The sequence below is a fragment of the Anaerobacillus sp. 63XJN7_5_ISO-PGPR-S23-430 genome, from assembly GCF_056173695.1.
Window position 1 is genome coordinate 1,897,464 of record NZ_CM149686.1, and the last position, 57,058, is coordinate 1,954,521.

Genomic DNA, 57,058 nt, shown 5'->3' on the forward strand with positions numbered 1-57,058 from the left:
GGTGAAGAGCGTACCGCAATTAAGCTCATTGTAGAGCCTCGCTAAATCATTCCGTCAGAAAAACCTGTTTGTTTTTACAAACAGGTTTTTTATACTTTAATTTGAAACGCAGAAGAATGAAGGGGGATCTTAATGAATATAGTAGATGCACACTGTGACGTATTATGTAAAATGTGGTTGAATCCATCGCTTTCTTTTGAAAATGGGGAAGGACTCCATACAAACCTTGAGCAAATGAGAAGGGCAGGAGCAAAGCTACAGCTTTGTGCGATCTATGTTCCAGAAAGCGTGCCGGCTTCCGCTAAATTTGATTGTGCCCTTGAAATGGTTGAGATTTTCCACGAAAAGGTTATCAAGCCATATGAGGATGTTGTTGCGGTTTATTCCAAAAAAGAGGCAGAGCAGCTTCCTGATGGGAAAATAGGAGCGATGCTCACGTTAGAAGGCGTAGATGCAATAGGGAGTGAAGCAACAAGGCTTAAAACGCTCATTCGACTTGGTGTGCGATCGGTTGGATTAACGTGGAATTATGGGAATGCAACGGCAGACGGTATTCTTGAATCAAGGGGCGCAGGGTTAACTGATTTTGGAAGAAGCGTTGTCGATTTACATAACCAGCATCGAGTGTGGACGGATGTTTCGCATCTTTCAGTACGAGCATTTTGGGATGTGTTAGAGCAAGGGCGCTACGTCATCGCTTCTCACTCGAATGCCAAAGCCATTTGCACCCATCCAAGAAACTTGGATAATCAACAGTTATCGGCGCTAATTGAAAAGAATTCCTTGATCGGCGTGACGTTTGTGCCTAAGTTTCTACGAAATGACCGGAATGCAAGTGTTTCTGATATTATCCATCATATTGAACACATCTGTAGCCTCGGTGGCGCGGAGAATATTGGACTTGGCTCAGATTTTGATGGAATTGATCAAGTTCCGAAAGATTTAACATGCTACAGCGACTATCCTCGACTTATTGAGGAGCTACATCGCTATTACAATGATGACCAAGTAAATGGGTTTTTAGGTGAAAACTTTATGGCTAGAATGCCTGAGTAAGTAAGAATTTAGTAATTGTGAGCTTCGTGAGCAGGGAATTATCATCCTATTTCGAACTAGTAATATAAGCAAGCGGTTTCAGGTACTAGATTAGAAAGGGTGGGACGTTATGATCGAACAACTTTCGTGGAAAGTTGGAGGACAGCAGGGTGAAGGAATAGATAGTACAGGAGAAATATTTGCGATCGCATTAAATCGACTTGGCTACTACTTGTATGGTTACCGGCATTTCTCGTCCCGTATCAAAGGCGGGCATACGAATAATAAGATCCGTGTTAGTACGAAAGAAGTTCGAGCGGTCTCAGATGACCTTGACATGCTTATTGCGTTTGATCAGGAAACAATTGATGTGAATGCTCATGAGCTTCATAGTAAAGGAATTATTATCGGTGATGCCAAATTCAAGCCAGTGAAGCCTGAGAAATGTCAGGCGACGCTCGTGATCATTCCCTTTACTGAAATCGCAACTGAACTAGGGACATCACTGATGAAGAATATGGTGGCAATTGGCGCAACAAGCGCGGCGTTAGGAATTGATACTGCGACGTATCAAGCTGTCGTGGAAGAGATATTTGGCCGTAAAGGCGAAAAAGTTGTGAACAATAACATGGAGGCGATTCAGCGTGGCGCTGATGCTTACAATGAATCCTCGGGTAATCGTGTTCAAACGCTTTCGTTAAAGAAAGCGGATGGAAAGCACCGTATGTTCATGATTGGAAATGATGCGATCGCGCTTGGTGCCCTGGCGGGAGGGGCAAGGTTAATGGCTGCATACCCAATTACGCCAGCATCAGAAATCATGGAATACTTAATTAAGAAGCTGCCAGAGTTTGGTGGGACGGTCGTGCAGACGGAAGATGAAATTGCGGCTGCAACGATGGCCATTGGCTCAAATTACGCAGGCGTTCGAACGTTAACCGCATCTGCAGGGCCAGGTTTATCCCTTATGATGGAGGCTATAGGCTTATCTGGTATTACTGAAACGCCTCTTGTGATCGTTGATACGCAGCGTGGGGGACCGAGTACGGGACTTCCTACTAAACAAGAACAGTCTGATTTACTGGCGATGATTTACGGCACACATGGAGAGATTCCTAAGATAGTGATTGCACCAAGTACCGTTGAAGAAGCATTTTATGATGCGATTGAAGCATTCAATCTTGCTGAGGAATATCAGTGTCCGGTCATTCTACTATCTGATCTTCAATTATCATTAGGAAAACAAAGTGTTGAACCGCTCGATTACAATAAAATCAAGATTCGTCGAGGGAAGTTAAATGATGACGCAATCGCTGAGCGAGAAGATAAATCATATTTTAAACGCTTTGAAGTTACTGATGATGGGATATCTAATCGCGTGATTCCTGGAACGAAAAATGGTATTTTTCATGTCACAGGAGTAGAACATGATGAGACAGGAAAGCCATCTGAGGTTCCGCAGAATCGAAAAGATCAAATGGAGAAGAGGCTTCGTAAAATCAGCAATTTATCATTTCCACAGCCTATTTTTAAAGTGGAGCAGCATGAAGAGCCAGATGTGCTTCTGATTGGTTTTAATTCGACGAGAGGAAGTATTGAAGAAGTAATGCCAAGACTTGAAGCAGATGGATTAAAAGTAAACCACGCGCAAATCCGACTTGTCCATCCTTTCCCTGCAGATGAGCTTAGGCCAATGTTACAGGCTGCGAAGAAAGTGATTGTCATTGAACACAATGCGACTGGTCAGCTTGCAAGTCTCGTAAAAATGAATGTAGGTTATGGGGAGAAAATTGAAAGTCTATTGAAATACGATGGAAATCCATTTCTACCTGGAGACATCCACCAACAATGCAAGGAGATGTTAGCGAATGGCCACATTTAAAGATTTTCGGAATCAGGTAAAACCTAACTGGTGTCCTGGCTGTGGAGATTTCTCGGTTCAAGCGGCCATTCAGCGCGCGGCAGCAAATGTAGGTCTTGAACCAGATGATCTTGCTGTAATTTCCGGCATTGGTTGCTCTGGTCGTATAAGTGGGTATATTAACGCGTATGGCTTTCATGGGATACATGGCAGGTCCCTTCCTATTGCACAGGGCGTGAAGATGGCAAACCGAGAATTAACGGTTATTGCATCAGGCGGAGATGGGGACGGCTTCGCAATCGGTATGGGGCATACGATTCATGCGATGCGACGAAATATTGATATTACCTATATCGTGATGGACAATCAAATTTATGGTCTAACGAAAGGACAGACCTCTCCAACGAGTGCAGAAGGCTTTAAAACAAAAAGTACGCCTACAGGTTCCATTGAGTCGTCTTTATCGATTATGGAACTTGCGCTCTCAAGCGGCTGTGGCTTTGTGGCCCAAAGCTTTTCAACAGATTTAAAGGACCTTGTAGCGATCATAGAGCAAGGAATTCAACATAAAGGCTTCTCTTTAATTAATGTGTTTAGCCCGTGCGTTACGTTTAACAAAGTAAATACGTATGACTGGTTTAAACAGAACCTCATTAGCTTGAATGATATCGAAGGATATGATCCGAAAAATCGAATGATGGCGATGCAAACATTAATGGAACACGACGGATTGGTAAAAGGTCTTATATATCACAACCCTAATCGTCCTTCTTATCAAGAGTCCGTAAGAGGATATAGTGCAGATGCCTTATCGAAGCAGGAGCTATCGCTTCCAGAGGAGAAGTTCTCGGAATTAATGGCTGAATTTATGTAATACTAACATGAACCCTTCTGTGTAGAAGGGTTTTTTTATGGGGATTTTGTCGTTATCCCATTCCATAAATAAAACTATAACTGTCCGCGTGTGGAGGACGGTTCACCTTTACGTGATAAATAATAAATGATAGTATAGTTGTGATAACAGTGATTAGAGAATGTTTTGAAAAAGTGAGGTGTACGCTGTGGAAGGAAAAATGAAGGCGATTGTAAAGCATGAACGTGCAAAGGGTGCTCAGCTACAAACCGTTGATATTCCACTAATTAATGATAATGAAGTATTAATTCAAGTAAAAGCAACATCGATTTGCGGAACAGATGTACATATTTATACGTGGGATGAATGGTCTCAGAGCCGCGTAAACCCTCCATATGTTTTCGGTCATGAATTTGCTGGAGTGGTTGTAGAAAAAGGAAAGAACGTAACTAACCTTGAGGTTGGAGATCATGTTTCAGCTGAAACTCATATTGTCTGCAATCAATGTCCACAATGTTTAACAGGGAAGTTTCATATTTGCGAAAATACGAAAATCATCGGTGTTGATACGGACGGCTGTTTTGCGGAATATGTGGCTCTTCCATCACAAAACATATGGAAAAATCCTGAGTCTCTTTCATTCGATGTCGCTTCTGTTCAAGAGCCAATGGGGAACGCAGTACATACTGTACTCGCTGGAGATGTAGCAGGAAAGACCGTAGCGATCATTGGCTGTGGGCCAATCGGTATTATGGCTGTAGGTGTAGCGAAAGCAGCTGGCGCATCACAGGTCATTGCACTTGATCTAAATGACTATCGTCTTGATCTTGCGAAAGAGATGGGTGCAACAACCGTCATTAATTCACGGAATGAAGATCCTCTTCAAGTTGTGAAGGAGCTAACACATGGCCATGGCGTTGACGTTGTATGCGAGATGTCAGGACATCCGATTGCAATGAACCAGGGCTTCAAAATGGTGACAAACGGTGGCCGCGTTTCTATTCTAAGTTTACCGGTGCGACCAGTTGAAATTGATGTGACAAATGACATTGTTTTCAAAGGGATTACCGTTCAAGGAATTACTGGAAGAAAAATGTTTGAAACATGGCGCCAGGTTTCTGGATTATTGCAGTCAGGTCAGGTAGATGTGGAGCCAATGATTACGCATCACTTCCCGCTTGAAGACTTTGAAAAAGGCTTCGAATTAATGATCGAGGGTAAATGTGGTAAGGTAGTATTACATCCATAAGGCTCAAATTGAGCCATTACATAATAATGAGGAGGCCGATCAATGAAAGGTTTTGAATATCTCCAAGAAGAGCTTGATCAAATGCAAGAGGAAGGCGTGTTTCGTAATTTAATTCCGCTTGAATCCGCTCAAGGGTCACGCGTTACGATTAAAGGAAAAAACGTCATTCAGCTGTCATCAAACAACTATCTCGGACTGACGGACCATCCGAAAATGAAACAAGCAGCGATTGAAGCAGTTGAAAAATACGGTGCAGGAACAGGTTCTGTTCGAACGATTGCAGGAACGCTTTCAATGCACGAACAGTTTGAAGAAAAGCTTGCTGAGTTCAAGCACACAGAAGCGGCGCTCGTTCTTCAATCAGGATTTGCAACGAATCAAGCAGTCCTTTCAGCGATCCTATCGAAAGAAGACGTCGTGATTTCTGATGAATTAAACCACGCTTCGATCATTGACGGCATTCGCTTAACAAAAGCGGGACGTCGTATTTACAAGCATACGGACATGGAAGACCTTGAGAACGCACTGAAAGAAACACAAGATTATCGTACACGTCTTGTTGTAACGGATGGTGTTTTCTCAATGGACGGAAACATTGCACCGCTAACTGAAATTGTCGAGCTTTGTGAAAAGTATGATGCGCTTGTAATGGTTGATGACGCTCACGCGAGTGGTGTACTTGGGGAGAACGGTCGCGGTACGGTTGACCACTTCGGCTTAAACGGACGCGTTCACATCCAAGTTGGTACGCTTAGTAAAGCAATTGGCGTTCTAGGTGGTTACATTGCAAGTACAAAAACACTTCGCGATTACCTGATCCATAAAGGTCGTCCATTCTTGTTTAGTACTTCTCATCCTCCAGCTGTAACAGCGGCTTGCTCAGCGGCAATCGACGTTCTTGTGGAAGAGCCAGAGTTGATCGAGAAGCTTTGGGATAACACGAAGTTCTTTAAAGCTGGCTTGAAAGAGCTTGGTTTTGACACAGGCATTAGTGAGACACCAGTAACACCTGTCATCATTGGTGACGAAGCGCTCACACATAAATTCTCTGATAAACTATTTGAGAACGGCGTCTTTGCGCAGGGCATCGCGTTCCCTACCGTTGCTAAAGGAAAAGGCCGCGTTCGTACGATCGTAACGGCTCAACATTCAAAAGAAGATCTCCAAGAAGCACTAGATGCATTTGAAAAGTCTGGAAAAGAGCTTGGAATTTTATAAATGAAAGATGGAGGGGGAGCGATCCCTCTCTTTTTTTAGGATAATTTTGTACCCACATCTGCTTTATTTCATCTATCCTGGGCTTTCTCATTTCCAGGTTTTATTGATTAAATACTCTGAACCCCTTATAATAAAGGAATGTCCATTAGTTACACATTTCTTAATTGACAATAAAGGATAACGTATAAAACGAAGCTTTTATAGAAGTGATTTCTATTAGCGAGGTTTTTTCTAAGTTTAGGAGCATTATGCTCTTTTTCATAGCAGGGTCATCCTTTTTAATTAGAAAGGAGTCGAACGACATGAACGAACAACAGCGTCTGGATTCGCAAATCAATGTAAAGAAAACAGAGAAAACAACGGAAGATTTCGCGAAATATTTCCAGACAACGTACCAGGCACCTAACTTAAAAGATGCCAAGCGAAGAGGGAAAGAAAATGTAAACGTTCATTACGATTTTGAAATTCCAGAGAATATTAAAAACCTTGGGAAAGATAAAAAGTTTTTGATTCGTACGTACGGATGTCAAATGAATGAACACGATACAGAAGTAATGGCAGGAATTTTTGAAGAAATGGGATTTGAAGCTACAACGGAAGTCAAAGAGGCGGATGTTGTTCTCCTAAATACGTGTGCGATTCGTGAAAACGCTGAGAACAAAGTATTTGGTGAGCTCGGTCATCTAAAACCGTTGAAAATGGAAAATCCCGATTTAATCATTGGCGTATGCGGGTGTATGTCACAGGAAGAATCTGTCGTAAACCGTATTATGCAGAAGCATCAATTTGTTGATTTAATCTTTGGGACACATAACATTCACCGTCTTCCAGAACTGATGGAGCAAGCTGTCTTCGGTAAAGAAATGGTCATGGAAGTATGGTCTAAAGAAGGCGACATTATTGAGAACCTTCCTAGAACGAGAAAAGGTGAAATCAAAGCATGGGTTAATATCATGTACGGCTGTGATAAATTCTGTACATATTGCATTGTTCCTTATACACGAGGGAAAGAAAGAAGCCGACGCCCTGAAGATATTATTCAAGAAGTACGCCATTTAGCTGCTAAAGGCTATAAAGAAGTGACGCTTCTCGGACAGAATGTAAACGCCTACGGGAAAGATTTAGAAGACATCGAGTATGGACTTGGTGATCTTATGAACGAGATTCATAAGATTGATATTCCTAGAGTTCGCTTCACGACGAGCCATCCTCGTGACTTTGATGATCGTCTTGTGGAAGTGCTCGGTCAGGGCGGTAACTTAGTTGATCATATTCACCTTCCTGTGCAAAGTGGAAGCAATGAAGTTCTGAAATTAATGAACCGTCGCTACACACGTGAAACGTATTTAGAACTAGTTAGTAAAATTAAAAAGGTTATGCCTAACGCAACCTTTACAACAGATATCATCGTAGGGTTCCCTAATGAAACGGATGAGCAATTCGAAGAAACGATGGAGCTTGTGAAGGAAGTAGAGTATGACAGTGCGTATACGTTCATTTACTCCCAGCGTGATGGTACACCAGCTGCTAAAATGAAAGATAACGTCCCAATGGAAGTGAAGAAAGAACGCCTTCAGCGCTTGAATGCCCTTGTGAATGAAATGGCTGCCAAAAACAACGCTGTTTTTGAAGGACAGATCGTAGAAGTGCTTGTTGAAGGGGAAAGTAAGAAAAATGCAGACGTTCTTTCTGGTTATACAAGCAAGAACAAAGTTGTGAACTTTAGAGGTCCTAAATCGTTAGTTGGTCAAATTGTTCAGGTGAAAATCACAAAAGCAAAAACGTGGTCACTTGATGGGGAATACATCGAAAAAACGGCTGAGGTGAATGCATAATGATATCAAGAATGGAAGTAATTTCAAAAGCGAAAGATCTTGCGAAGCTCGTATCTGAAACAGAAGAAGTTGATTTCTTCAAACGTGCAGAAGAAAAGATTAACGAAAACAAAAAGGTTCAAAGTCTGATTGCTCGTATTAAACTAGAGCAAAAAGAAGCGGTTAATCTTCAGCACTACAGCAAGCATGAAGCATTGAAGGAGAAGGATGAGCGTATTGACAAACTCATGCAGCAGCTTGATGAAATTCCTGTCGTACAGGAATTCAAGCGCTCGCAATCGGATGTGAATGATCTTCTTCAACTTGTAGCAAACACGATTTCTAACACGGTAACAGATGAAATTATCGAATCAACTGGTGGAAACGTACTTGAAGGAACTACTGGCTCAAGTCAGCAGGGACCTGGTTGTAAGTAATAGCTTCCATATCTTCATCATTTAACTTGAATACGAAAGCCTTCCAATGGTTTATTGGAAGGCTTTTTTTGATTGGATGCAAACTGTTTTTTGAAATAGTCACTTATTATATTGGATAATTATGTTAAAGTGAACAAAGAGACTACATAAGCTATTTCTTCAAACGGAAGAGTTTCTATGTATTTTAATAGCGAAAGGTTAATGGCGTTATAGCCTGAATAGCGGAATCCTGGAGGAGGCAATGGTGTGCGTATTTTTCATGTAAGTGAAGAAGACGATATTCAAAAATTTTACCCAAGGATTCCTACGCGTAAAGATCTTGACCAATCAATAGGACTTGTTTGGGCCGTTAACGAAATTTGTTTACCTAACTTTTTAACACCTCGAAATTGTCCGCGCGTTTGCTTTCACGTCGGGCCAAATACTTCAGATGCAGATAAGCAAACATATCTATCTTCGAGTTGTCAGCATGTGATCGTCCTTGAAAATAGCTGGTTTGAAACGATGACTCGAACTAAACTCTATTTGTATGAGTTCGATGCGATGCATTTTAAGCTCCAAGACGAGAATGCTGGCTATTATGTAAGCGAAACCACCCAAGTTCCAATGGATAAGATTGAAATAGATCACCCCATTCAGGAGCTATTCCGTCGTCAGGTAGAAGTAAGGTTTGTTGATCAGCTGTGGGATATCTATGATGAGATCCAACAAACAACGCTTCAGTGGTCCATGTGCCGAATGAGGTTTGCTCGTTCAAGAAATTAAAAAGAGAGGAGTAGTCAGGTGGAGCTTGGTCATCCAATCGCTGCTGGAAATACAGCGAAAGTTTACATCGTTCAAGATAAAATTGTGAAAGTGTTTCGTGAAGACCTTCCAGAAGGAACCTCTTTCTATGAAGCTGAGAAGCAACGTTACGCTTTATCAAAAGGACTTCCGGTACCGAAAGTCATTGAGGTAACGAAAATAGATGGTAGACAGGCGATCATGATGGAAAAAATCAGCGGTCGCACGTTAGGTGAGCTACTTTTAGAAAATAGGAATCTAGCACAGCACTATATGGAGATGTCCATTGACATTCAACAAAGGATTCATCAAATTAGCGCCGACTCGTTTGAACCGATGACCGAAAAGCTAACACGCCAAATAGGTGAAGCGGAGCGATTAAGTCAATCTCAAAAAACAGCGTTACTCCTCAAATTGAGTGAAATGCCAGTTAAGAAGCAGCTTTGTCACGGTGATTTTCATCTATTTAATCTGATTATGGACGATCAAGTAACGATTATTGATTGGGTGGATGCTAGCGCTGGGGATAGCCGAGCAGATGTTTACAGAACGTATCTATTGTATACGCAATTTTCAAGCGAATTAGCGGAACTGTATTTACAGCTCTATTGTATAAAAAGTGGCTTATCAAAAGATGAAATCATGGAGTGGGCTCCGATTATTGCGGGGGCACGGTTATCAGAAGGAGTATTATCAGAAGACAGCGATCGTCTATTAGAGATTGTAGATAAGTTAAGAATGAGAGGATAAAACGCCTCTTAGGCTTAACTTATTTCTATATATAATTTTCACATACCATACTTTTTTAAGAAAAATACGAAAAGGTTGTAAAGCATTGGACATTCGAGACATAGACTGATAGTGGAACAGCCTTTATATATAAGAAAACATTTATTTTATGGTGTTGGTCATGTTATTTCGTGTTGAAGTAAAAAAAGAGGAACACTGGTCGTTTGTCTTGCATAGGATGAGAATGAAGATTGGAAGAGGAGGTATGATCGATGTCAGAGGAATATAATTACAGAGAGATATTCGCCAAAGCTGTTTGCGGAAAAGGGCGTAAATTTACACAGGATACAAACACAGTAACACCAAACCATAAGCCTTCTAGTATTCTGGGTTGCTGGATTATTAACAATCAATTCACTGCGAAGAAGCGTGGTGACGTTGTACAGGTGGAAGGCTCTTATGACATTAATATCTGGTACTCTTACAGCCATAATACGAAAACAGAAGTCGTAACAGAAACAGTCAAATATCATGAAGAAATTCCTCTTCGCTACAAAGACAAAGACTGTGTTGCTGAAGAAGTGGTTGCAAAAGCGATACAGGAGCCTAACTGTCTCGAAGCTACTATTGCACCGAGCGGTCATAAGGTCATTGTTCAAGTGGAAAGAGAGTTTCTTGTAGAAGTGATTGGCGAAACGAAAATTTGCGTATACGTTAATCCGGATGGCTGCGGAGACGATGATGACGATTGGGATTATGATGTAGACGATGAAGAGTTTGAAGATTTAGATCCGAACTTTTTAATTGGTGATCTAGAGGAATAGTGCGTCCAGGGAGAAGCAATCCTTCTTCCTGGTTTTTATTTTGTCATTAAGAGCTTGTAGAGTCTAACCGCCAATTTCGGTATTCATGATTACGCTGCATGCTCCAAATCCTTCGGTCGTTTCACCCCTTCGATTGAGACATAAAACGTCTCATTCTCAGGGGTTCCAACGTCCTACGGATTTAAACAGGCACACTCCGCTTTTCTTGTCTAGCTGCGTGTGCCAAATCCTTCGGTCGTTTCACCCCTTCGATTGAGACATAAAACGTCTCATTCTCAGGGGTTCCAACGTCCTACGGATTTAAACAGGCACACTCCGCTTTTCTGATATGCTATACTGTTATTTGAATAGATTTAAGATTGGTGGAGAAGAAACATGGCTCGATATACCCCGATGATGGAACAATATTTACGGATTAAGGCAGAGTACCAGGATGCCTTTTTATTTTTTCGTTTAGGCGACTTTTATGAGATGTTTTTCGAGGATGCGATGCGCGCTTCGAAGGAATTGGAGATTACATTAACGAGCAGAGATGGTGGGGGAGAAGACCGCATTCCGATGTGTGGTGTGCCTTATCATGCTGCTGAAAACTATATATCACAGCTAGTGACAAAAGGTTATAAGATTGCGATTTGTGAACAAACAGAAGATCCGAAACAGGCGAAAGGCGTCGTTCGAAGAGAAGTCGTTCAGCTTATTACGCCAGGTACGGTGATGTCGGACCATTTAATTAAAGAAAAGGAAAATAACTACATTGTGGCTATCTCCGCATTTGATGATGAGACTTATGCGCTTGCGGCGAATGATTTAACGACAGGTGAATCGATGGCAACAATTTTAGCTCTCGATCATCATGAAGTAATCGGTGAGCTTTCGAATCTGGCCCCGCGCGAAGTCATTCTTGCGAGTGATAGTGAGGCACTTTCTACAGCGATTCAAGAGCGAATGACCGTTACCGTATCGATTGAAGATGATGTGACGATTCCAGAATCGCTGCAGAAGTTAAGTGACCATATCGATCAGCCGAAGCTTCTTCAGGTGTTTGGACGACTTCTTCAGTATTTGATTCGTACACAAAAGCGGTCAATGGATCATCTTCAGCCGCTTCGCCACTATCACGTTTCACAATATATGAAACTTGATGTGAATTCCAAACGAAACCTCGAGCTAGTGGAGACGATCCGGGATAAAAAGCGGACAGGCTCTCTCGTCTGGTTCCTTGATAGTTCGGTAACAGCAATGGGCGGACGATTACTAAAGCAGTGGGTTGAGCGCCCGCTCTTACAGCAGCGAGAAATCGAGAAGCGTCAGGAGCTTGTCGAGACGTTAATGAAGCAGTTCTTTGAACGTGAGACGATTCGTGAACAGCTTCAGGGCGTCTATGACCTTGAGCGACTTGCAGGGAAAGTGGCGTTTGGAAACCTAAACGCTCGTGATCTGGTACAGTTGCGAAAATCGCTAGAGAAGATTCCAGAAATCAAGCAGGCAGTGGGATCACTTGATAACCCATATGCGAATGAGCTTGCGGGGGAAATCCTCCCATGTGATGATCTCGTTCAGCTTCTACAGGCAGCTATTGAAGATAACCCGCCTCTTTCTGTGAAAGAAGGGCAAATGATTCGAGACGGCTATCATGCGGATCTCGATAAATACCGCGATGCGAGTCGGAACGGCAAAGACTGGATTGCGGCCCTCCAAATGCAAGAGCGAGAGCGTACGGGGATTAAATCTCTTAAAATTGGCTACAACAAAGTATTTGGTTATTATATCGAAGTAACAAGATCAAACCTTCCGAACCTTCCAGAAGGTCGTTATGAGCGGAAACAGACGCTTTCTAATGCAGAGCGTTTTATTACCCCTGAACTAAAAGAGAAGGAAACGCTCATTTTGGAAGCGGAAGAAAAGATTGTTGATCTCGAATATAGCTTGTTTGCGAACTTACGTGAAGAAGTGAAGACTTACATTCCTGAGCTTCAGCAGCTTGCGAGAAAAATTAGTGAGCTCGACGTGCTTCAATCGTTCGCGGTTGTAAGTGAAGAAAATCGCTTCACTAAGCCAGTCTTCTCCAAAGAACGTAAAGTGGCTGTTGAAGGCGGACGTCATCCAGTCGTTGAGAAAATGTTAAAAGGCCGAGAGTATGTGGCAAACGACGTGATGATGGATCGCGATCGTGAAATCCTCTTAATTACAGGTCCTAACATGAGTGGTAAAAGTACGTACATGCGCCAGCTCGCCCTGATTTCGATCCTTGGGCAGATCGGATGTTTTGTACCAGCGGAATCCGCTGTGCTCCCTGTGTTTGATCAAATCTTTACGCGAATCGGTGCGGCAGATGACCTTGCAGCTGGGCAAAGTACGTTTATGGTGGAAATGCTTGAAGCGAATTACGCCATTACGCGTGCTACGCAAGATAGCTTGATATTACTTGATGAGATTGGTCGCGGAACGTCAACGTATGACGGCATGGCGCTTGCGCAGTCAATTATTGAATATGTGCATAGTGAAGTAAGAGCAAAGACACTCTTCTCAACGCACTATCATGAGCTAACAACGCTTGAGGAAGACCTTGATCGCGTGAAAAATGTTCACGTTAAAGCGGTTGAAGAGAAGGGCAGAGTTGTTTTCCTTCATCGCGTTCATGATGGATCTGCTGATAAAAGTTACGGTATTCACGTGGCGCAGCTTGCCAATTTACCTGATGCGCTCATTCAGCGTGCAGAAGCGATATTAGCTGAGTTTGAGGCAGAGCCTGGCGCTCCAACTACACCTGTAGAGAAAAAAGAAACGGTCGAAGTCAAAGAAGATGATGCGCAGCTTGCTTTCTTTGATCAAGCAGAGGAAAAGAAGAAGCCAGCACGATCGTCTGGTGAGAAAGCGATTCTAGATCGCTTGAAGTCAGTGGATATTATGGAAATGACGCCGATGGACGCGATCAATACACTATATGAATTAAAGAAGCAGTTAAAGTCGTAGAGAAAGGGTGAGGAAGATGGGAAAGATCGTACAGCTTGATGATCAGCTTTCAAACAAAATAGCTGCCGGTGAAGTGGTGGAAAGACCGGCCTCTGTTGTGAAGGAACTAGTGGAGAATGCCATTGATGCAGAAAGCAGTGAAATCACAATTGAAATTGAAGAGGGCGGTCTTTCCAAAATTCGCATCGTAGATAACGGAAATGGAATGGATGAGGAAGATTGCAAGCTCGCTTTCTTCCGTCATGCGACGAGTAAAATCAAAAATGAACGAGACTTGTTTCACATTGAAACGCTCGGCTTCCGCGGGGAAGCTCTTCCGAGTATCGCAGCGGTTTCTCACTTAGAATTAAAAACCTCAACAGGAGAAGCGGCTGGAACGTACGTCAAAATTGAAGCGGGCAAAGTAGCGGAATTTAAAGCAACGGATAGTCGAAAAGGAACGGAAATGACCATCACGGGCTTATTCTACAATACACCAGCTCGCTTAAAACACATGAAAACCGTTCATACGGAGCTTGCGAATGTGGCTGACGTGATTAACCGTCAGGCAATGGCTCATCCGGATATTGCGTTTCGCTTCTTTCATAATGGAAAAAAACTTCTGTCCACGACAGGAAACGGTGATCTGCTTCAAGTAATCGCAGCGATATATGGCTATAACACAGCGCGTAAAATGCTTCCACTACAGGCAGAAACAATTGATTTTTCTGTCAGTGGCTATGCAGCGAAGCCAGAGTTAACACGTGCTTCCCGTCAGTATATTTCTCTCATCATTAACGGGCGTTACATTAAAAATTTTCCGATATCAAAAGGGATTCAGCAGGGCTACCATACCCTTCTTCCTATCGGTCGTTACCCTATTGTCGTTCTTCATATTAAAATGAATCCAACGCTCATTGATGTAAACGTCCATCCATCCAAATTGGAAGCGCGCATTAGTAAGGAACAGGATCTCGCACTCGCGATTGAAAATGCGATTAAAGGCATCTTCAAGAAGATTGAACTCATCCCGGAGCAAGCTCCACCGAAGCAAAAGGAGCCTGAGACTGAGCAGCCAGCATTTCATTTTCAACATGAGGTTCGGAATAAAGAGCCTGAGGACGTGCCGATTAGACGTGAATGGACTCCTGATAGAAAAGTGGAGCATTCGGATGAACAGACCGAATCGTTTCCTCAACCTTTTAGCGTGAAGGAAGAGATCCAAACAGAGCAATATGAGCCGAGACCAAGTGACGCTTCAACACATTCTAGAGAACGGGAAACGCGGGACGAGCTAGAGATGGCGATGGACTACGTGAAGGAAACGAACAGTGATTCACGCATTCCTCCGCTTTATCCGATTGGTCAAATGCACGGAACGTATATCCTTGCACAGAATGAGAATGGGCTGTATATTATCGATCAGCATGCAGCACAGGAGCGAATAAAGTATGAATTTTATCGTGAGAAAGTCGGCGAGATTGATCCGGTTGTACAGGAGCTTCTCGTTCCGATTACACTAGAATACAACACATCCGAGTCGGCGATTATTGATAGTCGAATTGATGACCTTGCGAAGGTTGGCGTTTTCTTAGAATCATTTGGACCGAATAGCTATATGGTCAGCGCTCATCCCGTTTGGTTCCCCAAAGGAGCTGAACAAAATACGATTGAAGAATTGATTCAGGAGGTCGTTGATAATCGTCGGATCGACGTTAAGAAGCTGCGTGAGGAAGCGGCGATTATGATGTCGTGTAAGAAATCCATTAAAGCGAACCGTCATTTACGTGATGATGAAGTGTTCACGCTTCTTGAAACGCTGAGGCAGTCGATTGATCCATACACGTGTCCACACGGTCGTCCGATTATCATTCATTACTCCACGTATGAGATGGAGAAAATGTTTAAGAGAGTGATGTAACGAGCACAATGAGAAAAGAATGCAGGAAAGTGCGTGAGAATCATGAATAAAGAAAAACTAGTGACCGTTCTTGGTCCGACAGCCGTAGGGAAAACAAAGACGAGCATTGAGCTTGCGAAAGCGCTCGACGGTGAAATCATTAGCGGCGACTCGATGCAAATATACCGCGGTATGGATATCGGAACGGCGAAAGTAACAGAAGATGAAATGGAGGGCATCCCTCATTATCTCATTGATATCAAGCAGCCTACAGAAAGCTTTTCGGCAGCGGAATTTCAGAAGCTTGCAACGGAGCTTGTGACGGATATTAATCGTCGGGGGAAGGTGCCGATTATCGCTGGTGGTACAGGTCTTTATGTGAAATCCGTTACTCACCAGTATGCTTTTTCCGAAGCTAAAGAAGATCCTGAGTATCGCGAACAGCTAGAACAGATGGCTGATAAAGAAGGACCTATCACATTCCATGCGCGCTTAAAAGACGTTGATCCTGTTAGCTATGAAACGATTCACCCAAACAATGTGAGAAGAGTGGTACGAGCATTAGAAGTCTATCACGTGACGGGTGAACCAGTCTCTGCTTCTAAAGATGCATTACCTGAACAGTCTCCTTACAATCTTGTGAATGTGGGTCTTATGATGGATCGGGATGTCCTATATGAACGCATTAATCAACGTGTCGATCTGATGGTAGAAGCAGGACTGCTTGAAGAAGCGCAACGTCTCTATGATGAAGGTGTGCGGAACTGTCAATCTGTGCAGGCGATTGGTTACAAAGAAATTTATCGTTATTTGGAAGATCGCGTTTCGTTAGAAGATGCGATCATGGAGTTAAAACAGAATTCAAGAAGGTATGCGAAGCGTCAATTAACGTGGTTTCGTCACCAAATGGCGATGGACTGGTACGATATGACAGAACTTCGCGAAGAAAAAATTCAAGAAATCTTGAAAGTTGTTGCAGGAAAGTTAGCAGATAGCTAGAAATGTAGTTAGGGAATGCCTTTAGAGAAAAAGAGGAGGACTGACAATGAAGCAGCAAATTAACATCCAGGATCAATTTCTAAACCAATTAAGAAAAGACAACGTTTTTGTAACGGTGTACCTGCTTAACGGATTCCAGCTGAAAGGGACGATCAAAGGATTTGATAATTTTACGATTATCCTTGAGTCCGATGGCAAGCAACAGTTGATTTACAAACATGCGATTTCTACTTTCGCTCCACAGCGATCAGTTGAAATAAATTTTGAATCTGACAAGTAAACACAAAGGCCCTCGTTCTGATTGATGCAGGATGGGGGACTTTTTCATATTTAAAGGCTCTGTTAATTGAGCTAACAGAGCCTTTCATTAAGAGGAGATTTGCTTTTTCTCGATATAATCGAAGTACCGCTTCAGTGTCAAATCTGCCTTTAACCCAAACTGCATGCGAAGCTGATCAACTGAAAGATCGTTTTCAATGGCTTTAATGACGCACGTTCGTCGCATATGCTGTGCGGATACGCCCTTACGAAGTCCGGCTCTCTGTACTTCAAGGCGAATCATTTTCTGAACGGCGATTTCCGTTAACCGTTTAGGACGATCGACTTCATAACTCCAGCGGTACGTTTGTCGCTGAAAGTCAAATGAGACGAAGAGTGGATCATCGCTATGTAGCCTCGGTCTCACAGGCGCTGGAATCGTGTGATAGTAATCGAATAAAATTTTCTTATGCTCCGGAGTAAGGTTGACGGTTCTTTTTCCTGAAGCGGAAGTGACAAAGAGCTCATTTTGCTCAAAAGAGATGTCTTTCATCGATAGCGCACATAGCTCTTGAAGCGTGAGACCATAGTTTAGAAAAAGGCGTGCAATGATTAAGTTGCGGTCGATCAGGAATTCACGTGCTCTAAGCTGATTGTCTGTTAAATCAGTGAGAGATACAATCGTATCAAGGAGCTTTTGTGATTCTTCCTCCTGAAGAAAGTCGGTCTCGATATAGCCTGCGTCACCATTCGTTGGCAGGACGACTTCTTTCATAGGATTGGTCTTAGTTCGATTTAATGACATATAATAGCGATATACTTGATTCAATACAGTCATGATTCTTTTTAACGTTCGTTCGGAATAGTGGCGTTCCAGATGCAGGTAGCGAATGTATTCCTGTAGCTGTTCCGTCGTCAAATTGCGAAAGTTTTCGAAATCTACCTTGCGATGAATGGTGCGATACCAGACGGTGAAATCGACAAGGTCATAGCGATAGCGCTTTAGCGTAGACGCCTTGCGTCCTTTCCGTTCGAGTGACTGAAGATACTCTTCCAAGAAGTCTGGAAGTGGCTGATTGAAAAGCTCCATTCGATAATCACCTCTCATTTTGTTCCATTATAACAAAATCTTTGAACATTCTGTTTTACAAAGGGTTACATGTTTTTGGGATTATTGGAAATACTATTGATAACCAAATCGAAAAGGAGCGGTTAGACATGGCCTTTTTTTCAAAACAGCAGCAAGAGCCTATTCCAGAAGTAGATACAGACGTCTGGTCTTGTTCGGGTGGGGATTGTGCTGGCTGGATGCGAGCTGATTACTCGTTCTCTGATACACCAGCATGTCCGTTATGTGGCGCTGAAATGATGAGTGAAATTCGAAACCTCCCAGAAATCAAATGACAATGGAGGCAGCACATGAATAAAATTGTCGAGAAAATCATGGATAAAGCAGAGCAGATTGTTAGTGTGACGAAAGCGGCAGGAAAAGGAAAACACGTTGCTTCCATGCAGCGCTTTTATGAAGTCTTTACTGATCTTCCGGAAGTGCAGAAGAAGGAGATCACTTATTTACGAAGTCGTTTTGTTTTATATACGCTAAGTGAAGGCGATATATTCATGAAGATGCTCGAACGCTCAGATCGCCACGTGCTTGAAATCGATGTCGTGGAGAACGGTGAAGTCCTTACACACTATAGATCCTATGACGCGAAGAAGGGCGAACCGAAAATTAATATACCTGAATCCTTTGTTGAACGGATCGGGATTAGTTAAACACTCGAAAAGAGTGTTTTTCTTTTGGGCGTTTGTCACGGATTTGGGCTCAGTGCGTATACTATCGTGTGAGATTAAAGCGAGGTGAGCATCGTGCAGCAATCCGTAACGCAGCGTAAAGGTCAAATAAATATCGTCCTCCGTCAATCGGAAGTTCTTCAGGAGACGGCGGATGCCGCGCTTAGTGAAGCAACGAAAAAGCATATGCCGCTTGAACGGATTCAACAGGAGATGGAACAGTTAATCGGGTTAAAGGAAATGAAGTATTTATTAAAAGAAGTCTACGCGTGGCTCTATGTAAACAAGTGTAGAGAGGAAAACGGGTTAAAACAAAATACGCAGGCCCTTCACATGATGTTCAAAGGAAACCCGGGGACTGGGAAAACAACGGTGGCCCGCCTGTTAGGAACGCTTTTCCTTGAGATGAACGTTCTTTCAAAGGGGCACCTGATCGAAGTAGAGCGAGCGGATCTTGTCGGAGAATATATTGGCCATACCGCACAAAAAACGAGAGAGCTTGTCAAAAAAGCAAAAGGTGGCATTCTTTTTATTGATGAAGCGTATTCGCTTGCCCGTGGGGGCGAAAAGGACTTTGGTAAAGAAGCGATTGATACGCTTGTGAAGGCGATGGAAGATCATCATAAAGATTTTATCCTCATTCTTGCTGGCTATTCAGATGAAATGGAGCACTTCCTTTCGCTAAACCCAGGGCTTCCGTCTCGTTTTCCACTTGTGATTGATTTTCCGGATTATTCAAATGAACAGCTTCTTGAGATCGCAAAGAAGATGGCGGCAGAAAGGCAGTATCGGTTCTCAAGAGAGACAGAGTGGAAATTAAAGCAGAGCTTTATAAAAAAGCGTGAGCGGGAAACAAATGCGTTTAGCAACGGTCGGTTTGTTCGAAATATCATTGAAAAAGCGATTCGAAAACAGGCGGTTCGTTTGCTACAAGCAGACGTCATTGATCGATCGGCACTTGAGCTTCTTTTACCAGAAGACATCCCTATAGAAGATTAAATGCGCATCTGGTATGATGAGAACAGACTGATTGATAAAGGCAGGGAACGTACATTTGAATAAAGAAAGAATTGAAGCAGCTGAACCAGCGATTCTAATCGGGATTCAGCTTCAAAACCAAACAGATGAACAGTTTGCATATACGATGGATGAACTGGCGGCATTAACTAAAACCGCAGGCGGTGTCGTGGAAGGCACGCTCTCACAAAAGCGGGAGCGCATTCATTCGGCGACCTTTATAGGGAAAGGGAAAGTCGAGGAGCTAGCTTCCCTAATTGAAGAAAAAGAAGCAACAATCGTTATTTTCAATAGTGAGCTCTCACCAAGTCAGCTTCGGAATTTATCAGAAGCGTTGGATGCACGTGTGATTGATCGAACACAGCTCATCTTAGATATTTTCGCACAGCGAGCGAGATCACGAGAAGGTATGCTTCAGGTTGAGCTCGCTCAGCTTCAATACATGCTGCCGCGCCTTGCAGGACAGGGAACGTCCTTATCAAGGCTTGGAGGCGGTATCGGGACAAGAGGTCCAGGTGAAACGAAGCTTGAGACAGATCGTCGTTACATCCGGAACCGCATCACGGATCTGAAGCGTCAGCTCGACAATACAGTTAAACACCGTGATCAGTACCGTGCGCGACGAAAGCGCAATGAAACGCTACAAGTGGCGCTAGTTGGATATACGAACGCAGGGAAATCGACCATTTTCAATCGCCTAACAAATGCCGATTCATATGAAGAGGACAAGCTTTTCGCAACGCTTGATCCGATGACGAGGCAATTGAAGCTTCCGAATGGTTACAACGTCCTTCTAACAGACACGGTAGGATTTATTCAGGATCTTCCGACAACGCTTGTCGCTTCGTTTAAATCAACGCTTGAAGAAGCAACAGAAGCGGATTTGATTCTTCACGTTATTGATGCCTCGCATCCTGACAGGGAGCGTCATGAAGAAATCGTGTTAAAGCTATTAAAGGATTTGAAAGCATCTCACATTCCAGTGCTCACCGTATTTAATAAAATTGATCGCGCGGATCCGTCTGTTCAAAGCAGCGTCAATGAGCAAATTCTCATCTCAGCTCTGAAGCAAGCTGATTTGAAGCGATTGAACGACCGTTTGCAGAGCGAAGTCTTAAAGCAAATGGAATACTTCTCGATTTCGATTAACGCCGATCAAGGTGACAAACTAGCTTACTTGCAGCGAAACACCGTTTTAATCGAACGAGAGTGGGATGAAGAGAAGGATCATTACAGATGTAAGGGATATGCCCCAGCCCATTTATACGAACGTATCATTAACGAGTGGAACAACGATTAGGAGTAGAAGACTATGTTTATGAATTTTACACATCAAGAAGAACTAAAATCGCTATCGCAGAAAGCGGAAGAGAAAATCCAGCCAGCATTAAAAGAAATCGATGAGCGCGTTGAAGCGAACCAATACCGCGTTCTCGAGGCCTTTCACAAAAATCGTATTAGCGACTTTCATTTTACTCCATCTACAGGCTACGGCTATGACGATGATGGTAGAGATACGCTTGAAAAGCTTTATGCCGATGTTTTCGGAGGAGAAGCGGGGCTCGTTCGCCCGCAAATCGTCTCTGGTACGCATGCGATTTCAACTGCCTTATTTGGCATACTGCGACCAAACGATGAGCTTCTCTATATAACAGGTGCACCGTACGATACGTTAGAAGAAATCGTTGGCACACGTGGAGAAGGTAATGGTTCATTGAAAGACTTTCACATTGGCTATCAAGCGATTCCATTATTGGATGAAGCAGTGGATTTTGAAGCTGTTCGAAATGCGATCACAGCCCAAACAAAAATGATTGGCATTCAGCGCTCGAAAGGCTATGCGAACCGACCATCGTTTACGATCTCTGAAATCGAAGAGATGATTGATTTTGTAAAATCAATCAAGGAAGACGTCATCGTTTTCGTTGATAACTGCTACGGCGAGTTCGTGGAAGAGCAGGAGCCTTGTCACATTGGGGCAGATCTCATTGCAGGATCATTAATTAAAAACCCTGGCGCAGGTATCGTCAAAACCGGTGGTTACCTTGTAGGGAGAGAAGACTTGATTGAGCTGTGCGGCTATCGCTTAACGTCCCCTGGGATCGGGAGAGAAGTTGGCGCTTCGCTTTATTCTCTTCAAGAAATGTACCAGGGGATTTTCCTTGCTCCGCACACGGTTGGACAAGCGGTAAAAGGGGCTGTGTATAGCTCAGCCCTACTTGAAGAAGCTGGATTTAATACAACGCCACACTGGAACAGCAAACGAACGGACCTCATTCAATCGGTTCAGTTTGATGATAGAGAGCGAATGATCGCATTCTGTCAGGCGATTCAGGCGGCTTCTCCGGTGAATGCGCACGTTCGTCCGGAACCCGCTTATATGCCAGGATATGAGGATGACGTGATTATGGCAGCGGGTACGTTTATTCAAGGGGCTAGTCTTGAATTGTCAGCTGACGGACCACTCAGAGCTCCGTACGTTGCGTACGTTCAAGGTGGGCTCACCTTTGAACATGTGAAAATTAGCGTGCTTCGTGCCGTAGATGATTTATTGAATAAAGGTTTGATTACTGTCTCATAGGGTATTTAGGTAGGGATTTATTCCCTGCCTTTTTTTGTTCTAAAAAGCATGTGAGATTACCTCACGCACTTTAACACGATAACGTGAATGTTCGTGTATGATGAGTGTAAGTGAAGAAGGGAGTGGCAATTTCGAATGTTAATGCGATTCTGAATTTTTGGATTGCTTCGAAATGTACTCATTTGACGAGTCGAGCATAATGAAAGCACACATAAACTCGTACAGGTATTCTAGCGGATTCACTAAAATCTTTTTATTTCTTAAGGAGGATTCATTTTACATGTCGAACAAATTTACAGCAGACGATATTAAGAAAATGGCGCAGGACGAGAACGTTAAGTTCATTCGCTTGCAGTTTACTGACCTACTAGGAATTATTAAGAACGTTGAAATTCCGGTTGATCAGCTTGAGAAAGCTCTTGATAATAAAATGATGTTTGACGGTTCTTCAATCGAAGGCTTTGTACGTATTGAAGAGTCTGATATGTATCTTTACCCGGATCTAGATTCATGGGTAGTCTTCCCATGGTCATCTGAAAAAGGAAGAGTAGCTCGTCTTATTTGTGACATCTACAGCCCGGATGGTACGCCATTCGAAGGGGATCCTCGTTCAGTTCTAAAACGCGTTCTAAAAGAAATGGAAGAGCTTGGTTTCTCTGACTTCAACATTGGACCAGAGCCAGAATTCTTCCTATTCAAAATGGACGAAAACGGTGAACCAACGCTTGAACTAAACGACAAAGGCGGATACTTCGACCTTGCGCCAACAGACCTTGGTGAAAACTGCCGTCGTGATATCGTTCTTGAGCTTGAAGACATGGGCTTTGAAATTGAAGCATCTCACCATGAAGTAGCTCCTGGACAGCACGAAATTGATTTTAAATACGCAGATGCACTAACAACGTGTGACAACATCCAGACGTTCAAGCTAGCGGTTAAAACGATCGCTCGTCAGCACGGCCTTCACGCAACGTTCATGCCGAAGCCACTATTCGGTGTTAACGGATCGGGTATGCATGCCAACATGTCCCTCTTTAAAGACGGAGTAAATGCATTCTACGAGCCGAAAGATGAGCTTGGCCTAAGCGAAACAGCACGTCAATTTATCGCTGGAACTATGAAGCACGCTGAAGCGTTCACAGCAATCACGAACCCGACGATCAACTCTTACAAGCGTCTAGTTCCTGGATACGAAGCTCCTTGCTACGTAGCATGGTCTCTTCGTAACCGTAGCCCGCTTATCCGTGTTCCTGCTTCCCGCGGAATCAGCACACGTATCGAAGTACGTAGCGTAGATCCATCTGCGAACCCGTACCTTGCAATGGCAGCACTACTTGCAGCTGGACTTGACGGCATCAAGAACAAAATGACGCCACCAGCTCCAACAGAGCGCAACATCTACGTGATGGATAAGCAAGAACGCGTTGAAGAAGGCATCACAGACCTTCCAGCAACACTACACGATGCGCTTGAACTTCTTAAGAAAGACGAAGTGATGATGAAAGCACTAGGCGAGCACGCAGCCGAGCACTTCATCGAAGCAAAAGAGATCGAATGGGATATGTTCCGTACGCAAGTACACCCTTGGGAACGTGAACAGTATATGACGACTTACTAAAAGATAGAGTGAGAGAACCCCCTTAACACGGTTGTGTTGAGGGGGTTTTTGGTGTGTATATTCATGGAGAAGGTTTCTACTTATGTTGGTAATGAAATGTACAAATTAGGAATGGGTAGGCTTCTAAACAAGCAAACAATGCAATTCGAAATAAAGTATATAATGACTCAAAATAGAGGGATTTAGTTAATAATTGAGCTGATTGTAAATGAAAGCAAATAATGATGTGTGGGATGTAACCAAAATCCTTCTAACACTTTAATGGGAAATATAATGTAAGTTTTGAATTGAAAAGGAGAGAAGAGGAATTGAAGAAAGATTTGCAACCTTTTATATTGAATACCGTTCCTAAAAGCGGCACCCATTTATTGAAACAATTATTACTTGGAATGAATCCCAATGTGATAACAAATAACCCTAAGCATGTTTTATACGGTGCCCCCAATTTTAACAAAAGTGAAGATATTGATCGATTAAATCATATGAATGACAATCAATTCATCCATGGGCATTTTTACTTTTTGCCCTCTTGGAAAGAAATATTTGATAGAAATGATCTTAAGCAAATTTTTTTAGTTAGGGATTTGAGAGACGTGGTCGTATCGTATGGTTATTTTATTGATAAATTACCAAACCATGCCCTTTATCAATACTTCCAAGAAAATGAAATATCCATGAAAGATCGTTGCCTTACATTAATTGAGGGAATCAATGATACCGATCGAAATTTAGTTTATCCTTCTATAGACACTTGGTTTAGAAGTTTTCAACCATGGATGGAGCAGGAAAATGTGCTCACTGTAAAATATGAAGATCTTCATATATCAAATTCAGCATGCGTTGAAACCTTGGAAAAAATCATTACTTTTCTTTGGGGGGATGGAGTGACTCCAATAAATAAAGAAACGATGATAAAACAAATGATCAATAATATAAACACTAAAACTTCTCCTACTTTTAGAAAAGGGCAATCAGGGGGATGGTTGACAGAGTTTAATGGACCATGTAAAAAAGCATTTAAAGAGAGAGCTGGACAGCTTCTCATCGATTTAGGATATGAAAAAAAATTTGATTGGTAGAAAGTAAGGAATGATTCATTCGCTTCTTAAGAAATCTATCGGTTTTAAATATGTTTAAGGATTAGATATAAATGGAAGCGACGTACCTTTTTGAATTGATTAGGGTATGCCGCTTTTTATTTTCAATGTATTATTTCAGATAGTTTTACGAGATTAAATCATTGGACGATCCTACTATTGACGTTATGAAAATAGTAGATTATTTGAAATTCATTCCAAATAATTCCTGTGCAATTGTTTTTCTCTAACTAGCTCATAAGTCCGATACCCACCATCAAGATTAACCGCTTCAAACCCATTCTCCAGAAGAATACGTGTCGCAATATATCCCCGTAACCCAACCTGACAATGCACATAAATCGCTTCATCCTGCGGCAGTTCATGAAGCTTACTCCGTAATTCATCCACTGGAAGATTAATAGCTCCTTTAATAAATCCATTCTTGAATTCTGATGGAGTTCGTACGTCAATAAGTGTACCGCCGTTTTCCACGATCGTATCAATCTCATGCCACTGAACGGTTTCAATCATACCTTCAACGATGTTACTTGCTACATATCCCGCCATATTCACCGGATCTTTCGCTGAAGAGTAAGGAGGGGCGTAGGCGAGTTCTAAGTCAGGGAGATCGAGAACGGTTAGGCCTCCTTTAATCGCGGTGGCGATGACATCGATTCGCTTATCTACGCCATCTTTGCCGACTGCTTGTGCGCCGAAGATCTTTCCTGTTTTTTTATCGAAAATGAGCTTTAAGGCAATAGGGAAGGCGTTTGGGTAATATCCGGCGTGAGAACCTGGATGAACGTGCACAACTTCATAAGCAATGCCAAGGCTTTTTAAGGTTTTCTCATTATTACCTGTCGTAGCAACGGTGTAGTCAAACACTTTGGCAATGGATGTTCCGAGTGTCCCTTTATAAGGTGTTTTTTTGCCGTAAATGTTATCAGCTACGAGTCTTCCCTGTCTGTTTGCTGGCCATGCTAAAGGAATCATGGTTGGTTCCTTATTAATGTAACACTTTACTTCAATGGCATCACCAATTGCATAGATGGAAGGATCACTCGTTTGGAGGTATTCGTTTACTTGAATCCCGCCTCGTTTTCCTACAGATAAACCGGCATGGACAGCTAGTTGATTTTCTGGGCGGACGCCGATTGACAAAATGATCAGGTCCGTAGCGATTTCTTTTCCGCTTATGCTGAGCACTTTCGTTCCATTGCTTTCGAACGCCTTTACTCCGTCATTTAAAATCAAGTTAATGCCTTTATTCCTAAGGTGCTGGTGAACGATTGCGGCCATTTCATAATCGAGTGGTGGCATAATTTGATTCGCCATTTCAATTAGCGTGACGTTCATGCCAAGGTCGCTCAAGTTTTCAGCCATTTCAACCCCGATAAAGCCACCGCCTATAACAACAGCTTGTGATGGCTTCTCTTCATCAACATAAGATTTGATCCGATCGGTATCAGGAATATTGCGAAGCGTAAAGAGTGCCTTTGCTTCATTGAGCCCAGGGATCGGTGGCACAATCGGACGCGCTCCTGTTGAGAGAATCAGTTGGTCATACGTTTCCTCGAAAGTTCGACCGGATTTTAAATCGTGCACAGAGATGGATTTTTTTGCACGATCAATTCGTGTGACTTCGCTCAAGGTACGAATATCAAAGTTATACCTTGCTGTCATGCCTTCTGGTGTTTGGACGAGTAGTTTCTTGCGGTCTTCAATCGTTCCACCTATATAGTAAGGGAGCCCACAGTTGGCGTAAGAAATATACTCACCTTTATCAAACATAACAATTTCTGCGGTTTCATCTAATCTCCTTAAACGAGCTGCCGCTGTTGAGCCACCAGCTACGCCACCAACAATGACAATTTTCTTACTCATATGATCGTCTCCTTTTTAATTACCTATAGGGGTATTTGTCTCTTTTATTATATTTCATTATTGTAGGGAAGAATGTGATGGTTCTCACATTTAATTGAATGATGACACATCTAGTAACACTGAAAATGCTTTTTGTAAAAGTTATCATCCAGGCTTAATCACAGTGAAACCTCGTGATCGAACTTTTCTGTTAGACTAGGTGAATCGGCTCGAAGAAGTGTGACAATCACACGGCATATAGGTTGCTAGTAGTTACATATCTTAAATTTTTATTTATCTATCAAGTTGCTAAACTTCAGCTAGAATCGGTAGGAGGAATTTACATGAACAAATCTAGATTAACCGCACGAAAATATATTGCTTCATCTACTTTGGTGGCCGCGATGGTTTTTTCTCCGGTCTTAAGTGAAGGGGTATTTGCTAAGGTCGACTCAAATGATGTGAAGCAAAGCGATTCTGTTAGTTCATCATCAATTAACGTTCTGAGCGGGGACCGTGGCGAGGCTGTTACGGCACTACAAACAGAACTGGAATCTCTCGGTTATTATTCATATAACTTGGATGGTATTTTTGGTCAGATCACAGAAGATGCTGTTGAAGAATTTCAAAAAGACGAGGGACTTACTGTAGACGGTATAGCTGGACCTGAGGTTATGGGTGCACTATCCTCAAGTGAATCCGAAGCGACTGAAACGTCAGATGACGCTCCTACTGAGTCCGTTTCCGAATCCGAAGTGGTTTCCATTGCGGAAAGCTTAATTGGAACACCATATGTATGGGGCGGCACAACTCCAGACGGGTTTGACAGCAGTGGGTTCATCCAGTATGTGTTTAACGAAGCTGGAGTCGACTTATCAAGAACGGAACGTGATATGTGGAAATATGACGGGACAGAAGTAGAGTCTCCAGCGATCGGGGATGTTGTCTTTTTTGAAGGCACTTATGATGTAGAAGGAGCTTCACATAGCGGAATCTATATCGGCGACAACCAAATTATCCACGCAGGTAGCGGCGGAGTGGAAGTCACTGATCTTAGCTACGACTTTTGGCAAGACCATTATTTAGGCGTTAAGTCATTCAAATAACCATCATATAAGGCCAGCGTGATTTCTAAATAATCGCGTGGCTAGTTCAAGAGGGATGCTAATCATTTCATAAGATGATTAGCATCTTTTTTTCGCGGTTCATTGAGCGCTGCATGAAATCTTCTCATTCATTTACAATCGTCATCTGTATGGATATCATTGATATTGAGAAAAGATATCTTATGTTATGAAAGTGAGATTCAATCATGTCAAAACATCACGCACTACAAAACATCTATCAAAGAAAGTTAGCGGTAAGCGTTGCTTATATTGTGTTATTGTCACTTCTTACGTCAATGCTATTTTTTCCGGAAATGTCATATTTCCATGGTATGAACCATTTGTTCTTTGAAATATTTTTAGCTATTTACATTTATGGCATTTGGGCTTCGTTGTTAAGTGACGTCTTAGCCTCGATTCTATCGGATCGAACTAGAATACGAGAGGTGTATGGATCAGCGTTCTTTCATATCGGGGCTGGAGCACTCTTTGGCCTTGGGGCCATGGCTATCGCTTTTTCGTTTTTCTTATTGGATCGCTTTTTCATGAAATACATAAAAGTAAATTGGACGATCCCTTTCATATGTTTTGGAATTCTAGTTCTCATTTTTATTCTAAACTTGAATAACTATTTTCCGTCTTAGTTAAAAGATCAGTAGAATAATCATAAAACAACTATGGAGGTTAGTTATGGACTACATACAGCACCTACGTTCTATGGTAGGTCATGAGAAAGTCATTATGGTCGTAGCGGGGGCGATGGTTTTTGATGATGAGAATCGATTGCTGTTACAGCTTCGCACTGATAGCGAGTCATGGGGACTGCCAGGTGGGTTTATGGATTTGAATGAATCGGTTCAGGAAACGGCAAGACGAGAAGTATTTGAAGAGGCGGGTCTTGTGCTGAAAGACATGTCGCTGTTTGGGATCTATTCTGGCCCCGATAAAGAAAAAACGTTTGGTAATGGCGATTAGGTGTCACCGGTTCAAATTCTATTCCGCTGTCATGATTTTGAAGGTAAGCTACGAGGAAGTGAAGAGTCGTTCGAGACAGCATTCTTTTCACTAGGTGATCTTCCGGAAAACCTCTTCAGTGAGCACAGACTTATGATTAATGATCTTGTAAGTGATAAGGAGCAGCCTATCCTTGGGTAATAGAAATGATTCAAGTAAGGCAACATATTAGAGGTTAAATGTGAGATAGTAAGAGAGATTCGCCGTCTTTTCATTATTTGATATAGTGATCTTCCAACAAATCACTTCAATGAGTATATAGGAGGGAATTCAATGCCAAAGCGGAAAGTATCCGTATACATCGCAACTAGCGTTGACGGCTACGTTGCAACGGAAGATGACTCACTCGACTGGCTTTTTAAAGTTGATCCAGAAGGTGACGCGGGTTATGGGGAGTTCATGAAAGATGTTGACACACTCATCATGGGGCGACGTACATATGACTGGATAATGGAACAAGAGAACGGGGTTAACCCGTATGAGGGAAAAGCTTCCTATGTGTATACGACTCAATCACGAGAAAACACAGACGATGTTACATTTACATCGGAAGACCCTTCTTCATTATTGAGTAGATTAAATGAGCAGGGTGGAGGGACAGTCTGGCTGATCGGTGGCAGTGTATTGGTTCATGAGTTTCTTGAGAAGAATTTGATTGATGAATTCATTATCTCGCTTGCACCAGCGTTAATTGGAAAAGGAATTCCACTATTTCAACACAGTGAGATCAAGCATGACCTGGAGTTAACCGATGTGCGCCAGTATGGTCAGTTTGCACAGCTTCATTACTTAGTTAAAAAAGGATAATGGAAGATATTGAAAAAGCCGTTCAATCAAATTGTCCAAAAATGGTTTGGGCACATTGATGAACCGCTTTTTTTATGCGATTTTGATAAGAAAATCCTTGAAGGACGCAGTTTGTTGGTAAAAATATGGTATTGTTTAATAGTAAATGAATGGGATTATGAAAGTGGTTAGAAAAAAGTTATTGGAGGGTTTTTTTGTATTTACTATTATCGATCTTTTTAGCCTCTATTTTAGGGTTCATTTTGATGATGACTGGGCCACTAGTAGGTGGAATTGTAGCGTTTGGCATCGTTGCTGGTTGCCTTTTCCGTGGACTGTATCTCCTTCATGACATCCATCACAGAGTTTCTAAGATTACCCCAGAAAGAGATAAAGTGAAAGAAGCTTATCAAAAGTACCTAAATGAGCGTGAAAGCTCTTCCTCTTAAAGAAATTGATGAGTGCACAGCTTTAAGTATTGGGCAAGTAGGATAAAGATTAGAAATGGAAGATAAGGTAAAATTACATTGTATTTCATCTAAGAATATTGAAGAATGGAGTAGTGGTAGTTTGGATAATGGACCTTCCTTGTTAATCTTTATGATGACAATCATATTGATGGGCATTACTGTAGGATCTTTCGTATTATTTATAAGACGGCTGCTGATTAATTCAAAAGTTAATCATAAGCGAACGAAAAATGTTGAGGACAAGCTCGATAGAATTATCGAGTTGCTAGAAGAGAAGAAACGATGAAAGAGTTAAAATATGACCTTATGAAGAAGTGGAAGCTTGAGTAAATCTGATTGTGGCGTGTATGCGCGCAGTCTTTTTTCTATTTCTGTTAACGGTAATCGAAAAGGAAAGAGAAATTCCTAGTTCCTTCAAATAAACAAGAAAAACAGTCCCGCTATTTAGTTAAAGAACGATGCATTAGAAAGGCGTGATTTCTTTGACTCATTTACGAAAAGTGAATTTATTGTTGGCATTCGTAGCAATAGGAATGGCTTTTACTCATTTTTTTATTTTGCCTAACGCGATTTCTAGTCAAGTCTTTATCTCATTTTTGTTTGTCATGTTTCTGCTGTTTGGAATCGAAAAAATAAGAGAAGAAGAACAAAATAAAAAAATAGCCAATACATACATTGTTACAGCGGTTATACTTTTCATTCTGTTAATGACTGATTTATTATAAAAAATATAAACTAATGGAAACACACACTTTATTTAGCAAATTAGTAAACTATAATTAAATTATGTAAACTAGAAGGGGTGATTATATGCCGGACTGGTCCTACCACGTCATGTTTAAACCTTTTCTATCAAAATGGAGTCCCGAAGCTTCAAGAGAGTTTATTCATCAATCCATGAATCGTATCGCTTCACTTCCAGGTGGACAGCATCTCATTCATTTTTTAGGAAGAGAAGAGGTAGCGGATGAGCTGATGGTTAAGATCGAAGACATTACTTTTCCAGGCTGTGTGGGGCTATCAGGCAAAATTGATCCCAGACTCTCTGGTTTAAAAGGATTTAGTCATTTAGGGTTTGGCTGTATTGAAATTGGTCCGATTACGAAGGAGCCATTTGAAGAATACACGAAACCAACGAGGCTACAAAATAGAAGTATTGCTTTTTCTGAACACAGAGAGAGAGCGGGGCTTGCAAAGACGATTCAACGATTAGATCAAGCCAAGTTGGTTCAGCCCGCTATGTTCCAGTTAAGCGGTACAAACGTTGAGTTAATTGAGATTGCTAGAGCTTTAAAACCTTATAACGGTGTTTATGAAATTGATTATAACGAAATCGATTTTACTCATATGGAAGTGCTGAGGTCCATTCGAGAATGGAAAAGCATTTATGTTCGAGTGCCAGGTAATCAAATTGAAAAGGCTGACTTGGATTCTATTTCTCCATACATAACGGGTGTTGTGATTGATGAAGTGCAAGGTTTGGATACGTTGGCAAACCTTGCGATACATAAGGAAGCGATTGCCTATTGTCAAAAAGAATATCCTTCATTACGATTGGTGACCGTGGGTGGAGTGAAGGAACCTGATGATGCTCTACAGCTAGTGAATCACGGTGCTGATTTGTTGTTCCTATCTGGTGAATATGTCGAAGCTGGGCCAGGGTTGCCTAAGAGAATTTATGAAGCGATGAACGACAGCGTTTTACAAGAAGAAAGTCGTGGATGGAAAGACTACTTTTTGTTTGGATTATTCATCATGATCGGTGGCATGATTGCTTTAATGTTAAGTCTTACTTCGATCGTTTTACCATATGATGAAAGGTTTATGCAGCTAACTCGTGAGGAGCTGTTTCTCTTTAATGAACGACTCTTATGGTTTATGGCACATGACCGAATGACGTTAGCAGGAACGATGATTTCTGGTGGGATTGTTTATATGACGTTGTCTTATAACGGAGTTAAGTACGGTTTGCTGTGGGCGAAGCAGGCGATTGATATTGCGGCAATTATCGGTTTTCTAGGCATCTTGCTTTTCATTGGCTATGGATACTTCGACTGGTTACACTTGCTGTTTTGGATTGTGTTATTACCCTTTTACTTTAGAGGATACGTGAAAACGAAAGGCATTAAGAAAACGCCAAAATCACGCAACCGTCGGAATGACCTGGCATGGCGTAAAGGCGTTATTGGGCAATTTTGTTTTGTTATGCTTGGCTTTTCATTTGTTCTGGGTGGAGTGATTATTGCAGGAATTGGTGTGACAGGGGTTTTTGTGCCAACGGATTTACAATACATCTGCATGCCAGCGGATCTCATTCAGTCCTTCAATGATCGATTGATCTCAGTCATCGCCCATGACCGTGCTGGATTCGGAGGAGCGATGATTAGCGTTGGATTGTTAGTGCTAATGTCTGCTCTTTGGGGCTTCCAATCGGGGAATGCCTGGCTATGGTGGATGTTTCTTATAGGAGGATTGCCTGCATTTGTAGCAGGAATTTATGTACACAATATGATTGGCTATACGACGTTTATTCACTTGCTACCGGCCTATATCGCTCTTGCACTATACTTTGGAGGCTTGTATTTTTCAAAACGTTACTTGATGGGGAAGTATTCATCTTGAAGAATAAGAAAAGGTTTTGCAATTGTTTAATGCGGATTTAATTTTAATAAAAGCTGAAGTTGACTTTAAGGTACTTCAGCTTTTTTATATGAATAATTCTTTTATTTCATCCTAAAGTTGTAGAAAAGTTCATTCATTATTCCACTGCTATGACGCTGAAGAAATTTTAAAATATTAGTATATAACAAATATCTATTTGTATTATTGAGATCATAAATTGGAGGGAACGACGATGAAATTTCAAGATTTTAACGCAGTGCAAGTTCGAATAGCTAGGCCGACCGATCAATTGAATAAGATTATTCAGTTTTATGAACATGGATTAGGCTTGCAGCGAGTGGCTGAATTTACTGGACATGCAGGATATACGGGAGTGGTATATGGATTACCTCATCTATCTTATCAGCTAGAGTTCACGTCACATGAAGAAGGTAGCCCTTGCCCTGCTCCTACTGCTGATAACTTGATCGTTTTCTATATTCCAAATGGAGAAGAGCTGAAGAGCGTAGCAAAAAGACTTAATGAAATGGGGCATAGGGAAGTAGAACCTGAAAATGTGTATTGGAAAGAGAAAGGGATAACGATTGAAGATCCTGATGGCTGGAGAGTTGTACTAATGAATACAGAAGGGATTTAAACTTAATAGATACGTAACTTTTATACTTGTAGTTGGAATTGAGTGTGGAATAATATGTTAAAATCAACGGTAAGGATAAAAAGGATTTATTATTTTGAAACTGCTCACACCAAAATTACGTAAAGCGTCACCACGTTGAAAAGGAGGAGGGGACAAATGACACCTGTTCTCTTAACAATTATCACGGTTATAGCCTTAATTGTAGCTACATTTATCGTTTTTCGTAAAAGAAAAGCGGCTGATTTGACCGGTATAAAGAGTGCTTTAACGCCAGTGTTTCTCTTTCTTATTGCGATCGTGAACCTTTTAGCTTACTGGTTTGATTTCATGGGAATGATTAACTGGGTTGCGATGATGGTTTTTCTCTTACTCGGTGCTTATTTCACTAAGTACTCCTTGAAAACCGAAAACAAGGCTTAATCTGTTGTTTTGACTGAAAGAGTGTAAACGATGGTTGTTCGGATTGCGTTGTTAGCGGCGATGATGCTTTCGATACTTTTTTATATCTACCGTCACGCACTCTTCATTAGGCCAAAAACATTAAACTGGCTCAGTCCTTGTAGGAATTTTGGGCGTTGCATGGATTGATTCATGATCGGTAAAGTTCTACTATGATTGATTTAGCGGGGGGAGAACATGATGGAAGTTAAAATACATAGACTTCAAGAAAGTGATGCGGAATCATTGTTTCACTTTGAAGTCGCAAACAGAATTTATTTCAATAAGATGGTCCCAGATCGTGGTGAGGCATATTATAAATTTGAGACGTTTAACGACAAGCTCGTACAATTAGTAACAGAACAATCTCTGGGTTTATCGACCTTTTATCTTATAAAAGATGAAAATGGCACGATCTTAGGAAGAATTAATTTAGTAGATTCCAATCCCTCCAATAATAGCGTCGAGCTTGGTTATAGAATTGGTGAAGATAATACCGGCAATGGAATAGCGACAAAAGCGATCAAGCTTTTATTAGAAAAGACAACCAATCTCGAAGTCATTCAATGCATTATAGCTAGAACAACTCAAGATAATGTCGCCTCACAGAAAGTACTTGCGAAAAATGGTTTTACATATACCTATACGAATCAAGATGAAGTCTTATTGAACGGCAAGTTTGTATCGTTGCTTCATTACATATGGAAAAGGGAAGCCCGTTGATCATTGTGATCAGCGGGCCTTTATTATTATCCAGCTTGCCTTTGAGCAAGCTCTTGATCAATTAAGAGAAGAGCGGATGTATTATCACCTGCTAACTTTAATCTCTCTACGATCGTAAGCGCTTGTGCTTCTTCATCAATTTGTTCTCGTAAGAATTCCTGTCCAATAACTGCTGTTTGCGGGTCGGTTTTTTTAATAAAGTTATAGGCCTGACGGTAGGAATTAGTGACATTCTGTTCGTGCTCCAATACTTGTTGGAACGTTTGAAGTGGAGTTCAAAAATTGGTCGATTGCTCAGGGAGAGCGCCTAATTCTACTACACCATCTTTTCCTGCTAAGCTTAAGCAAATGGGTACGTTCTTCGTCTGACTGAATTCGTAACCAACTAGCCATACCTGTGTAATTTTTTCGATTCATATACGCTGACATTGCCAGGTACAACGTTGTAGAAATGTGTTCGATTTGAATCAATCTGTTTAACAGGGCTTGAACTTCCTTTTATACTATTGCATCTACCTCGTCATCTTCATATAACTCACTGTATTAAGTAGTTGTTTGTCTCGTTACAGCATAAAAAGTTTAAGAGAAACAGCCTCTTGTTTGAATTCGTATGAACGAGTTCAAAGGTGTTTTTTGCTTTTTTCATAAGAGTAAGCCGTCTCATTCGCCGTTTCATCATGTTCATGATCTTCATATATTAACGTAGGATTAGTTGATGCTAAGAAAACTGCGTCTATATTTACAATAGAGATCGTCTATCGAAATTAAAGAAAAGTGAAATACCTCTGATAGCTAGCAATAACATAATGTAGTAGTGACGGATTTAGGCATCGACGTAGGGAAGTGTAATTTACAATGAATTGTCGAACTAGACGAGCATGCACACCCTGTCCTAACGCTATGCATACAATAGATAAGAAATATTAAACAAATGGTAACTTGAAGAAGTTGAAGAATTCAGCTTCTCATGCTTCGAGTTTACTACATTGTTAGAAAGGATAACTGATTATGGCTTTTATAAATCGATTTGCAACAAATAACTGTGGTGCCATAACATTTACAGGAAATACACTCGGGCTTAGTGGAATTAGTAATATACCAAACACCGCAGGAACAGATGGTACAATCGGTGCATTTATTACGCTTGATAGTGGTTCAACTGTCGATGCCTTTCCACCACCAACAATCGTCGGATCAGCAGGCACAACGACAATCTATACTGAGAATGAATCTCAAGCTGTTCTCGTCTTACCTGTCGGAAGTACAGTGCTCTATGCTGAATTGATTTGGGGAGGACTGTATTTAGGTGGTGGAGAAGACCTTTCGGGGTTAATAGATGATGATATTTTATTTTCTACTCCGATTATCGGTGATACCCCGATTACACCTGATCCTATCACAGCAAATGAATTTAACGGTTTTTATATGCGTTCAGCAGATGTGACCACCCTAGTACAGTCTGCGGGAGCAGGAACTTATAGTGGAGGAAGTGTGCCAGCGATTGTCGATGCTCCAGGGTTTGTTAACCATGCGGGGTGGACTCTTGCAGTTGTCTATGCAAATACAGCTTTGAATAACCGTAATATGAACCTTTATGTTGGTGCAGATGGACAAGTAAGTAACGGTAACCCGATTGACGTCCCGATAGCGGGTTTTTTAACTCCACCTAGTGGTGACGTAGAAGCAAGAGTGCTCTTGAGTGCACAAGAGGGTGACGCGAATATTACTGGGGACCAGGCAGAATTTGGGGTAGATGCATTTACGCTAACGAATCTGTCAGGGCCACGTAATCCAGCATTAAATTTCTTTGGTTCACAGATAACGGACGATTCAGGAAACATTGATATTAGTGGTTCTTATGGAGACCGCAATCATATACCAGGTACTCCAGGTACAAACATATTTGCTGGAAGACAGGGATGGGACATCAGTAATGTGGATGCGACCAACTATTTACCTAACAACCAGGCCTCTGCGTTATTTCGATTTAGTTCCACAGGTGATCTTTATATGCCGAATGCGCTAGGCGTCCAGATTGACTTTGGGGAAGCAGATTTAGAATTGGATAAAGAAGTGAGTAAAACAATCTCCTACGCTGGAGACGTTTTAACATACACCGTTACAATAACAAACGATGGCGTGGTAGAAGCTGACAATGCTTTTTTTGAGGATCTTCTTTCTGATGGTTCAGAGTTTATTCCAGATACGGTGAAGATAGACGGCATTACCCAACCAGGTTTTGACCCGGCGGTGGGCTTCCCATTAGATCCAATTCCGGCGGGAGATTCCCGTGTAATTACCTATAAGATACGTGTTGGTAGTAAGTGCTTTATTATTAATGAAGCAACTCTTACGTATAGCTGCGGTAAAGTAGCAACTAGTAATTCAGTGATTACAACAGCTTGTCAGCGGTGTTGCGGGGATGACGGTGGGTGTTGCTGTTAATGAAAGGGTGCTGTATTCATGCTCAGCATCCTTTTTTACGTTCGCTAAAATTATAGAGATTTACTACCCTATCGGTGATTGTAAACAAACTGATTGCTAGATAGAAATATTTTTGAGAAACAGAATGAATAAAAGATGGCATTATTCTAAATTTTTTGAAATAATTGGTATTAATTAGCTTTCTATATATTTATGAATAAGGAAAAGGTGGGGGTATCGTATGTTTAGTTTAAAAGTGAATGAAGAGGTCTCCTTAAAGTTACTTCAAATGGAAGATGCGCAAGAGCTATTTGAATTGGTTGACCATTCAAGAGATTATTTAAGGGAGTGGCTTCCCTGGGTGGACAATATGAAAGAAAAAGAGGATTATATGCCAGTGATTGAAATGTGGCTAAAACAGTTTTCTTCACATGATGGATTTCAAGCAGGTATTGTGTACAATGAAAGATTAGCAGGCGTGGTAGGATTCCATGGCATCGATTGGTCTAACAAGAAAACGAGTATTGGCTATTGGCTATCAGATAAGTTCCAGGGTAAGGGGATTATGACAGCTGCCGTTAATGAACTAATTGTCCAGGCATTTGAAGTATACAAATTGAACCGAATTGAAATACAGTGCGGGATAGAGAATAAAAAAAGTCAGGGAATTCCGAGACGTCTTGGTTTTAAACCCGATGGAATCATAAAAGACGCTGAATATTTGTACGATCACTTTCATGACACCATCCTGTACAGTCTTCTCGCGAAAGAATGGAATGAATATCGTGAGAGTTAATAAACGCACAGAATTTAAATTGACTATAGCGTATAGGGGTATGAATGAGGTGTATTAATGGGAAAGTTGTATTTTTATAGCGATCAAGTAAATGAAACACCCGGCAACCGTAGATTAGATGGATTACTGTTTAGTGGTGGAAACAAAAAGATTAGCTACATACCTTCAACGGAGGATAAAGAAAAGCATTATTTTGGAGCTAAAGTGAATTATTATCGAAACTATGGAATCGAGAATATCATGTTTTTCGATTTATACAGTGAATTTGAACCTATGAAAATAGATGAATTATTGAGTTCAGATATAATCCATCTCTCAGCAGGTAATCCGCTAGAATTTAGTAAGGCTCTCAATCATCGGCATATGGATCATGTTCTTTTAGATTTCTATAATCGCGGAGGAATTCTTGTTGGGGTGAGCGGAGGAGCGGTTCAACTCGGTAGATCTACAAAGCTATTTCAGATGTATACAGAAAAAACTAGCGAGGCGGTGCACCAAACTATGGGTCTTGTCGATTTCGAGTTTTTACCTCACTACAATCGCTGGAGTTCAGATTATAAGAGTAAAGTTTGGGAGTACGCTAAGAGAACAGGAACAACTGTTTATGCAGCTAATGACGGCGATGGAATTATTTTTGAAGAGGGTAAACTACAAATGATTGGTGATATAGTAGTGATGAATAGTGAGTTGTAATGGCACTATCTCAGTGAGATATGGTACATCACTACAATTGCTTGTTTTATAGGAGGACTAAAAATGGATGTATTTGAAGAATATCTAGCAAAGATAGAGAACCTGCAGCACCGAGAGCGAACGGAACAAATTTTGACCTGGGTACAAAATGAATTTCCAAACCTGGTGCCGAAAATTGCCTGGAATCAGCCAATGTTTACAGATCACGGAACATTTATTATTGCCTTTAGCGTAGCAAAACATCATTTGGCTGTTGCCCCTGAAAAGACTGGAATTGTTCATTTTTCTGAAGAAATGAAACTTGCTGGCTATAATCACACTAAACAACTAATGCGTATTCCGTGGGGTAATTCAGTTGATTTTTCTTTACTTAAAAAAATGATCGAATTCAATATTCATGATAAGGCAGACTGTTCAACTTTTTGGCGCAAGTGAATAAATAGACGGGACAGGCTTCTATTTGGACCAACCGCTTGGTAGTCGCTATGTGAGATTAACGTTTAAAACTAAATGAGGTTCATATATGGTCAACGGGAACCCTTCTATTTATTTTTGTCCATATTGGCATCATTATGTGACTCATCGGGATAGCGGCTTCTGTTATGAAATTACAGGTAAGTTCTGAAAAAATACACGTGTATAAATTAAGTAATAATAAATTACGGGGTAGGGCAAGTTCCATCAGCGAGCTTGCTCCTTTTTAGTACAAATTAATTCAGTCTGGAAAAATCGAAAAAGGCTAGAAATGCAGTTCATTAAATGATAGGTAAGCTTATCTATATGTCGAAAGATGCAGAGAAAACGTCACGGTTTTCTTTAACATAAGTCTGTTATCCATACATGATCCACTTCGAATGATTCATTTTTGATCAGAATACTTGTAATAGTTTGAAAAATACAACCTCATATCTCTAAAATAGAAGATAGTTCAACTAGAAGAGGAGGAAAAAAGACATATGAAATCTAGGAAATGGAAATATGGAATTGCGCTTTTTATTGTAGGGATATTAACTTTCGGTTTCTTACCGTTAACTGGAAGTGCCAAAGGTGATTGCTTTAACACTGATGCGGCGCTAACACCAGAGGAGCAGCGAATGGAAGACGGTGCCCCAATCCCACAGCAAATTATGGATAAGGCGGAGTTTACAGTTTTTGCGGATGAATTTAAGGAAGATTTGTGCAAAGCGAAAAGTGTAAAAAAAGCAGAGAAAGTGATCGAAAAGCATGGTGAGAAGCTGTGGGAGACGGCTGTTGCTCGAGCTCAGGGAGAACGAAATGATTTAGGGGAACTAGATCGTTATGATGATCGCCCGCTTTATTGGACTCGATTACATATGACTGCTGCCCTAAGGCAATGGGAACCATCATATACAGTAACGGAGAAAAAGCAAGAAGAACTGATGAAGAAACTAGAGTACACCTCAAGGGGAATTACTTCTATTGATTTTCCAAAAGGGAAGAAAGTTAAGCGCGTTTTAGTAAGCGGATTTGATCCATACCGTTTAGAACAGGAATTTAGGAGATCAAACCCTTCTGGCGCTGCAGCGCTTCAGATGGATGGGAAAGTCGTTATGACGGAAGAAGGTCCAGCTTTTATTCAAGCAGCGAATTTTCCGGTACGATGGGATGATTTTGATGAAGGAATCGTTGAAGATACTTTTGGACCTTACCTGGTTAATAGTAAAGAGCAGGTGGATCTCATGATGACAATCAGTCAAGGTGGTCCAAAAGCTATGACCATCGAAGGGTTTGCCGGGAGATGGCGCACAGGGGTTGGAAACACTCTTGAAGATCGCTCAGAAGTTATTCCGACAGTGAGCAATTGGCCGATGCCTGAAAAACTGCCGGAATTTATTGAAACAACGCTTCCTTACAAGGAAATGATTGCAGCCAATACTGGACCATGGCCGGTAGAAAGAGGCGATGAAGTATGCGAATGGCTCGCACCAGAATATCGTGATAAACCGTATGAGTGCCATGAAGGGGGTCCGACTGAAGGATCAAAAGCTCGTAAAGGAGGAGGCGGAAGCTACTTATCGAATGAAAGTCAGTACCGATCCAATCGCGTGCGAATTGGGATAGGAGCTTATGATATTCCGGGTGGACACCTTCACGTAGCCGCTCAGGAGTACTATCCTGAAGATCCTTCCGTTTATATCACTGATGAGTTCCAAAAGTTCCGTCAGGCGACAGTAGATCAAACAGTTGAATTAGTTATAGCGGCTTCAGAGGCTGCTGAAAAGTAACCGTTTAAGAATTATGTTAGAAGTATACAAAACCGCCCTTTATTTAAATGAAGGGCGGTTTTGTATAGCCTTTAAGAGTTAAAAGTAGGTAGGTGAGGTTGGTTGTAATGTAAAGCTACACCCCTATGCTCTTCAAACTGCGATCATTTACACAGACGGAGGGGTTAATAAATAAAAGAAGAGAAGAAGCTCGTATTGATATAGCCCAGAAAGCTTATATAACATAAAAAAAGAAGCGCACGCAGCGCTTCTAGTGAATGGAGCGAAAGACCCCAATTACTTTACCAAGAATAGAAACGGAATCAAGAATGATCGGTTCCATCGATGAGTTTTCCGGTTGAAGTCGGAAGTAGTTGCTTTCTTTAAAGAATCGTTTAACAGTTGCTTCAGCTTCATCTGTCATCGCGACAACAATATCACCGTTATTTGCAGTTGGTTGTTGCTTCACAATAACCATATCACCGTTATAAATACCAGCTTCGATCATACTATCCCCTTCAATCACTAGAATAAAGGTATGTTCTTCATCCTGTGCAAACTGTTCTGGAAGCGGGAAGTATTCTTCTACATTTTCAATGGCAGTGATGGGTTGACCAGCAGTTACTTTACCAATGACGGGAACGTTTACAGTATGTTGACGAGGAATATCGATCGTTTCATCAAGACCAAGCACTTCGATGGCTCTTGGTTTTGTTGGGTCTCGTCTGATATACCCTTTTTTCTCGAGTCTTGCCAGGTGGCCATGGACAGTGGAGCTTGAAGCAAGTCCAACAGCTTCGCCAATTTCTCTTACGGAGGGTGGATAACCCTTTTGCTTAACTTCGACTTTAATAAAGTCCAGAATGTCCTGCTGACGCTTTGATAGTTTCATAATATCTGGCACCTCGTTCCAATCTATCTATTTGTTAGTAGTATACCAGAATTTTTGTTCGCATACAAACATAAGTTCGAAGAAATTAGTTGACACGAACAGAGGTTCTGATATACTAAAAACAGAACAAATATTCGCATATGGGGTGATTGGGATGAGAAAGCAAGCTGGGGGCTTGTCTGGAGTTGATTTTCTTGTCATTATATCTTTTGTAGCTGTGTTAATTATTGTGTTTCTATCTTTGCGAACAGCTGCAGCTGAGGAGTATGATCGTTATACAACGGTACAATTGGAGCAGGGAGATACTGTTTTAGAAATTGCGGAAGAATACCGTACTGCTCATGAGTTGTCTGATCGGAAGTTCGTCAGTTGGGTTGAAGAAGTGAATAGCATTGATGCAAACCGAATTACAGCAGGAGATACTCTCATCATCCCTGTTGAAGCGAACGCTACCGCACTTGGGGGTAAAGAATAAAGTATGAACGCCGTTATTTATTGTCGGGTAAGCACAAAGAAAGAAGCACAGGAGTCTTCTCTTGCCAGGCAAAAAGAAGAACTACAACGATTTGCATCACAGTCAGGTTTTATTATACAGCGCTTGATTGAAGAAAAGCACAGCGGGTATGACATTGATCGTGATGGCATACTTGAGGTGCTTGACTTATTGAAAGAGGGGCATGTTGAGGCATTGCTCATTCAAGATGAAACAAGACTTGGGAGAGGGAATGCAAAGATCGCTCTTCTACATGCCGTCCATAAATATGGAGGGACGATTTATACAGTGAATCAAAACGGAGAACTTCAATTGTCGGAATCTGATTCGATGGTTCTTGAGATCGTTAGTATCGTTGAAGAATTTCAGCGCAAGCTTCATAATCTGAAAATTAAACGTGGAATGGACAAGGCGGTTAAAGAAGGCTATCGACCACAGCGAAACCTCAGCCATCAAAATCAAGGTGGGCGTGAGCGGGTGGAAGTTCCAATCGAAGAAATTGTTAATCTACGAAACCGTGGTCTTACGTTTAATGAGATAGCTGCAACGCTTAAAGGATTTGGACATCACGCTTCGAAAGCAACGGTACATAGACGTTATCAGGAATATGTTGACGAGCAGAACGAGAAGCACTAAACTTGTCTATGTTCAAAACATGCGTTAGCATGTGAGATACAAGTTTCAGTAAAGGAGCTATTTTACATGCCTTTTGAAGATAAACTCCAAAGAATTAACGAGCTATCTCGTAAAGCAAAAGAGTCATCATTAACAGAAGATGAGAAAAAAGAACAGAAAAAGCTACGTAAGGAATATTTAGCAAATTTCCGTTCTTCTTTCAAAAACCAACTTCATTCTATAAAAGTTGTGGATGAAGAAGGCACAGATGTAACACCTGAAAAGCTTAAGGAAAGCAAGAAAAACCGTCGCTTTCTTCAGTAGAAAATAGCCTAATTTTGCGAAAAGCAAAATTAGGCTATTTTTATGGTTGCAATTTTTCAAATATTCGTTATACTGTACTATAACAAGATGTACTAATACAAAACGGAGAGGGCGGATATGATGTTTGTTGTAACTGATTCTGCAGCTGAGTTTTACAAAAATGAAATGGAACTTGGTAACGGTGATTGCTTGAGGTTATTCGTACGCTACGCAGGGAGTGGAGACAGCGGAGGTTTTTCTCTTGGGGTCATGTCTGATAAGCCTTCATATGATGATTATAAGCAAGAAATTGGAGGAGTTACGTACTTCGTTCGACCGGACGATCAATGGTTTGTTGATCGAATGAAGCTTGATTATGATGAGAGATCCGGCGGTGTTCTTTGTGACCTGCCGAGTATGGCATAGCATTCTAAAGACCTGTACTATAACATATATGTTATAGTACAGGTCTTTTTGATTTCGACAAAACTAGTGAAGGCTAGCTTCCATGTATAGACAATCATTTTATGAGAACTCATTTATACTTTCTTTTATATGAGTGGATTCTTGGGCAGGGGGGAGTTATATGAGGCATTACGAAATGTACTTCGTTAAGCAGCACATTGCAGAACAATATGCTGGTAAGGAGCATCTGTTGTATCAACTTTTCCTCGAAAGGAAGCGGGCCATACAGGCTGATCAGAAAGAGCTTCTAGAAAAACAGGTAGCCTTTATTACAGAGCCTGTGGAAGAAGAAGAACTAAATACCTGTTTGGTCAATGAATTGGGTGGCTTTCGCACGTATGAATATAAAAATGAAGGGCATCGATTGTGTATTAAACAATCTAAAAGTGATGCATCTTTATTTGTAAGAAGCGAGAAGATAAATATATATGCTAGCGGATCAAACGAGGCTGAAACAGTCTTTTTTGAAGTGATACGAAAATTAACTCCTTCGTTCTTTGCGATTGACTTCCAATCCGGTCGATACGGGTGGCTTAACCCGATTAAACAACAGAAACTAGTTTGAATAAACTCCTACTATTTTAATAGACGTTATTGTATAATCATTAAGGGTTGTAGTACACTATTGGAAGAGAAAGAATAAGGAGGAAATCTAGAATGTGGTGGATGTACACGCTTGTGGGCGTGCTAGCGTTGATTGCTGGAGTAGCACTTGGCTTTTTTATTGCCCGCAAATATATGATGGACTATTTAAAGAAGAATCCCCCTATTAATGAAAATATGCTTCGTGTAATGATGATGCAAATGGGGCAAAAACCTTCTCAGAAGAAGATTAATCAGATGATGAAGGCTATGAATAGTCAAATGACAAACAACGATAAATAGCTTATTGAGCACTCTGGTAACAGAGTGCTTTTTGTATGGAGTAATTTTGGTTGACGGGTCTAATTGGTGTGATGGTATGATAGATTAGACTATAAAAAATCAGGAAGTGTTCACATGACAATGAAAAATTTAGTAGTAGCAACAGGTCTTTCGTTCGCGCTTTTAGCCGGATGCCAGGCGGGAGATGACGAGCAAACGTCTAACCAGACAGAGAATCAGTCACAGAATGATGGACAGACGAATAACGGCTCCTCGAATAGTATTGAAAATAATGATGGAAACCAAAACAATAACAAGCAAAATGATAGCAGCAAGAAAGAAGATGAAGAAAGCGATCAAAGCGATGAGGCCAAAAAGGATAAATCAGCAGCGTATCCAACGATGGCTGAAACAGTTGAGAAAAATGGAGAGAATTTAACTGTAACGAATCCAGACAGTATTTATGTTGTGGCAAATAAAGAGCGAAATCTACCTTCAGACTTTGTGCCCCAAAATCTTGTGGAACCGGATGTTTCTTCATACGCACCAAAAGATGATCCTAAAAGGTTGATGGTCAAGGAAGCGGCTACAGCGCTTGAAAAAATGTTTGCCGGTGCAAAGAAAGATGGATTTGAATTAAAAGCTGTCTCTGGCTACCGCTCCTATGAGCGACAGGAAGCTATTTTTGCTTATAATGCTGAACAGCGTGGAGAAGAAGTAGCGAACCAGGTTAGCGCTCAGGCGGGGCAGAGTGAACATCAGACGGGATTAACGATGGATATTAGCACGCCTTCTCTAGGAAGCTCTCTTACCGAAGAATTTGGCAATACGCCAGAAGGTAAGTGGGTAGCAGAGCATGCGCATGAATATGGCTTTGTTGTTCGTTACTTAAAAGGAAAAGAAGATATCACTGGCTATCAGTATGAGCCATGGCACGTTCGGTATGTGGGCAAGGAAGCGGCTTCTGATGTTCATGAAGCGGGCGTTACGCTTGAAGAATTTTTCTCTGAAGAAAAATAGTTATGGAATGTTCATAGTTTGAATAAGATAAATCGTTTACAATAGAGGTTGAAATGGTAACGACATGCACATGATAAGATCATGCATTAGACAGGGAGTAATTTAATGGCAGATTTGAACTTGTTTTTAGCGTTCGGAGCCGGCTTTTTATCGTTCATCTCACCGTGTGTGCTACCGCTTTATCCAGCGTTTATTTCTTATATCACTGGGGTATCCGTTGACGACCTGAAAGAAGAACGAGGAATGATGCAGAAAAGGGCAATTCTTCATACGATCTTCTTTTTAATAGGGTTTTCAATTATTTTCCTCGTATTAGGGATGTCAACATCGCTCGTTGGAAATTTATTTATTCAGTACAAAGAGCTGCTTCGTCAAGTTGGAGCCATTTTGATTGTGGTATTTGGACTTGTAGTAGTAGGTTTTTGGACACCGAACTTTCTAATGAAAGATCGCAGGTTAAAAATTCGAAACCGCCCATCTGGCTTTGTTGGATCGATTTTAATTGGGATGGGTTTTGCGGCAGGTTGGACACCTTGTACAGGGCCGATTTTAGCTGCGGTTATTGCGTTGGGTGTTTCAAACCCTGGAGCTGGCTTCATGTACATGGTAGCTTATACGCTTGGTTTTTCTGTTCCATTTTTCATTCTGTCCTTTTTTATCGGTCGAATGCACTGGATTAAGAAAAATAGCCGGTTCATCATGAAGGCTGGCGGGTACTTAATGATTGTAATGGGAATCTTGCTTTACTTTAACTTTATGACAATGTTTACATCGTTCCTTGTAAATAACCTGTTTGGTGGATTTCAAGGATTTTAATAAAGAAAGGGTGTAGAAGTGTGAAGGGGACAAATGACCTTATACTTAAAACGACGACTACGATTATCGTCTTTATTATTCTAGGATTTTCAATATACTTATTCTTCGCTGGCCATAATGCACCTGGTGGAGGTTTCATCGGAGGACTTATGTCGGCGGGTGCTCTGGTGCTTCTTTATATTTCTTATGGCTTTAAAACCATGAATAAGGTCATCCGCATTGATTTTAAGAACTTTATTCCGATCGGTCTTCTGATTGCTGTTCTCACTGGCGTCGGTTCCTTTCTTTTTGGACAGCCGTTCTTGAGTCAGACAGACGCGTACTTTGAGCTTCCGATTCTCGGTCATTCTCACCTCGCGACAGCAATGTTATTTGACCTAGGTGTTTATTTTACGGTTGTCGGTGTTACGATGACGATTATCCTAAGCATTGCGGCAGATGAAGGCGAAGAAGAACTTTCAAAAGTAAATGGTTAATGTGAAAAGAACGGTTGTGCACCGTTCTTTTTTTCATGCGCTTGTATTTTTTGTCTCTTCCACATACAATGGAAATGATGGGTAGTACGGTATAGGTGAGGGATGAGTATATGCTGATTTTAAGTACAGTTGTTGGAGCTATGATGGCTCTTGCGATGGTAGTAATCAGGTTGAAAGCTTCAAAGAAACCTGCAACAATAAGGAAAATAATACTTCCGCCCTTTTTTATGGCAACTGGTTTTTTGATGTTCGTTGTTCCGGATGCAAGGGTTCCGTGGTACGAAGCGATTGAAGCGCTATCAGTTGGAGCGGCTTTTTCGTTGTTATTGATTCGGACGTCTAAGTTTGAAATTAAAGATGATCAAATTTATTTAACACGTTCAAAAGCTTTTGCGTTTATTTTGATCGGCTTACTTCTAGTAAGAATCGTTTTTAAACTAATCATTGGCGAGTCAATCCCTGTGCTTCAAACAAGCTCGCTTTTCTTCGTATTAGCATTTGGTATGATCGTTCCATGGAGAATTTCGATGTATTATCAATTTAAGAAAACGGAACGAAGCCGAGGACACAGTGGTCGACTTCATCAAACATTACTTTAAAAAAACTCGTTTAGCATCTGCTAAACGAGTTTTTTTATTGAAGCAAATGATGATAGGGGCTCATATCAATTCGCTTTTCATTTAATTTTTTCACGAGCCATTTGTGATCTCGTTTTGGAGTAGCGATAATATACCCTCGAATTATTAAGTCTTGAGACATATCTTTCGCTTTTTCTTTTAACGCAAGCTCGCCAATTGTTCCTGCAATCTTATACTTAGCAATATCTCGAAACAATTCAGGCACAGGGGCGACTAGTTCGTCTAATAACTTTTTTTGATCACTGCTCCACATATGCTTCGTTTGTTCAATGTAGTGCTCTTGCCAGTCAAGAGTTGACTTGCCATCTTCTTTTGGAAGGCGCTTGAGAAACTTCCGAAACATAAAGAATCCACCAATTGCAATTAGTGAAATTAAGATCACTGTCCATCCAACGATAAACCATTGAAACCATCCTGCCAACGCACTCACCTCATGGCATCATAATATAAACTGTATGAATACGGTCACATTATACGCCGAAAGCGCTTTTTAATCAAGAGGGTAGGGGAGTTACGTTTCTATCGTAGACGATGATGAAGGTGTGAAGTTGACTACTTCGACGACGATAGGGGTGTTTAATAATAGGGACGTAGCGGCAGGAACGTCAAATGCTAACTCTCCGACACCTGTAGCTCCTGGTGTATAAGTTGAGAGGTCCTGCATTTGTAAGACACCATTTACATATACGTTAAAGTAGCTATTGTCTGTATTTAGTGTAGGTAAAGTTGTTACCGCGGCTCCTGTATCATCAAAGAAATCTGCCGCATCAATTGTTAGAGTGGTTGCGCCGATAATTAAGCTAGTTGTGTTATAGAAAAAACGTTGGGTATCAGGAGTGGTCGCAACAGTAGTCGTCACGTTAGCTACAATTTTCATGATTTGTAAGGCCATTCGTTCACCTCCTGTCGTTTTATAATATGCTCTTAACAATATTATGTAAGGGGACAAACATTAGTTTTAATTCGTTAGTAAAAAATTGTGCGTTGTGTAAAGAGAGGAGGGGGTCTAGTAATGAATAAGAGGAGAACCGATCGCTATAACAATCCTAAAATTATGCTACCTATTATAAATTCGAAACCATTCAGAGCGAAGCTTCCGGCGAAAGTGCGAGTTTACGAATACTTTGCTATTGCAAATGGATATCAAAAAACCTTTACAGACAAAGACGCCGTAAAAGGATATGGTAATCATCAAATTTTATCGTGTAAGGACGTTTCCTTCATGAATCTATTTATAAATGCAGTACTGCAACCTGAAATGAATTATAAAGTAGATGAGGGGATCTTAATACTTTTGACCGAAGATGCGCCGATTGAAGGAACGGCCATTATCTTGCAAATGATCAAAGTTTAAAGAATGGCGGGACTGTGTGGGAATCGAACCCACCGAAGACGGCACGCGCCTCCCAGGCGGTTTTGAAGACCGTGGCACTCACCAGACGTACAACCAGCCCCATATAAAAAGTATTACGCTAATATAGTAACGGAAAAAATTGATTAATTCAACACATGTGCTCAATAAGATTATTCTAAGAAAACTTTAAGTAAAACACCAAGTAAAGTTTTACTTAAATGTGTTTGTGCAGATTTTCATCAAAGACATTTGTCGAAAAAGGTCTAAACAATTTCGAAAGTATAGATTAATACGGAAAAATCAGATGAATCGACAAAAAGCGTATCTTTTCCCATTATTCGTGATTTCGACAAATTGTTCAAATGAAACAGTTTTCTATAACGAACTATAACAGATGCTTGGGTGGTACAGTGGTGAAAAGCCGGTGTAACAGTTTTGTCTGTGGATAGCTGTGCATAACTTTTTAGCTATACATAGGTGAATATATATACATAAGTGAATGGAAAATGAAACGGTGATTTTAAGAAAGCAATGGTTTAAATTTGCATCCTGTTACGACATTTATTAAGGTTAATAAATGATGACAGTTGATTGGCGGGTGTGAAAGTGAACTATTATACAATTGGTCTAGCTGGACACATTGACCATGGAAAAACAACGTTGACTGGAGCGTTAACAGGAATCGATACAGATCGTTTGAAGGAGGAAAAAGAACGAAACATTTCAATTGAACCAGGTTTTGCTCCTTTTCATTTATCTGATGACATGAAAGTATCAATTATTGATGTTCCGGGCCATGAACGGTTCATTCGTCAAATGATCGCGGGTGTTGCAGGAATAGACCTTGTTGTTCCAGTCGTAGCGGCGGATGAAGGGGTTATGCCTCAGACGAGAGAGCATTTGGAAATTTTATCGTTGCTTGGGATTGAACGATCGATTATTGCGATTACTAAAGCAGACATGGTTGACGATGAGATGCTTCATCTTGTTAAGGAGGATATCCTTGAATACATAAAGGGCACTGGATTTGAAGGATCACCGCTTCATTTCGTCGATGGCAAGAGTGGGCGAGGTATTGAGGAGTTGAAAGAGAGTATTCGTGCCTTTTTAAAAGATGTTCCTTCGAGAAATAAAGGAGGAGCGCTAAGGTTACCGATTGATCAGATTTTTACGCTACAAGGTCACGGAACCATTGCGAGAGGCACGATCTTTGATGGGGAAATTCAAGAAGGAGAACTCGTTACACTGTTGCCAGACCGTGTAGCTGCTAGAGTAAGACAAGTCCAGACACACAGTCAGAAAGTGGAAAGGGCTTTTGCTGGCCAGAGGGTAGCAGTTAATCTAGCAGGACCTAATAAGCAAGAATTGTCGAGAGGACAGGTGATTGTTAATTCTAATCACTATGCAGTTTCAACTACCATCGACCTTTCATTCACCAAAGCGCTCACGATGTCGTATGACTTGAAACAGCGATCAGAAGTAACGGTTCATATTGGTACTGCTGAAGTACGTGGGACGATTGTGTTTTTTGATCGCAACACTCTTGAGCCTGGAGACCGAGAAGATCTATTTTGTCAGCTTCGTTTACATGATCCCGTTACAGCAAAGAAAGGAGACCGCGTCATCCTTAGACGCCCTTCCCCGGTTGAGACGATTGGTGGAGGAAGCATCTTAAATGTTGCGGGAGAAAAATACAAATTTGGCTCAGAGACAATTGCGAAATTTGAGCAGATGGTGAAAGGAACGCCAGTCGAACAACTTGTTCAGATTCTTGAACAAGAGCACCTATTATCAAAAGAACAGGTGATGCAGCAAATTGGTTTAAATGAAAAATCCTTTCAACAGCTTATTGATGATCCGGAAATTGTAAGTATCGACAATGGCGTTACATCTAAAGACGTTTTAACTCGGATCGTTGAAGCCATTCACAACTTTGTACAGGGCTATCATGATCACTTTCCGATGCGAAAAGGACCACGCAAGGCGGAGGTCGTTCAAGATTTGAAAAAAACTTATCCTAAAAAAGTAATTGAAGTTGTCCTTCAAGCAGAGCTGAAAGAAGATATGTTGCAAACAGGGCCATTCTTATCAATGACTGGTTTTGAACCCACGATGCCTGATGCCTGGAAAACACGTATGACCCAAGTGTTCAAGAAGTTACTTGAACAGGGTGTGAATGTTTCACCGATCGATCGCTTGATCGAGGATCAACAAATCCCAGATTCCCATCAAGCTGAATTGAAGAAATTCTTATTAGAAGAGGAAATCGCGGTAAAATTAACAGATGACTTATATGTTCACAAAGAAAATTGGAGTCGCGTTGTGCTAGATTTAAAGGAAGGCACTGATAAATCCTTCACTCTTCAACAAGCTAAAGACATTCTGAATGTTAGCCGTAAATATCTGGTGCCGATTCTTGAGCGACTTGATGAAGAGAGCTACACAATAAGAAAAGATCAGGAAAGATATTGGAGATTAGAGAAATAGATCGATGCTTAGGAGTGGAAAAAAATGAAAAGATTTATGATGTTTACACTGGTGCTTATGCTAGGAATACTTGCCGCATGTAGCTCAAATAATAGCGAAAATGCTTCAGAAGAGAAAAACAGTGAGTCAGAAGATAAGGCCTTTACAATTGGGGTTATTCCTGTTCAAACAGAAGGTGAGATTGAAGAAGCGATGACGAAACTTCAAGGTGAACTTTCCGAGAAGTTAGATCAAGAAGTAGAAATCACAACGTTTCCAGATTATAACGGTGTTGTAGAAGCGATGAATTATGATCAAATCGATATGGCCTATTTTGGCCCGCTTACTTACGTGATTGCTCATGAGAAGAGTGGTGCAAAAGCGATTGTTACACAGCTAATTGACGGTGAGCCGTTCTATCATTCTTATATCATCACAAATGCTGAGAACGAGTGGGATACGTTAGAAGACTACCTTGAAGATAGTGAAGCAAGAAGCTTTGCATTTGGTGATCCGAATTCTACTTCAGGATCCCTCATTCCATCAATCGAGCTTCAAGACAGAGGAGTTTTTGAGGATCAAGACAAGAACAAATTTGCTTCTGTAGCGTACACCGGATCACATGATGCAACGGCTTTATCTGTTCAAAATAAACAGGTTGACGCTGGTGCGATTGATAGTGCTATTTACAATCAGCTTCTTGAGTCAGGAAAAATTGATGGAGATCAATTAAAAGTCATTTGGGAGTCAGAAAAGCTATTCCAATATCCGTGGGCTGTTTCAAAAGGTACGGATGATGAGACGATTGATAAGCTTCAGAACGCATTTTTATCGATTGAAGATGAAAAGATTTTGAATGCATTTGGTGCGTCCGGATTTACGAAGGCTAGTAATGACGATTATGAGAGTATTAGAAGCGCTGCTGACAAACAAGGGTTATTAGACGAGTAAAATGGCCTGGTTTAAATGGAAGCACCTTATCCTCTTCCTTGGGGTTATTCTATTAATTGTGTGGAGCATTGGGGTTACGGAATTCGACGTAAGGAAATTCAGTCAATTTAGCAACATGTTGGACTTTCTTTCCAATTGGTTTCCGCTAAATACTTCAGTGCTTCCGACAATGCTAAAAGCAAGTTTAGTGACGCTAGGTATGGCGTTTCTAGGAAGCTTTGCTGGTTTACTTATTGCACTACCTGTTAGCTTGTTGGCAGCAAAAAACACGGCTGGGCCCTTCTACGGAGCAGTTCGCATTGTGTTAAGTTTTGTACGATCTATTCCAGAAATTGTACTAGGCTTGATGTTCCTTACAGTTGTAGGGCCTGGCCCGTTTGCTGCAACGATTGCCATTATTGTTCATAATGCAAGCGTGCTTTCTAAATTAATTGCAGAGTTAATTGAAGCGGCTGATAAAGGCCCTCAGGAAGCGATGAAAGCGGTAGGAGCTCGTCCACTCACTGGTGCTCTTTTTTCTGTTTTTCCTCAAATCTGGCCAAACGTTTTATCCCATTATTTCTATCGTTTCGAAGTCGCTATCCGAACGTCGCTCATGCTCGGACTCGTCGGTGGCGGGGGAATTGGACAACAGCTGTTTGTTCATTTTAAAACATTTCAATACTCAACAGTTGCGGTTGATGTCATGTTGATTATGGTGATTGTCATCGTCGTCGATTTTCTCGGAAGCAGGGTGAGACAGTATGTTATGTGAAGATGCGTTATTAACGATAGAAAATGGTTCAGTGCGTTATCGAAATGCCGATACTTCTGCACTAGACGACGTTACGCTCACTTTTCATAAAGGGGAGTTTGTCTGTATTCTTGGAAAAACTGGCGCTGGTAAGTCGACACTCATAAGGACATTGAATGGCCTCCAGGCTTTAACTGAAGGTGATATTCGATATAACGGTAGTACGTTCCGTCAACTGGATCGAGAGGGACTTAGAAGTAAAAGAAAGACCATGGGAATGATCTTTCAGCATCATCAGCTCATTCCGCGTTTAACGGTTCTGCAAAACGTATATACAGGATTATTTGGTTCTCGTTCAACTTTTCGTAACCTGGCAGGATTGTTTAATGAGGAAGAAAAGAAGTTAGCAGTGGACGTTATTGATCAGGTTGAATTACTTCCTCATCTAAATAAGCGCGTGGATTTACTGAGTGGGGGGCAGAGGCAGCGAGTTGGGATTGCGCGAGCTCTTGTTCAAACTCCCGATGTTTTTCTAGGAGATGAGCCTGTAGCAAGTCTTGATCCTGGTACCGCCAATCGGATTTTTCAGCTTATTCAACGGTTGCATCAAGAACACAACTTGCTAACGATTATTAATGTACATGATGTGAAGTTAGCAAAAAGGTACGCGACTAGAATTGTAGCTTTAAAAGAAGGTCGCGTTGTTTTCGATGATCAACCTGAAGCGCTCACTGTGGAGTTAGAAGATATGCTGTATGAAATATAAAAAAGGAAGTTGGGGACTCCCCAACTTCCTTTTTTTTTATTTGCTTGCGGTGATCGCAAATGAATCTTTTTCATTTACATGACCGACAATGTGAGCTGATTTCCCTTTACCATTCATACGTGATACATATTCGTTTGCTTCTTGCTCAGGCAGGCTAATTAATAGGCCGCCAGAAGTTACCGCATCACATAAAATGAATTGCTCAAGCTCTGTTAGGTTTTCGTATTTGACAGTTTCAGCTATCCAGCGATGATTTGCTTTTGATCCACCCGGAATATAGCCTTGCTCCGCTAACTCGACCGTACCAGGTAATATAGGTACGTTGTTGTAATCAATCTGAATACTAACGTTGCTACCAGTTGCCATTTCATAAGCGTGTCCAAGTAAACCAAATCCAGTCACATCCGTAACAGCATTTGGAGTTAATCCCGATAGCTGTTCTGCTGCTGTTTTGTTTAGCTCAGCCATCGTTTCAGATACACGCTGAAGCTGTTCGGCAGTAAGCTTTTCGGGCTTGATCGCAGTCGTTTGAATTCCCACACCAATTGGCTTTGTTAGCACAATAGCGTCGCCAGGCTTAGCGCCGACATTCATTAGAATTTCATCAGGATGTACAAGTCCGGTTACGGATAATCCAAATTTCGGCTCTTGATCATCAATGGAATGTCCCCCAGCAGTGACGGCGCCGGCTTCATCTACTTTATCTGCAGCACCTTTTAGGATTTCTGCAAGTATAGAAGGATCTAAATTTTTAATAGGGAATCCTACAATGTTAAGGACGGTCTTAGGTACACCGCCCATTGCGTACACATCACTTAGTGAATTGGCTGCGGCAATTTGTCCAAACATATATGGATCATCAACGATAGGTGTAAAAAAGTCTACCGTTTGAATCATGGCGAGTTCATCAGTTAGGCGGTATACGCCTGCATCGTCAGAAGTTTCCACACCGACAAGTAAATTTGGATCTTTTTTCTTGTTAGGTAATTGACGCAAAACTTGCGTCAGGTCCTCAGGACCGATTTTGCATCCTCAACCACCTTTTGTCGAAAGAGACGTTAAACGGATTTTTTCTTGGTTCGACATATGACCACCTCCTCCCAAGAGTATAAATCTTTTCATCGCTTTTTTGAAATGATATAGTATGAACAACTTAAAATTAAGTAAGAGGAGGCTTTTTTTATGAAATACAATGTTACAATCGAATTCTGTATGCAGTGAAACTATGCACCTAAAGCCGCGAGTTTCGCGGAACAATTATTTAATCATTTCAGACACGAAATTGGTTCACTTGAGCTAATCCCTGGTTCAGGAGGCGTGTTTGAAATTACGGTGAATGACAAGCGAATGCATTCGAAAAAAGAAACTGGTCACTATCCTGATATCGAAGCATTTATTATAGATATGGAAAATACAACGTTCTAGATGGGCACCTCCGGGGTGCCTTTCGTGTCGCTATAGGAGATGAGAGCTTTGAAATTACTGAGAGAACTTCCGCCGATTCATCAAATTCAAGAAGCATTACTTAATGAAAGCGTTGGAAGCGAGTTACCTCACAATGTGCTAAAACAACTGATTCAACAAGAAGTCAATGACTTGCGGGACTCTTTGTTGAGAGATACATATACGGGAGGCTCGGAGGGGAGAGAAGCCTTTCAATATGAAATCATGCAGAGCGTGAGGGCGAAAATTGGATCTTCCAAAGAGTTTAACTTAAAGCCCGTGATCAACGCCACTGGAGTCGTTCTGCATACAAATCTTGGCAGAGCGCGTTTAAGTGACGTGGCTATTGATCATTTGGTGCAAGTATCTAAAAGTTATTCGACGCTTGAATATAATCTGCAGCAAGGAAAGCGCGGATCCCGCCATACAATCGTCGAAGATGCTATTTGTAAAGCAACAGGTGCAGAGGCCGCTATGGTTGTGAATAACAATGCAGCTGCAGTCTTTCTTATATTAAGTGCCCTTGCGAAAGAAAGGGAAGTGGTCGTTTCTCGAGGAGAGCTTGTTGAAATTGGCGGATCTTTTCGCGTTTCATCAATTATGGAGGAAAGTGGTGCTAAGCTTAAAGAAGTAGGGACGACAAATAAAACACATCCGTTTGATTATGAAGCAGCAATCAACGAAGAAACGGCTATGCTGATGAAAGTGCATCGTAGCAATTTTTCAATCGTCGGGTTTACAGCTGAAGTAGAACGAGAAGAGTTAGCCTCCATAGCGACGAAAAACCAGGTTGTTTTTTATGAGGATTTAGGGAGTGGGGCGCTTTTTGATTATCGAGACTATGGGATTGGCGAAGAGCCTACGGTGCAAGAAACGCTTGCTTCTGGTGCTGACCTCGTTTCCTTTAGCGGGGATAAACTTCTGGGTGGACCACAGGCAGGAATGATTGCTGGGAGAAAAGATCTGATCAATCGGTTGAAGAAGCATCAGCTCGCTCGAGTATTGCGCGTCGATAAGTTCACGCTTGCTGCGCTTGAGGCAACGTTACAGCAACACATGTATGAAGAGGCTGCTAACATACCAGCTATAAGAGACATTACAAAAAGTGCGGAAGAGATTCGAGAGCGCTCAGAACTCTTTCAGCAAAGACTTGAAAGAAAAGCGTCTCATTATAGTATTGAGGTAGTGGAGGGAACTTCACAAGTTGGGGGAGGTACAATGCCTTCAGTCGAGCTACCTACTTATGTCATCGCCCTCCAAACCGATCAATACAGCGTAAATGAACTAGAAGAATTTCTTCGTCTTAGTAACACACCAATCATTACAAGAATTCAAGATGGAAAAATACTGATTGACCTAAGGACGGTAACAATCGAGGAAGAAGACGACATTTTGCAATGCTTGATTCAAATACCAAAATAAAAGACGGCCATTTCGGCCGTCTTTTCTAATTGAAATTTAAAACCCTTCACCATTCTTTTGCCTCGTGTGGTTTCTGTTTTTTACTTTATGGGAGCCTTTCATTGGCTCTGGTTGGCCAGTATGCCCTTTAGGAGCGTTTTTTCGAATGTCTTTGAACGTATTGCTCTCAGTCATATGAATCCCTCCTTACGCTTTAGTATGGTCAGAATGACAGTGCTTATTCCTGTCGAATAGGACGCTTCGTCCTGGTTACACTATGATGAAAGCTTAAGAAAAGGAGGTTGGTTGAATGCCTTACAATAAAGACAAACAACAGAGTTTCCAGGCAGCGCAGCAAGGTTACGAACAAGCTGTTGATGCCAAGAAAGAAATTGTGGTGAGTAGTAGTGGATACGGTAAAGACCTGAAGCATTTGCAACAAGAAGTGGGTGAAGCGAAAGAGCAGATTGAGAGTGCATTAATGAGCGCAACAGAACATCAGCGAGCTCAATTACTACAATTTCAGCAGGATTTGCAATCGATTGAAGCAGAAATGAATCAAGA

Annotated in this window: 62 protein-coding genes, 1 tRNA gene and 2 pseudogenes (2 of these 65 only partly in view); 56 read left to right on the forward strand and 9 right to left on the reverse strand. The window is 41.3% G+C overall.

Features of this window, described 5'->3' with window-relative positions:
- The 15 genes from spoVS to hfq form a co-directional block, all read left to right on the forward strand.
- A protein-coding gene (gene spoVS / locus AC0VYJ_RS10180; RefSeq protein WP_044391806.1) for a stage V sporulation protein SpoVS crosses the window boundary here: on the forward strand, window positions 1-45 show its 3' portion. The gene continues 216 nt to the left of window position 1, outside the view; 45 of the gene's 261 nt are visible here — the last part of the coding sequence; its start codon lies beyond the left edge, outside the window; it ends in the stop codon at window positions 43-45.
- A gap of 87 nt (window positions 46-132) precedes the next feature.
- Window positions 133-1,056 (forward strand): dipeptidase, encoded by a 924-nt coding sequence (locus AC0VYJ_RS10185; RefSeq protein ID WP_475367291.1) that lies wholly within the window; start codon window positions 133-135, stop codon window positions 1,054-1,056.
- Window positions 1,057-1,165: 109 nt separating this feature from the next.
- Window positions 1,166-2,917, forward strand: coding sequence for a 2-oxoacid:acceptor oxidoreductase subunit alpha (locus AC0VYJ_RS10190; RefSeq protein ID WP_475367292.1), 1,752 nt, complete (start codon window positions 1,166-1,168; stop codon window positions 2,915-2,917).
- Window positions 2,904-3,770, forward strand: a complete 867-nt coding sequence (locus AC0VYJ_RS10195) for a 2-oxoacid:ferredoxin oxidoreductase subunit beta (RefSeq protein ID WP_194221462.1) — start codon at window positions 2,904-2,906, stop codon at window positions 3,768-3,770. The genes AC0VYJ_RS10190 and AC0VYJ_RS10195 overlap by 14 nt, the downstream gene beginning before the upstream one ends.
- A 187-nt stretch (window positions 3,771-3,957) precedes the next feature.
- On the forward strand, window positions 3,958-4,998 hold the full coding sequence (gene tdh / locus AC0VYJ_RS10200; RefSeq protein WP_475367293.1) for an L-threonine 3-dehydrogenase: 1,041 nt from the start codon (window positions 3,958-3,960) through the stop codon (window positions 4,996-4,998).
- Between the two features lie 42 nt (window positions 4,999-5,040).
- Window positions 5,041-6,216: a glycine C-acetyltransferase gene (locus AC0VYJ_RS10205; RefSeq protein ID WP_194221464.1), complete on the forward strand. Its 1,176-nt coding sequence runs from the start codon at window positions 5,041-5,043 to the stop codon at window positions 6,214-6,216.
- 302 nt (window positions 6,217-6,518) lie between these two features.
- A complete protein-coding gene (gene miaB / locus AC0VYJ_RS10210; protein WP_430242587.1) occupies window positions 6,519-8,051 on the forward strand; it encodes a tRNA (N6-isopentenyl adenosine(37)-C2)-methylthiotransferase MiaB in 1,533 nt (510 codons plus the stop codon).
- The gene (locus AC0VYJ_RS10215; protein ID WP_404682209.1) at window positions 8,051-8,467 is read left to right on the forward strand and encodes a YlbF/YmcA family competence regulator; all 417 of its coding nucleotides are present in this window, start codon (window positions 8,051-8,053) and stop codon (window positions 8,465-8,467) included. Before miaB ends, AC0VYJ_RS10215 begins: the two co-directional genes overlap by 1 nt.
- A gap of 246 nt (window positions 8,468-8,713) precedes the next feature.
- Window positions 8,714-9,232, forward strand: a complete 519-nt coding sequence (locus AC0VYJ_RS10220) for a DUF6886 family protein (protein ID WP_475367294.1) — start codon at window positions 8,714-8,716, stop codon at window positions 9,230-9,232.
- 18 nt (window positions 9,233-9,250) lie between these two features.
- A complete protein-coding gene (locus AC0VYJ_RS10225) occupies window positions 9,251-10,000 on the forward strand; it encodes a phosphotransferase family protein (RefSeq protein WP_475367295.1) in 750 nt (249 codons plus the stop codon).
- Window positions 10,001-10,251: 251 nt separating this feature from the next.
- Window positions 10,252-10,803: an outer spore coat protein CotE gene (locus AC0VYJ_RS10230; RefSeq protein WP_194221469.1), complete on the forward strand. Its 552-nt coding sequence runs from the start codon at window positions 10,252-10,254 to the stop codon at window positions 10,801-10,803.
- 375 nt (window positions 10,804-11,178) lie between these two features.
- Complete coding sequence (gene mutS, locus AC0VYJ_RS10235; RefSeq protein ID WP_475367296.1) at window positions 11,179-13,776, forward strand: DNA mismatch repair protein MutS; 2,598 nt, start codon at window positions 11,179-11,181, stop codon at window positions 13,774-13,776.
- A gap of 16 nt (window positions 13,777-13,792) precedes the next feature.
- Entirely contained in the window at window positions 13,793-15,676 is a 1,884-nt protein-coding gene (gene mutL / locus AC0VYJ_RS10240; RefSeq protein WP_430242574.1) for a DNA mismatch repair endonuclease MutL, read from the forward strand.
- 42 nt (window positions 15,677-15,718) lie between these two features.
- Window positions 15,719-16,654 (forward strand): tRNA (adenosine(37)-N6)-dimethylallyltransferase MiaA, encoded by a 936-nt coding sequence (miaA, locus tag AC0VYJ_RS10245; RefSeq protein ID WP_475367297.1) that lies wholly within the window; start codon window positions 15,719-15,721, stop codon window positions 16,652-16,654.
- Between the two features lie 46 nt (window positions 16,655-16,700).
- Window positions 16,701-16,934, forward strand: a complete 234-nt coding sequence (gene hfq, locus AC0VYJ_RS10250; protein WP_048309744.1) for an RNA chaperone Hfq — start codon at window positions 16,701-16,703, stop codon at window positions 16,932-16,934.
- Between the two features lie 87 nt (window positions 16,935-17,021).
- On the opposite strand, the gene AC0VYJ_RS10255 is transcribed toward hfq, so the two are convergent.
- Complete coding sequence (locus AC0VYJ_RS10255) at window positions 17,022-18,002, reverse strand: tyrosine-type recombinase/integrase (protein WP_226612891.1); 981 nt, start codon at window positions 18,000-18,002, stop codon at window positions 17,022-17,024.
- A gap of 128 nt (window positions 18,003-18,130) precedes the next feature.
- Between AC0VYJ_RS10255 and AC0VYJ_RS10260 the strand changes: the two genes are divergently transcribed.
- From AC0VYJ_RS10260 to AC0VYJ_RS10290, 7 genes are all read left to right on the forward strand, one after another.
- A complete protein-coding gene (locus AC0VYJ_RS10260; protein ID WP_475367298.1) occupies window positions 18,131-18,316 on the forward strand; it encodes a cold-shock protein in 186 nt (61 codons plus the stop codon).
- Between the two features lie 15 nt (window positions 18,317-18,331).
- Window positions 18,332-18,688 (forward strand): hypothetical protein, encoded by a 357-nt coding sequence (locus AC0VYJ_RS10265; protein WP_226612892.1) that lies wholly within the window; start codon window positions 18,332-18,334, stop codon window positions 18,686-18,688.
- A gap of 90 nt (window positions 18,689-18,778) precedes the next feature.
- Window positions 18,779-19,705, forward strand: coding sequence for a stage V sporulation protein K (gene spoVK / locus AC0VYJ_RS10270; RefSeq protein ID WP_226613144.1), 927 nt, complete (start codon window positions 18,779-18,781; stop codon window positions 19,703-19,705).
- 55 nt (window positions 19,706-19,760) lie between these two features.
- Window positions 19,761-21,023, forward strand: a complete 1,263-nt coding sequence (hflX, locus tag AC0VYJ_RS10275) for a GTPase HflX (protein ID WP_242057377.1) — start codon at window positions 19,761-19,763, stop codon at window positions 21,021-21,023.
- Between the two features lie 12 nt (window positions 21,024-21,035).
- On the forward strand, window positions 21,036-22,304 hold the full coding sequence (locus tag AC0VYJ_RS10280) for a methionine gamma-lyase family protein (RefSeq protein WP_475367299.1): 1,269 nt from the start codon (window positions 21,036-21,038) through the stop codon (window positions 22,302-22,304).
- Window positions 22,305-22,584: 280 nt separating this feature from the next.
- On the forward strand, window positions 22,585-23,922 hold the full coding sequence (glnA, locus tag AC0VYJ_RS10285; protein ID WP_194221477.1) for a type I glutamate--ammonia ligase: 1,338 nt from the start codon (window positions 22,585-22,587) through the stop codon (window positions 23,920-23,922).
- Between the two features lie 308 nt (window positions 23,923-24,230).
- Window positions 24,231-25,001 carry a sulfotransferase domain-containing protein gene (locus AC0VYJ_RS10290; RefSeq protein ID WP_475367300.1) on the forward strand — a complete coding sequence of 257 codons (771 nt, stop codon included), beginning with the start codon at window positions 24,231-24,233 and terminating at the stop codon, window positions 24,999-25,001.
- Between the two features lie 210 nt (window positions 25,002-25,211).
- Here AC0VYJ_RS10290 and AC0VYJ_RS10295 read toward each other — a convergent pair whose 3' ends face one another.
- Window positions 25,212-26,885, reverse strand: a complete 1,674-nt coding sequence (locus AC0VYJ_RS10295) for a CoA-disulfide reductase (RefSeq protein WP_475367301.1) — start codon at window positions 26,883-26,885, stop codon at window positions 25,212-25,214.
- Between the two features lie 323 nt (window positions 26,886-27,208).
- Here AC0VYJ_RS10295 and AC0VYJ_RS10300 point away from each other — a divergent pair, with 323 nt between their 5' ends.
- The 11 genes from AC0VYJ_RS10300 to AC0VYJ_RS10350 all read left to right on the forward strand — a co-directional run bounded on the left by AC0VYJ_RS10300 (window position 27,209) and on the right by AC0VYJ_RS10350 (window position 34,660).
- A complete protein-coding gene (locus AC0VYJ_RS10300; RefSeq protein ID WP_475367302.1) occupies window positions 27,209-27,970 on the forward strand; it encodes a C40 family peptidase in 762 nt (253 codons plus the stop codon).
- 206 nt (window positions 27,971-28,176) lie between these two features.
- A complete protein-coding gene (locus AC0VYJ_RS10305) occupies window positions 28,177-28,614 on the forward strand; it encodes a hypothetical protein (RefSeq protein WP_475367303.1) in 438 nt (145 codons plus the stop codon).
- 46 nt (window positions 28,615-28,660) lie between these two features.
- Window positions 28,661-28,945, forward strand: a complete 285-nt coding sequence (locus AC0VYJ_RS10310; RefSeq protein WP_475367304.1) for an NUDIX domain-containing protein — start codon at window positions 28,661-28,663, stop codon at window positions 28,943-28,945.
- The gene (locus AC0VYJ_RS10315) at window positions 28,946-29,125 is read left to right on the forward strand and encodes a hypothetical protein (RefSeq protein WP_475367305.1); all 180 of its coding nucleotides are present in this window, start codon (window positions 28,946-28,948) and stop codon (window positions 29,123-29,125) included.
- 132 nt (window positions 29,126-29,257) lie between these two features.
- On the forward strand, window positions 29,258-29,791 hold the full coding sequence (locus AC0VYJ_RS10320) for a dihydrofolate reductase family protein (protein ID WP_475367306.1): 534 nt from the start codon (window positions 29,258-29,260) through the stop codon (window positions 29,789-29,791).
- Between the two features lie 194 nt (window positions 29,792-29,985).
- Complete coding sequence (locus AC0VYJ_RS10325; RefSeq protein WP_303531359.1) at window positions 29,986-30,219, forward strand: hypothetical protein; 234 nt, start codon at window positions 29,986-29,988, stop codon at window positions 30,217-30,219.
- Between the two features lie 55 nt (window positions 30,220-30,274).
- Window positions 30,275-30,526, forward strand: a complete 252-nt coding sequence (locus tag AC0VYJ_RS10330; RefSeq protein WP_430242539.1) for a DUF4083 domain-containing protein — start codon at window positions 30,275-30,277, stop codon at window positions 30,524-30,526.
- Between the two features lie 524 nt (window positions 30,527-31,050).
- Window positions 31,051-32,862: a dihydroorotate dehydrogenase gene (locus AC0VYJ_RS10335; RefSeq protein WP_475367307.1), complete on the forward strand. Its 1,812-nt coding sequence runs from the start codon at window positions 31,051-31,053 to the stop codon at window positions 32,860-32,862.
- A 232-nt stretch (window positions 32,863-33,094) separates the two neighbouring features.
- Window positions 33,095-33,499, forward strand: coding sequence for a VOC family protein (locus tag AC0VYJ_RS10340; RefSeq protein ID WP_475367308.1), 405 nt, complete (start codon window positions 33,095-33,097; stop codon window positions 33,497-33,499).
- A 156-nt stretch (window positions 33,500-33,655) separates the two neighbouring features.
- Window positions 33,656-33,919, forward strand: coding sequence for a hypothetical protein (locus AC0VYJ_RS10345; RefSeq protein WP_475367309.1), 264 nt, complete (start codon window positions 33,656-33,658; stop codon window positions 33,917-33,919).
- Between the two features lie 216 nt (window positions 33,920-34,135).
- Window positions 34,136-34,660 (forward strand): GNAT family N-acetyltransferase, encoded by a 525-nt coding sequence (locus AC0VYJ_RS10350; RefSeq protein WP_475367310.1) that lies wholly within the window; start codon window positions 34,136-34,138, stop codon window positions 34,658-34,660.
- A 26-nt stretch (window positions 34,661-34,686) separates the two neighbouring features.
- On the opposite strand, the pseudogene AC0VYJ_RS10355 reads toward AC0VYJ_RS10350, so the two are convergent.
- Window positions 34,687-35,143 (reverse strand): annotated as a pseudogene (locus tag AC0VYJ_RS10355) (ferritin).
- 525 nt (window positions 35,144-35,668) lie between these two features.
- Here AC0VYJ_RS10355 and AC0VYJ_RS10360 point away from each other — a divergent pair.
- The 5 genes from AC0VYJ_RS10360 to AC0VYJ_RS10380 all read left to right on the forward strand — a co-directional run bounded on the left by AC0VYJ_RS10360 (window position 35,669) and on the right by AC0VYJ_RS10380 (window position 40,819).
- The gene (locus tag AC0VYJ_RS10360; RefSeq protein ID WP_475367311.1) at window positions 35,669-37,105 is read left to right on the forward strand and encodes a DUF11 domain-containing protein; all 1,437 of its coding nucleotides are present in this window, start codon (window positions 35,669-35,671) and stop codon (window positions 37,103-37,105) included.
- 220 nt (window positions 37,106-37,325) lie between these two features.
- Entirely contained in the window at window positions 37,326-37,880 is a 555-nt protein-coding gene (locus AC0VYJ_RS10365) for a GNAT family N-acetyltransferase (RefSeq protein WP_430242527.1), read from the forward strand.
- Window positions 37,881-37,937: 57 nt separating this feature from the next.
- Window positions 37,938-38,573 carry a Type 1 glutamine amidotransferase-like domain-containing protein gene (locus AC0VYJ_RS10370; RefSeq protein WP_475367312.1) on the forward strand — a complete coding sequence of 212 codons (636 nt, stop codon included), beginning with the start codon at window positions 37,938-37,940 and terminating at the stop codon, window positions 38,571-38,573.
- Window positions 38,574-38,636: 63 nt separating this feature from the next.
- Window positions 38,637-39,008: an iron chaperone gene (locus AC0VYJ_RS10375; RefSeq protein WP_475367313.1), complete on the forward strand. Its 372-nt coding sequence runs from the start codon at window positions 38,637-38,639 to the stop codon at window positions 39,006-39,008.
- A gap of 521 nt (window positions 39,009-39,529) precedes the next feature.
- Complete coding sequence (locus AC0VYJ_RS10380; RefSeq protein WP_475367314.1) at window positions 39,530-40,819, forward strand: hypothetical protein; 1,290 nt, start codon at window positions 39,530-39,532, stop codon at window positions 40,817-40,819.
- Between the two features lie 250 nt (window positions 40,820-41,069).
- Here AC0VYJ_RS10380 and lexA read toward each other — a convergent pair whose 3' ends face one another.
- On the reverse strand, window positions 41,070-41,693 hold the full coding sequence (lexA, locus tag AC0VYJ_RS10385; protein WP_194222291.1) for a transcriptional repressor LexA: 624 nt from the start codon (window positions 41,691-41,693) through the stop codon (window positions 41,070-41,072).
- Between the two features lie 151 nt (window positions 41,694-41,844).
- Here lexA and yneA point away from each other — a divergent pair, with 151 nt between their 5' ends.
- The 10 genes from yneA to AC0VYJ_RS10435 all read left to right on the forward strand — a co-directional run bounded on the left by yneA (window position 41,845) and on the right by AC0VYJ_RS10435 (window position 47,341).
- Window positions 41,845-42,165 (forward strand): cell division suppressor protein YneA, encoded by a 321-nt coding sequence (gene yneA / locus AC0VYJ_RS10390; RefSeq protein ID WP_194221497.1) that lies wholly within the window; start codon window positions 41,845-41,847, stop codon window positions 42,163-42,165.
- A gap of 3 nt (window positions 42,166-42,168) precedes the next feature.
- Window positions 42,169-42,819 carry a YneB family resolvase-like protein gene (locus tag AC0VYJ_RS10395; RefSeq protein WP_475367315.1) on the forward strand — a complete coding sequence of 217 codons (651 nt, stop codon included), beginning with the start codon at window positions 42,169-42,171 and terminating at the stop codon, window positions 42,817-42,819.
- 66 nt (window positions 42,820-42,885) lie between these two features.
- Window positions 42,886-43,122 carry a DUF896 domain-containing protein gene (locus tag AC0VYJ_RS10400; RefSeq protein ID WP_194221499.1) on the forward strand — a complete coding sequence of 79 codons (237 nt, stop codon included), beginning with the start codon at window positions 42,886-42,888 and terminating at the stop codon, window positions 43,120-43,122.
- A 117-nt stretch (window positions 43,123-43,239) separates the two neighbouring features.
- On the forward strand, window positions 43,240-43,527 hold the full coding sequence (locus AC0VYJ_RS10405) for a HesB/YadR/YfhF family protein (protein WP_194221500.1): 288 nt from the start codon (window positions 43,240-43,242) through the stop codon (window positions 43,525-43,527).
- Window positions 43,528-43,687: 160 nt separating this feature from the next.
- Window positions 43,688-44,131 (forward strand): sporulation inhibitor of replication protein SirA, encoded by a 444-nt coding sequence (gene sirA, locus AC0VYJ_RS10410; protein WP_475367316.1) that lies wholly within the window; start codon window positions 43,688-43,690, stop codon window positions 44,129-44,131.
- Between the two features lie 92 nt (window positions 44,132-44,223).
- Complete coding sequence (locus AC0VYJ_RS10415) at window positions 44,224-44,451, forward strand: YneF family protein (RefSeq protein ID WP_098443499.1); 228 nt, start codon at window positions 44,224-44,226, stop codon at window positions 44,449-44,451.
- A gap of 114 nt (window positions 44,452-44,565) precedes the next feature.
- Window positions 44,566-45,450, forward strand: a complete 885-nt coding sequence (locus tag AC0VYJ_RS10420; protein ID WP_430242514.1) for a M15 family metallopeptidase — start codon at window positions 44,566-44,568, stop codon at window positions 45,448-45,450.
- Window positions 45,451-45,555: 105 nt separating this feature from the next.
- Window positions 45,556-46,266: a cytochrome c biogenesis protein CcdA gene (locus AC0VYJ_RS10425; RefSeq protein ID WP_226612931.1), complete on the forward strand. Its 711-nt coding sequence runs from the start codon at window positions 45,556-45,558 to the stop codon at window positions 46,264-46,266.
- Between the two features lie 20 nt (window positions 46,267-46,286).
- Entirely contained in the window at window positions 46,287-46,742 is a 456-nt protein-coding gene (locus AC0VYJ_RS10430; RefSeq protein WP_430242511.1) for a Na(+)/H(+) antiporter subunit B, read from the forward strand.
- A gap of 110 nt (window positions 46,743-46,852) precedes the next feature.
- On the forward strand, window positions 46,853-47,341 hold the full coding sequence (locus tag AC0VYJ_RS10435; RefSeq protein WP_194221505.1) for a CcdC family protein: 489 nt from the start codon (window positions 46,853-46,855) through the stop codon (window positions 47,339-47,341).
- A gap of 34 nt (window positions 47,342-47,375) precedes the next feature.
- On the opposite strand, the gene AC0VYJ_RS10440 is transcribed toward AC0VYJ_RS10435, so the two are convergent.
- Both AC0VYJ_RS10440 and AC0VYJ_RS10445 read right to left on the reverse strand, forming a co-directional pair.
- Complete coding sequence (locus AC0VYJ_RS10440) at window positions 47,376-47,801, reverse strand: DUF2621 domain-containing protein (RefSeq protein ID WP_404682171.1); 426 nt, start codon at window positions 47,799-47,801, stop codon at window positions 47,376-47,378.
- 90 nt (window positions 47,802-47,891) lie between these two features.
- A complete protein-coding gene (locus AC0VYJ_RS10445) occupies window positions 47,892-48,272 on the reverse strand; it encodes a DUF4183 domain-containing protein (RefSeq protein ID WP_475367317.1) in 381 nt (126 codons plus the stop codon).
- 120 nt (window positions 48,273-48,392) lie between these two features.
- Here AC0VYJ_RS10445 and AC0VYJ_RS10450 point away from each other — a divergent pair, with 120 nt between their 5' ends.
- Window positions 48,393-48,734 carry a DUF4183 domain-containing protein gene (locus AC0VYJ_RS10450; RefSeq protein ID WP_430242508.1) on the forward strand — a complete coding sequence of 114 codons (342 nt, stop codon included), beginning with the start codon at window positions 48,393-48,395 and terminating at the stop codon, window positions 48,732-48,734.
- Between the two features lie 4 nt (window positions 48,735-48,738).
- Here AC0VYJ_RS10450 and AC0VYJ_RS10455 read toward each other — a convergent pair.
- A tRNA-Sec gene (locus AC0VYJ_RS10455) sits at window positions 48,739-48,835 on the reverse strand.
- 499 nt (window positions 48,836-49,334) lie between these two features.
- Here AC0VYJ_RS10455 and selB point away from each other — a divergent pair.
- The 4 genes from selB to phnC are packed head-to-tail and all read left to right on the forward strand — an operon-like array spanning window position 49,335 to window position 53,650.
- Window positions 49,335-51,221: a selenocysteine-specific translation elongation factor gene (selB, locus tag AC0VYJ_RS10460; protein ID WP_475367481.1), complete on the forward strand. Its 1,887-nt coding sequence runs from the start codon at window positions 49,335-49,337 to the stop codon at window positions 51,219-51,221.
- 24 nt (window positions 51,222-51,245) lie between these two features.
- A complete protein-coding gene (phnD, locus tag AC0VYJ_RS10465) occupies window positions 51,246-52,151 on the forward strand; it encodes a phosphate/phosphite/phosphonate ABC transporter substrate-binding protein (RefSeq protein ID WP_430242502.1) in 906 nt (301 codons plus the stop codon).
- Between the two features lies 1 nt (window position 52,152).
- Window positions 52,153-52,905, forward strand: coding sequence for a phosphonate ABC transporter, permease protein PhnE (gene phnE / locus AC0VYJ_RS10470; protein ID WP_430242500.1), 753 nt, complete (start codon window positions 52,153-52,155; stop codon window positions 52,903-52,905).
- Window positions 52,895-53,650, forward strand: a complete 756-nt coding sequence (gene phnC / locus AC0VYJ_RS10475) for a phosphonate ABC transporter ATP-binding protein (protein ID WP_475367318.1) — start codon at window positions 52,895-52,897, stop codon at window positions 53,648-53,650. Before phnE ends, phnC begins: the two co-directional genes overlap by 11 nt.
- 36 nt (window positions 53,651-53,686) lie before the next feature.
- Here phnC and selD read toward each other — a convergent pair whose 3' ends face one another.
- A complete protein-coding gene (selD, locus tag AC0VYJ_RS10480; protein ID WP_475367319.1) occupies window positions 53,687-54,736 on the reverse strand; it encodes a selenide, water dikinase SelD in 1,050 nt (349 codons plus the stop codon).
- 147 nt (window positions 54,737-54,883) lie between these two features.
- Here selD and AC0VYJ_RS10485 point away from each other — a divergent pair.
- Both AC0VYJ_RS10485 and selA read left to right on the forward strand, forming a co-directional pair.
- Window positions 54,884-55,075 (forward strand): annotated as a pseudogene (locus tag AC0VYJ_RS10485) (Rdx family protein); the annotation flags it as partial.
- Window positions 55,076-55,114: 39 nt separating this feature from the next.
- Window positions 55,115-56,515, forward strand: a complete 1,401-nt coding sequence (gene selA / locus AC0VYJ_RS10490; protein ID WP_475367320.1) for an L-seryl-tRNA(Sec) selenium transferase — start codon at window positions 55,115-55,117, stop codon at window positions 56,513-56,515.
- A 36-nt stretch (window positions 56,516-56,551) separates the two neighbouring features.
- Here selA and AC0VYJ_RS10495 read toward each other — a convergent pair whose 3' ends face one another.
- Window positions 56,552-56,689 carry a small acid-soluble spore protein P gene (locus AC0VYJ_RS10495; protein ID WP_098443510.1) on the reverse strand — a complete coding sequence of 46 codons (138 nt, stop codon included), beginning with the start codon at window positions 56,687-56,689 and terminating at the stop codon, window positions 56,552-56,554.
- A gap of 115 nt (window positions 56,690-56,804) precedes the next feature.
- Between AC0VYJ_RS10495 and AC0VYJ_RS10500 the strand changes: the two genes are divergently transcribed.
- A protein-coding gene (locus AC0VYJ_RS10500; RefSeq protein ID WP_194221513.1) for a hypothetical protein crosses the window boundary here: on the forward strand, window positions 56,805-57,058 show its 5' portion. Its footprint extends 4 nt past the window's final position; 254 of the gene's 258 nt are visible here — the first part of the coding sequence; the start codon lies at window positions 56,805-56,807; the stop codon falls past the right edge of the window.

Coding starts and splice junctions, on each gene's coding strand:
- AC0VYJ_RS10335 (WP_475367307.1), top strand. CDS start 31,051: ATGCCGGACTGGTCCTACCACGTCATGTTTAAACCTTTTCTATCAAAA.
- AC0VYJ_RS10190 (WP_475367292.1), top strand. CDS start 1,166: ATGATCGAACAACTTTCGTGGAAAGTTGGAGGACAGCAGGGTGAAGGA.
- AC0VYJ_RS10295 (WP_475367301.1), bottom strand. CDS start 26,885: ATGAGTAAGAAAATTGTCATTGTTGGTGGCGTAGCTGGTGGCTCAACA.
- AC0VYJ_RS10260 (WP_475367298.1), top strand. CDS start 18,131: ATGGCCTTTTTTTCAAAACAGCAGCAAGAGCCTATTCCAGAAGTAGAT.
- AC0VYJ_RS10370 (WP_475367312.1), top strand. CDS start 37,938: ATGGGAAAGTTGTATTTTTATAGCGATCAAGTAAATGAAACACCCGGC.
- AC0VYJ_RS10305 (WP_475367303.1), top strand. CDS start 28,177: ATGTCAAAACATCACGCACTACAAAACATCTATCAAAGAAAGTTAGCG.
- AC0VYJ_RS10215 (WP_404682209.1), top strand. CDS start 8,051: ATGATATCAAGAATGGAAGTAATTTCAAAAGCGAAAGATCTTGCGAAG.
- AC0VYJ_RS10415 (WP_098443499.1), top strand. CDS start 44,224: ATGTGGTGGATGTACACGCTTGTGGGCGTGCTAGCGTTGATTGCTGGA.
- AC0VYJ_RS10420 (WP_430242514.1), top strand. CDS start 44,566: ATGACAATGAAAAATTTAGTAGTAGCAACAGGTCTTTCGTTCGCGCTT.
- miaA (WP_475367297.1), top strand. CDS start 15,719: ATGAATAAAGAAAAACTAGTGACCGTTCTTGGTCCGACAGCCGTAGGG.
- AC0VYJ_RS10450 (WP_430242508.1), top strand. CDS start 48,393: ATGAATAAGAGGAGAACCGATCGCTATAACAATCCTAAAATTATGCTA.
- mutL (WP_430242574.1), top strand. CDS start 13,793: ATGGGAAAGATCGTACAGCTTGATGATCAGCTTTCAAACAAAATAGCT.
- AC0VYJ_RS10375 (WP_475367313.1), top strand. CDS start 38,637: ATGGATGTATTTGAAGAATATCTAGCAAAGATAGAGAACCTGCAGCAC.
- AC0VYJ_RS10280 (WP_475367299.1), top strand. CDS start 21,036: ATGTTTATGAATTTTACACATCAAGAAGAACTAAAATCGCTATCGCAG.
- AC0VYJ_RS10255 (WP_226612891.1), bottom strand. CDS start 18,002: ATGGAGCTTTTCAATCAGCCACTTCCAGACTTCTTGGAAGAGTATCTT.
- yneA (WP_194221497.1), top strand. CDS start 41,845: ATGAGAAAGCAAGCTGGGGGCTTGTCTGGAGTTGATTTTCTTGTCATT.
- AC0VYJ_RS10340 (WP_475367308.1), top strand. CDS start 33,095: ATGAAATTTCAAGATTTTAACGCAGTGCAAGTTCGAATAGCTAGGCCG.
- AC0VYJ_RS10380 (WP_475367314.1), top strand. CDS start 39,530: ATGAAATCTAGGAAATGGAAATATGGAATTGCGCTTTTTATTGTAGGG.
- sirA (WP_475367316.1), top strand. CDS start 43,688: ATGAGGCATTACGAAATGTACTTCGTTAAGCAGCACATTGCAGAACAA.
- phnE (WP_430242500.1), top strand. CDS start 52,153: ATGGCCTGGTTTAAATGGAAGCACCTTATCCTCTTCCTTGGGGTTATT.
- AC0VYJ_RS10435 (WP_194221505.1), top strand. CDS start 46,853: ATGCTGATTTTAAGTACAGTTGTTGGAGCTATGATGGCTCTTGCGATG.
- AC0VYJ_RS10310 (WP_475367304.1), top strand. CDS start 28,661: ATGGACTACATACAGCACCTACGTTCTATGGTAGGTCATGAGAAAGTC.
- AC0VYJ_RS10265 (WP_226612892.1), top strand. CDS start 18,332: ATGAATAAAATTGTCGAGAAAATCATGGATAAAGCAGAGCAGATTGTT.
- AC0VYJ_RS10405 (WP_194221500.1), top strand. CDS start 43,240: ATGATGTTTGTTGTAACTGATTCTGCAGCTGAGTTTTACAAAAATGAA.
- AC0VYJ_RS10445 (WP_475367317.1), bottom strand. CDS start 48,272: ATGGCCTTACAAATCATGAAAATTGTAGCTAACGTGACGACTACTGTT.
- phnC (WP_475367318.1), top strand. CDS start 52,895: ATGTTATGTGAAGATGCGTTATTAACGATAGAAAATGGTTCAGTGCGT.
- AC0VYJ_RS10495 (WP_098443510.1), bottom strand. CDS start 56,689: ATGACTGAGAGCAATACGTTCAAAGACATTCGAAAAAACGCTCCTAAA.
- glnA (WP_194221477.1), top strand. CDS start 22,585: ATGTCGAACAAATTTACAGCAGACGATATTAAGAAAATGGCGCAGGAC.
- AC0VYJ_RS10395 (WP_475367315.1), top strand. CDS start 42,169: ATGAACGCCGTTATTTATTGTCGGGTAAGCACAAAGAAAGAAGCACAG.
- AC0VYJ_RS10320 (WP_475367306.1), top strand. CDS start 29,258: ATGCCAAAGCGGAAAGTATCCGTATACATCGCAACTAGCGTTGACGGC.
- AC0VYJ_RS10205 (WP_194221464.1), top strand. CDS start 5,041: ATGAAAGGTTTTGAATATCTCCAAGAAGAGCTTGATCAAATGCAAGAG.
- AC0VYJ_RS10330 (WP_430242539.1), top strand. CDS start 30,275: ATGGAAGATAAGGTAAAATTACATTGTATTTCATCTAAGAATATTGAA.
- AC0VYJ_RS10425 (WP_226612931.1), top strand. CDS start 45,556: ATGGCAGATTTGAACTTGTTTTTAGCGTTCGGAGCCGGCTTTTTATCG.
- hfq (WP_048309744.1), top strand. CDS start 16,701: ATGAAGCAGCAAATTAACATCCAGGATCAATTTCTAAACCAATTAAGA.
- miaB (WP_430242587.1), top strand. CDS start 6,519: ATGAACGAACAACAGCGTCTGGATTCGCAAATCAATGTAAAGAAAACA.
- AC0VYJ_RS10195 (WP_194221462.1), top strand. CDS start 2,904: ATGGCCACATTTAAAGATTTTCGGAATCAGGTAAAACCTAACTGGTGT.
- AC0VYJ_RS10185 (WP_475367291.1), top strand. CDS start 133: ATGAATATAGTAGATGCACACTGTGACGTATTATGTAAAATGTGGTTG.
- AC0VYJ_RS10350 (WP_475367310.1), top strand. CDS start 34,136: ATGATGGAAGTTAAAATACATAGACTTCAAGAAAGTGATGCGGAATCA.
- mutS (WP_475367296.1), top strand. CDS start 11,179: ATGGCTCGATATACCCCGATGATGGAACAATATTTACGGATTAAGGCA.
- selA (WP_475367320.1), top strand. CDS start 55,115: ATGAGAGCTTTGAAATTACTGAGAGAACTTCCGCCGATTCATCAAATT.
- AC0VYJ_RS10365 (WP_430242527.1), top strand. CDS start 37,326: ATGTTTAGTTTAAAAGTGAATGAAGAGGTCTCCTTAAAGTTACTTCAA.
- AC0VYJ_RS10300 (WP_475367302.1), top strand. CDS start 27,209: ATGAACAAATCTAGATTAACCGCACGAAAATATATTGCTTCATCTACT.
- AC0VYJ_RS10360 (WP_475367311.1), top strand. CDS start 35,669: ATGGCTTTTATAAATCGATTTGCAACAAATAACTGTGGTGCCATAACA.
- AC0VYJ_RS10230 (WP_194221469.1), top strand. CDS start 10,252: ATGTCAGAGGAATATAATTACAGAGAGATATTCGCCAAAGCTGTTTGC.
- AC0VYJ_RS10345 (WP_475367309.1), top strand. CDS start 33,656: ATGACACCTGTTCTCTTAACAATTATCACGGTTATAGCCTTAATTGTA.
- phnD (WP_430242502.1), top strand. CDS start 51,246: ATGAAAAGATTTATGATGTTTACACTGGTGCTTATGCTAGGAATACTT.
- AC0VYJ_RS10400 (WP_194221499.1), top strand. CDS start 42,886: ATGCCTTTTGAAGATAAACTCCAAAGAATTAACGAGCTATCTCGTAAA.